52 protein-coding genes (2 of these 52 running past the window's edge) are annotated in these 56,828 nt (G+C 59.4%); 21 read left to right on the top strand and 31 right to left on the bottom strand.

The window, feature by feature from the left end; genetic code table 11:
• Positions 1-718: the 3' portion of a DNA recombination protein RmuC gene (locus NAT23_RS10515; RefSeq protein WP_251928082.1), read on the top strand. The gene continues 647 nt to the left of window position 1, outside the view; only the last 718 of its 1,365 coding nucleotides appear in the window; its start codon lies beyond the left edge, outside the window; its stop codon occupies positions 716-718.
• Between the two features lie 71 nt (positions 719-789).
• Positions 790-1,860, top strand: coding sequence for an aldo/keto reductase (locus NAT23_RS10510; protein WP_251928080.1), 1,071 nt, complete (start codon positions 790-792; stop codon positions 1,858-1,860).
• 56 nt (positions 1,861-1,916) lie between these two features.
• On the opposite strand, the gene NAT23_RS10505 is transcribed toward NAT23_RS10510, so the two are convergent.
• Complete coding sequence (locus NAT23_RS10505; RefSeq protein ID WP_251928078.1) at positions 1,917-2,948, bottom strand: GGDEF domain-containing protein; 1,032 nt, start codon at positions 2,946-2,948, stop codon at positions 1,917-1,919.
• A gap of 247 nt (positions 2,949-3,195) precedes the next feature.
• Between NAT23_RS10505 and crcB the strand changes: the two genes are divergently transcribed.
• From crcB to NAT23_RS10450, 11 genes are all read left to right on the top strand, one after another.
• Positions 3,196-3,597 carry a fluoride efflux transporter CrcB gene (gene crcB / locus NAT23_RS10500; RefSeq protein ID WP_251928076.1) on the top strand — a complete coding sequence of 134 codons (402 nt, stop codon included), beginning with the start codon at positions 3,196-3,198 and terminating at the stop codon, positions 3,595-3,597.
• On the top strand, positions 3,594-3,920 hold the full coding sequence (locus tag NAT23_RS10495) for a DUF190 domain-containing protein (RefSeq protein WP_251928074.1): 327 nt from the start codon (positions 3,594-3,596) through the stop codon (positions 3,918-3,920). The genes crcB and NAT23_RS10495 overlap by 4 nt, the downstream gene beginning before the upstream one ends.
• A 135-nt stretch (positions 3,921-4,055) precedes the next feature.
• A complete protein-coding gene (gene pstS / locus NAT23_RS10490; RefSeq protein ID WP_251928073.1) occupies positions 4,056-5,102 on the top strand; it encodes a phosphate ABC transporter substrate-binding protein PstS in 1,047 nt (348 codons plus the stop codon).
• 99 nt (positions 5,103-5,201) lie between these two features.
• The gene (gene pstC, locus NAT23_RS10485; RefSeq protein ID WP_251928071.1) at positions 5,202-6,146 is read left to right on the top strand and encodes a phosphate ABC transporter permease subunit PstC; all 945 of its coding nucleotides are present in this window, start codon (positions 5,202-5,204) and stop codon (positions 6,144-6,146) included.
• Between the two features lie 11 nt (positions 6,147-6,157).
• A complete protein-coding gene (pstA, locus tag NAT23_RS10480; protein WP_251594208.1) occupies positions 6,158-7,030 on the top strand; it encodes a phosphate ABC transporter permease PstA in 873 nt (290 codons plus the stop codon).
• A gap of 61 nt (positions 7,031-7,091) precedes the next feature.
• Positions 7,092-7,904, top strand: coding sequence for a phosphate ABC transporter ATP-binding protein PstB (pstB, locus tag NAT23_RS10475; RefSeq protein ID WP_251928069.1), 813 nt, complete (start codon positions 7,092-7,094; stop codon positions 7,902-7,904).
• Positions 7,905-8,186: 282 nt separating this feature from the next.
• Positions 8,187-9,851: a BCCT family transporter gene (locus NAT23_RS10470; RefSeq protein ID WP_251928067.1), complete on the top strand. Its 1,665-nt coding sequence runs from the start codon at positions 8,187-8,189 to the stop codon at positions 9,849-9,851.
• A gap of 227 nt (positions 9,852-10,078) precedes the next feature.
• Positions 10,079-10,789 carry an extensin-like domain-containing protein gene (locus NAT23_RS10465; RefSeq protein WP_251928065.1) on the top strand — a complete coding sequence of 237 codons (711 nt, stop codon included), beginning with the start codon at positions 10,079-10,081 and terminating at the stop codon, positions 10,787-10,789.
• Between the two features lie 63 nt (positions 10,790-10,852).
• Positions 10,853-11,740, top strand: a complete 888-nt coding sequence (locus NAT23_RS10460) for a hypothetical protein (protein ID WP_251928063.1) — start codon at positions 10,853-10,855, stop codon at positions 11,738-11,740.
• Between the two features lie 121 nt (positions 11,741-11,861).
• Positions 11,862-12,350 carry a 5-(carboxyamino)imidazole ribonucleotide mutase gene (gene purE / locus NAT23_RS10455; RefSeq protein ID WP_251928054.1) on the top strand — a complete coding sequence of 163 codons (489 nt, stop codon included), beginning with the start codon at positions 11,862-11,864 and terminating at the stop codon, positions 12,348-12,350.
• A gap of 51 nt (positions 12,351-12,401) precedes the next feature.
• Complete coding sequence (locus NAT23_RS10450) at positions 12,402-13,517, top strand: 5-(carboxyamino)imidazole ribonucleotide synthase (protein WP_251928052.1); 1,116 nt, start codon at positions 12,402-12,404, stop codon at positions 13,515-13,517.
• A gap of 105 nt (positions 13,518-13,622) precedes the next feature.
• Here NAT23_RS10450 and NAT23_RS10445 read toward each other — a convergent pair whose 3' ends face one another.
• From NAT23_RS10445 to NAT23_RS10435, 3 genes are all read right to left on the bottom strand, one after another.
• Positions 13,623-14,618, bottom strand: coding sequence for an acyltransferase family protein (locus tag NAT23_RS10445; RefSeq protein ID WP_251928050.1), 996 nt, complete (start codon positions 14,616-14,618; stop codon positions 13,623-13,625).
• 142 nt (positions 14,619-14,760) lie between these two features.
• Positions 14,761-16,011, bottom strand: coding sequence for an EAL and HDOD domain-containing protein (locus tag NAT23_RS10440; RefSeq protein ID WP_251928048.1), 1,251 nt, complete (start codon positions 16,009-16,011; stop codon positions 14,761-14,763).
• A 121-nt stretch (positions 16,012-16,132) separates the two neighbouring features.
• Positions 16,133-18,493 (bottom strand): FdhF/YdeP family oxidoreductase, encoded by a 2,361-nt coding sequence (locus tag NAT23_RS10435; RefSeq protein WP_251928046.1) that lies wholly within the window; start codon positions 18,491-18,493, stop codon positions 16,133-16,135.
• A 162-nt stretch (positions 18,494-18,655) separates the two neighbouring features.
• On the opposite strand from NAT23_RS10435, the gene NAT23_RS10430 reads away from it, so the two are divergent.
• Complete coding sequence (locus NAT23_RS10430; protein WP_251928044.1) at positions 18,656-19,498, top strand: SDR family NAD(P)-dependent oxidoreductase; 843 nt, start codon at positions 18,656-18,658, stop codon at positions 19,496-19,498.
• Here NAT23_RS10430 and NAT23_RS10425 read toward each other — a convergent pair.
• The 3 genes from NAT23_RS10425 to NAT23_RS10415 form a co-directional block, all read right to left on the bottom strand.
• Positions 19,480-20,505 (bottom strand): ion transporter, encoded by a 1,026-nt coding sequence (locus NAT23_RS10425; RefSeq protein ID WP_251928042.1) that lies wholly within the window; start codon positions 20,503-20,505, stop codon positions 19,480-19,482. The genes NAT23_RS10430 and NAT23_RS10425 overlap by 19 nt on opposite strands.
• A 562-nt stretch (positions 20,506-21,067) precedes the next feature.
• A complete protein-coding gene (locus NAT23_RS10420; protein WP_251928040.1) occupies positions 21,068-23,989 on the bottom strand; it encodes an MASE3 domain-containing protein in 2,922 nt (973 codons plus the stop codon).
• A gap of 87 nt (positions 23,990-24,076) precedes the next feature.
• Positions 24,077-25,411 (bottom strand): MATE family efflux transporter, encoded by a 1,335-nt coding sequence (locus NAT23_RS10415; protein ID WP_251928038.1) that lies wholly within the window; start codon positions 25,409-25,411, stop codon positions 24,077-24,079.
• A 197-nt stretch (positions 25,412-25,608) separates the two neighbouring features.
• Between NAT23_RS10415 and NAT23_RS10410 the strand changes: the two genes are divergently transcribed.
• On the top strand, positions 25,609-27,006 hold the full coding sequence (locus NAT23_RS10410) for an alginate export family protein (RefSeq protein WP_251928036.1): 1,398 nt from the start codon (positions 25,609-25,611) through the stop codon (positions 27,004-27,006).
• A gap of 91 nt (positions 27,007-27,097) precedes the next feature.
• Here the strand turns inward: NAT23_RS10410 and NAT23_RS10405 are convergent, their stop codons facing one another.
• From NAT23_RS10405 to NAT23_RS10395, 3 genes are all read right to left on the bottom strand, one after another.
• Positions 27,098-27,349: a YfhL family 4Fe-4S dicluster ferredoxin gene (locus tag NAT23_RS10405; protein WP_251594190.1), complete on the bottom strand. Its 252-nt coding sequence runs from the start codon at positions 27,347-27,349 to the stop codon at positions 27,098-27,100.
• A 53-nt stretch (positions 27,350-27,402) separates the two neighbouring features.
• On the bottom strand, positions 27,403-27,879 hold the full coding sequence (gene coaD / locus NAT23_RS10400) for a pantetheine-phosphate adenylyltransferase (RefSeq protein WP_251928034.1): 477 nt from the start codon (positions 27,877-27,879) through the stop codon (positions 27,403-27,405).
• Positions 27,880-27,950: 71 nt separating this feature from the next.
• A complete protein-coding gene (locus NAT23_RS10395; protein WP_251928118.1) occupies positions 27,951-29,831 on the bottom strand; it encodes a beta-ketoacyl synthase in 1,881 nt (626 codons plus the stop codon).
• A 222-nt stretch (positions 29,832-30,053) separates the two neighbouring features.
• Here NAT23_RS10395 and trmB point away from each other — a divergent pair, with 222 nt between their 5' ends.
• Positions 30,054-30,737: a tRNA (guanine(46)-N(7))-methyltransferase TrmB gene (gene trmB, locus NAT23_RS10390; protein ID WP_251928033.1), complete on the top strand. Its 684-nt coding sequence runs from the start codon at positions 30,054-30,056 to the stop codon at positions 30,735-30,737.
• Between the two features lie 78 nt (positions 30,738-30,815).
• Positions 30,816-32,261, top strand: coding sequence for a D-alanyl-D-alanine carboxypeptidase/D-alanyl-D-alanine endopeptidase (dacB, locus tag NAT23_RS10385; protein ID WP_251928032.1), 1,446 nt, complete (start codon positions 30,816-30,818; stop codon positions 32,259-32,261).
• A gap of 52 nt (positions 32,262-32,313) precedes the next feature.
• On the opposite strand, the gene NAT23_RS10380 is transcribed toward dacB, so the two are convergent.
• The 16 genes from NAT23_RS10380 to NAT23_RS10305 form a co-directional block, all read right to left on the bottom strand.
• Positions 32,314-33,522, bottom strand: coding sequence for a dicarboxylate/amino acid:cation symporter (locus NAT23_RS10380; protein WP_251928031.1), 1,209 nt, complete (start codon positions 33,520-33,522; stop codon positions 32,314-32,316).
• A 124-nt stretch (positions 33,523-33,646) separates the two neighbouring features.
• Positions 33,647-34,105, bottom strand: coding sequence for an excinuclease ATPase subunit (locus tag NAT23_RS10375; protein ID WP_251928030.1), 459 nt, complete (start codon positions 34,103-34,105; stop codon positions 33,647-33,649).
• 75 nt (positions 34,106-34,180) lie between these two features.
• Complete coding sequence (gene fabG, locus NAT23_RS10370; protein WP_350028330.1) at positions 34,181-34,924, bottom strand: 3-oxoacyl-ACP reductase FabG; 744 nt, start codon at positions 34,922-34,924, stop codon at positions 34,181-34,183.
• On the bottom strand, positions 34,921-35,364 hold the full coding sequence (locus NAT23_RS10365; RefSeq protein ID WP_251928028.1) for a hotdog family protein: 444 nt from the start codon (positions 35,362-35,364) through the stop codon (positions 34,921-34,923). Before NAT23_RS10365 ends, fabG begins: the two co-directional genes overlap by 4 nt.
• Positions 35,361-36,545, bottom strand: coding sequence for a beta-ketoacyl-ACP synthase (locus tag NAT23_RS10360; RefSeq protein WP_251928026.1), 1,185 nt, complete (start codon positions 36,543-36,545; stop codon positions 35,361-35,363). Before NAT23_RS10360 ends, NAT23_RS10365 begins: the two co-directional genes overlap by 4 nt.
• On the bottom strand, positions 36,542-37,111 hold the full coding sequence (locus tag NAT23_RS10355; protein ID WP_251928024.1) for a DUF3261 domain-containing protein: 570 nt from the start codon (positions 37,109-37,111) through the stop codon (positions 36,542-36,544). Before NAT23_RS10355 ends, NAT23_RS10360 begins: the two co-directional genes overlap by 4 nt.
• A complete protein-coding gene (locus tag NAT23_RS10350; RefSeq protein ID WP_251928023.1) occupies positions 37,111-38,358 on the bottom strand; it encodes an NAD(P)/FAD-dependent oxidoreductase in 1,248 nt (415 codons plus the stop codon). The genes NAT23_RS10355 and NAT23_RS10350 overlap by 1 nt, the downstream gene beginning before the upstream one ends.
• Positions 38,355-40,658, bottom strand: a complete 2,304-nt coding sequence (locus NAT23_RS10345; RefSeq protein WP_251928021.1) for an MMPL family transporter — start codon at positions 40,656-40,658, stop codon at positions 38,355-38,357. Before NAT23_RS10345 ends, NAT23_RS10350 begins: the two co-directional genes overlap by 4 nt.
• On the bottom strand, positions 40,655-41,206 hold the full coding sequence (locus NAT23_RS10340; RefSeq protein WP_251928019.1) for a LolA family protein: 552 nt from the start codon (positions 41,204-41,206) through the stop codon (positions 40,655-40,657). Before NAT23_RS10340 ends, NAT23_RS10345 begins: the two co-directional genes overlap by 4 nt.
• Complete coding sequence (locus tag NAT23_RS10335; RefSeq protein ID WP_251928017.1) at positions 41,203-41,616, bottom strand: acyl-CoA thioesterase; 414 nt, start codon at positions 41,614-41,616, stop codon at positions 41,203-41,205. The genes NAT23_RS10340 and NAT23_RS10335 overlap by 4 nt, the downstream gene beginning before the upstream one ends.
• Positions 41,617-41,641: 25 nt before the next feature.
• On the bottom strand, positions 41,642-42,613 hold the full coding sequence (locus NAT23_RS10330; RefSeq protein WP_251594173.1) for a lysophospholipid acyltransferase family protein: 972 nt from the start codon (positions 42,611-42,613) through the stop codon (positions 41,642-41,644).
• On the bottom strand, positions 42,610-43,353 hold the full coding sequence (locus NAT23_RS10325) for a glycosyltransferase family 2 protein (protein WP_251928014.1): 744 nt from the start codon (positions 43,351-43,353) through the stop codon (positions 42,610-42,612). Before NAT23_RS10325 ends, NAT23_RS10330 begins: the two co-directional genes overlap by 4 nt.
• Positions 43,346-45,031 carry an ApeI family dehydratase gene (locus tag NAT23_RS10320; protein WP_251928013.1) on the bottom strand — a complete coding sequence of 562 codons (1,686 nt, stop codon included), beginning with the start codon at positions 45,029-45,031 and terminating at the stop codon, positions 43,346-43,348. The genes NAT23_RS10325 and NAT23_RS10320 overlap by 8 nt, the downstream gene beginning before the upstream one ends.
• Complete coding sequence (locus NAT23_RS10315; RefSeq protein WP_251928012.1) at positions 45,028-45,585, bottom strand: COG4648 family protein; 558 nt, start codon at positions 45,583-45,585, stop codon at positions 45,028-45,030. The genes NAT23_RS10320 and NAT23_RS10315 overlap by 4 nt, the downstream gene beginning before the upstream one ends.
• Before the next feature lie 5 nt (positions 45,586-45,590).
• Positions 45,591-45,866 carry a phosphopantetheine-binding protein gene (locus tag NAT23_RS10310; protein ID WP_251594169.1) on the bottom strand — a complete coding sequence of 92 codons (276 nt, stop codon included), beginning with the start codon at positions 45,864-45,866 and terminating at the stop codon, positions 45,591-45,593.
• 110 nt (positions 45,867-45,976) lie between these two features.
• The gene (locus NAT23_RS10305; protein WP_251928011.1) at positions 45,977-46,657 is read right to left on the bottom strand and encodes a beta-ketoacyl synthase chain length factor; all 681 of its coding nucleotides are present in this window, start codon (positions 46,655-46,657) and stop codon (positions 45,977-45,979) included.
• A gap of 192 nt (positions 46,658-46,849) precedes the next feature.
• On the opposite strand from NAT23_RS10305, the gene NAT23_RS10300 reads away from it, so the two are divergent.
• Entirely contained in the window at positions 46,850-48,532 is a 1,683-nt protein-coding gene (locus NAT23_RS10300; RefSeq protein WP_251928010.1) for a glycoside hydrolase family 55 protein, read from the top strand.
• Positions 48,533-48,633: 101 nt separating this feature from the next.
• On the opposite strand, the gene NAT23_RS10295 is transcribed toward NAT23_RS10300, so the two are convergent.
• Positions 48,634-50,070, bottom strand: coding sequence for a sugar porter family MFS transporter (locus NAT23_RS10295; RefSeq protein WP_286010013.1), 1,437 nt, complete (start codon positions 50,068-50,070; stop codon positions 48,634-48,636).
• A 223-nt stretch (positions 50,071-50,293) separates the two neighbouring features.
• A complete protein-coding gene (gene hexR, locus NAT23_RS10290) occupies positions 50,294-51,145 on the bottom strand; it encodes a transcriptional regulator HexR (protein WP_350028329.1) in 852 nt (283 codons plus the stop codon).
• Between the two features lie 218 nt (positions 51,146-51,363).
• On the opposite strand from hexR, the gene zwf reads away from it, so the two are divergent.
• From zwf to NAT23_RS10275, 3 genes are read left to right on the top strand one after another with little or no spacing between them, the layout of a single operon-like run.
• Positions 51,364-52,836, top strand: coding sequence for a glucose-6-phosphate dehydrogenase (gene zwf / locus NAT23_RS10285; RefSeq protein ID WP_251928009.1), 1,473 nt, complete (start codon positions 51,364-51,366; stop codon positions 52,834-52,836).
• Positions 52,823-53,515, top strand: coding sequence for a 6-phosphogluconolactonase (pgl, locus tag NAT23_RS10280; protein ID WP_251928008.1), 693 nt, complete (start codon positions 52,823-52,825; stop codon positions 53,513-53,515). The genes zwf and pgl overlap by 14 nt, the downstream gene beginning before the upstream one ends.
• Before the next feature lie 26 nt (positions 53,516-53,541).
• The gene (locus tag NAT23_RS10275) at positions 53,542-54,207 is read left to right on the top strand and encodes a bifunctional 4-hydroxy-2-oxoglutarate aldolase/2-dehydro-3-deoxy-phosphogluconate aldolase (protein WP_251928007.1); all 666 of its coding nucleotides are present in this window, start codon (positions 53,542-53,544) and stop codon (positions 54,205-54,207) included.
• 104 nt (positions 54,208-54,311) lie between these two features.
• Here NAT23_RS10275 and NAT23_RS10270 read toward each other — a convergent pair whose 3' ends face one another.
• The 3 genes in view from NAT23_RS10270 to glk are tightly spaced (at most 3 nt apart) and all read right to left on the bottom strand, a layout consistent with a single transcriptional unit that may run on beyond the window.
• A complete protein-coding gene (locus NAT23_RS10270; RefSeq protein ID WP_251928006.1) occupies positions 54,312-55,175 on the bottom strand; it encodes an aldo/keto reductase in 864 nt (287 codons plus the stop codon).
• 3 nt (positions 55,176-55,178) lie between these two features.
• Positions 55,179-56,030 carry a D-hexose-6-phosphate mutarotase gene (locus NAT23_RS10265; RefSeq protein ID WP_251928003.1) on the bottom strand — a complete coding sequence of 284 codons (852 nt, stop codon included), beginning with the start codon at positions 56,028-56,030 and terminating at the stop codon, positions 55,179-55,181.
• Positions 56,027-56,828, bottom strand: the 3' portion of a protein-coding gene (gene glk, locus NAT23_RS10260; RefSeq protein ID WP_251594141.1) for a glucokinase. The gene runs 158 nt beyond the window's last position; only the last 802 of its 960 coding nucleotides appear in the window; the start codon falls outside the window, past its right edge — the gene reads right to left on this strand; its stop codon occupies positions 56,027-56,029. The genes NAT23_RS10265 and glk overlap by 4 nt, the downstream gene beginning before the upstream one ends.

The following is a 56,828-nucleotide window of genomic DNA, read 5'->3' as shown; positions in this document are numbered from 1 at the left end:
TCGCAAGCAGCAGGGCAACTGGGGCGAAATGCTGCTTGAGACCGTGCTGGAGCGCTCCGGGCTTCGAAAGGGGCATGAGTATCGCCGCGAAGTCGCCCTTACCGGGGAGCAGGGGCGAGCCCGCCCTGACGTCATCATCGATCTGCCGGAAGGCCGGCATCTGGTCGTTGATGCCAAGGTGTCGCTGGTGGATTATCTGGCGTTCATTGAATGCGAGGAGGAGTCTGCGCGTCGTGACGCATTGAAGCGCCATCTCGCCGCAGTGCGTCAACACGTCGAGCGGCTCGCCCGCAAGGATTACGCCGCGCTTCACGGACTTAACTCACCGGACATGGTGTTTCTGTTCATGCCGGTGGAGCCGGCGTTCGCACTGGCCTTCGAGCATGACCCAACCCTTTTTCAGTTCGCGTTCGATCGCCACATCGTGCTGGTCACGCCGACGACGTTGCTTGCAAGCCTGCGAACGGTGGCCAATCTCTGGCGGCTGGAGCGTCAGAATGAAAACGCCCGGGCGATCACAGAGCGTGCCGAGCGGCTGCTGGGCAAGTTCCACGGCTTCGTTTCAAGCCTCGAGGACGTTGGCGAGCAGCTCACCCGCGCGCAAAAAAGCCACCAGCAGGCGCTTAACCGCTTGAAGGACGGGCAGGGCAGTCTGGTCAATCAGGCCGAGCAGCTCAGAGAATTGGGCGTTCGTCACCCCGGCCGTGGCCGATCATGAGATCGCCTTGAGAAACACCGTGTCTTTGCCACACTGAGGTCTTCGACTTAAGTGGCAAGGAGGCCAAGACTATGCGTTATCGTCCGCTCGGAAATTCAGGGCTCATGGTGTCAGAGCTGGTGCTTGGCACGGTGCCTTACGGAGGCCGTGGCGGCTTCGAGAAATGTGGCGGCCTTGGGCTGGATGACGTTAAACGGCATATGGGCCTTGCCTTTGATGCCGGCGTCAATATGGTGGATACCGCCGATCTTTACTCGTTTGGGCTTACGGAAGAGCTGGTCGGGCAGGCGCTTGGCAGCAAACGCCAGGATATTTTGCTGGCGTCCAAGGTGCGAAGCCCCTTGAGTGACGATCCCAATGCCAGCGGCGCGTCGCGCTACCACATCATCAACGGCGTCGAGGCCAGCCTCAAACGGCTTGGCACCGATCACCTCGATCTGTATCAGATTCATAACTGGGATGGCGTGACGCCGGTCGAGGAAACGCTCGAGGCGCTCGATCATCTGGTTCGAAGCGGCAAGATCCGTTATTTCGGCACCTCGAACTATACCGCCTGGCAAATGATGAAAACGCTGGGGGCTGCGGATTTGAACGGCTGGATGCGTCCGGTCTCGCAGCAGATCTATTACACGCCGGAATCCCGCGAGGCCGAGTACGAGCTGATGCCGATGGCGCTCGATCAGAATGTCGGGACGCTTATATGGGGGCCGATGGGCGAGGGGCTTCTGGCTGGAAGCGTTCGCCGCGGTCAGACAACGCCAGAAAATACGCGTCAGGGCTCGGGCTGGCCGGAACCCTACGTACACGACATGGAGCGTGCGCTCGATATCATCGAAGCGATGGCCGAGATCGGCGCCGCGCATGAGTGCTCCATCGCCCGGGTCTGCCTGTCGTGGCTCAAGGATCGTCCGGGCGTGACGGCCCTGATCATTGGCGCGCGGTCGGATGCGCATCTGAAAGACGATCTTGCTGCGGTCGAGCTCGAACTTGACGACTCGGAAACCGAGCGCCTCGACCGTTTGACCCAGCAGGCGCCGCAGTATCCGTACTGGCACCGCGTGGTGTCCGGCATGGATCGAATCGACCCGGCCGAGCGCCTGTTCCTCGACGAACACGAACGCACCATTCGCGAGCGCCGCTGATTCTGGCGCGCGCCTGAGCCACGCCCTGGTTCCACCTACCGCACCGATCGGGCCATCTACATGATGGCCCGATTTCGTCCTGCGCTCTTGGCCTGATAAAGCCGCTGGTCCGCCAGGGAAAGCACGGTATCCAGATCGCTTGATTCATCGGACAGACTGACGCCGATCGAGACGGTCATCGCAAGGGTGTGCCCCCGATAGGTAAACGGCGTCTCGGCGATGGTCGCGCACAGTGCCTGACTGATGCGAAGTGCGTGCTCTTTTGACGCCCCCTGGAGCATCAGCACGAACTCCTCCCCTCCATAGCGGCCAAGGGCGTCACGGTGGCGCCGGGTGTGCTGTTTCATCAGCGCGGCGACGTGAATCAGCGCCTGGTCGCCGACGTCATGGCCAAAGCGGTCGTTGATCGATTTGAAGTGATCCAGATCCAGCAGAAGCAGGGCAAAACGCTGGCGGCGGCGTTGAAGCCGTCTTGCGGCGAGAAAGAAGGCGCGGCGATTGAGCGTATGAGTGAGGGGGTCGATGTCGGCGTCCCGACCGAGAAGCTCCATCAAGGTCCGCGCCCGAAACATGATGAACACCAGCATTGTGCTGGTCATGGCCATGTTATAGAACCGCACGCCCAGCAGGATGTTCGGATCGAGCGCGAGCCAGGGGGCGTAGAACGAGGGCAGCATCAAGATCAATGTAAGCGTTGCGATGACGGCCGTCAGCACGATGCGCCGCCATACCGGCCAGACGCTACTCGCCGCGGCCGCCACCATGATCGGGAAATAGTAGTACTCCATGCCGCTGTCGCCGCCGAAGGCCAGAAAGGCCAGCGTCACGATGCCAAGACTGGTCAGCAGCGACATCAATTGAGACACCTTCAGATAGCCTTGATGCAACAGGACCTGCGAGCATAGTAGAAGCACTGAGGCTAGCGCATGAAAGGCCCAGAGATAGGGGGCGATGAAGAGGTCGATGAGCAGGTAGGGCACCAGTGCAAGCAGTGCCAGAATATTGACGTACCAGAACGTGTTATAGAGCCGCAGCTGTAACGGCGAGAGCGATGTGGGGGAGTTCAGTGGGCGTAGGCATTTCAGCATGTCTGGCGTCTTGCGCAGGTCGACGAGGGCCCGGGGTAGGGGCGCGCTATATTCAAAGTCGGTTAAATTATCATGAATGGTTACGAAGAGGCGAGAATATGCCACTAATGACAATGCATGCGATTTATCGAATGAAGGGCGTTGAATCGCGGAGTTGCGTATTCAACTGATCGGAGCTTAAATCCAGCTTATCCTTTTGATAGGCAAGGCGCATTGCCTTCAACGATGCAATTGAAGTGAGAACGCTATGTGGTATTCGATGCTTGCCATCGGGCTGGGTGCGGCACTGGGTGCCAACCTTCGGTGGGGGTTGGGGCTGTTGCTCAACGCGTTGTTTCCCGCCATTCCGCCGGGCACCTTGATCGCAAACTGGCTGGGGTCGTGGCTGATCGGCATGGCGCTTGCGTGTTTCATGGCGCTGCCAGAGCTTCCGCCGGCGTTGAAGTTGTTCGTCGTGACCGGGTTTCTCGGGGCATTGACGACGTTTTCAACGTTTTCGGCCGAAATGTGGAGCTTGCTTCAGTCGGGTCGGTATCTGACGGCGCTTGCCGGTATCGCGCTTCACGTGGTTGGGGCACTGTGCATGACCGGGCTCGGGTTCGCCACGGTCAAGTTGATTCGATGGATGGTGACAGGAGCGACAGGATGAACGGATTTGAAGTGGCTTTCATGGCCCCGGAAGGGCGCAAGGCTCACGGCACGCCGGTACTTGACCGGGTGATCGAACTTGCCAAGGCCCACGGCATCGAGCGTTATACGCGCCGAACCGCGCTTGATAGCCGCGGCAACGACCATCGCTACCACAGCGCGCACTTTTTCGAGCTCAATGATCGGCCGGAAGAGGTGATGTTCGTGCTCGACCCCGACAAGGCCGATGCGCTGATCAAGGCGGTCACGGGCGAGGCGATCGAGCTCTTTTGCGTCAAGCGTCCGATCGAATACTGGCAGCTTGGAGACGCTGTGCCGGAGTGAGCGCGTCGGGGGCTTGGGGGTGGCTGACACAAAACTGACATATTGGGTTGCTACCTTAAGCGGCAACGAAACGAAGCGCTCTCAAACGCGCCATCTCATATGCCATCTGTTGCCTCTATCAGGGAGCTACCCAAGATGTTGAAGAACGTTGCTGCAACGCTTGTCACCTCGACCCTCGTGCTGGGTTCGGCCTCGGCCATGGCCGCCGACACGATCACTGGCGCAGGTGCGACCTTCCCGTACCCGGTCTACTCCCAGTGGGCTGACGCCTATCAGGACGCAACGGGCGTCGGCCTAAACTATCAGGCGATCGGCTCAGGCGGTGGCATCAAGCAGATCACTGCGCGCACGGTCACCTTTGGTGCAAGCGATGCGCCGATGAAGCCTTCCGAGCTCAAGGAAAACAACCTGGTTCAGTGGCCGCAGATCATGGGTGGCGTTGTCCCGGTCGTGAACGTGCCGGGCATCGATGGCACCAAGATCAAGCTCGATGGCGAAACCCTTGCCAAGATCTACATGGGCGAAATCTCCAACTGGAATGACGACGCCATCGCCAAGCTGAACCCGGACATGGACCTGCCGGATACCCGCATCACGCCGGTCTATCGCGCGGAAGGCTCTGGCACCAACTTCCTCTTCACGCACTACCTGGCACAGGTCAGCAGCGATTTCGCCAACAACGTCGGTGAAGGCAAGTCCGTTGCCTGGCCTGCAGGTGTCGGCGCCAAGGCCAACGCAGGTGTTGCCAATCAGGTCGCCGGTACGCCGGGCGGGATCGGCTACGTCGAGTATGCCTACGCCCACCAGAACAACCTGAAGGTCGCTCAGCTTGAGAATAAATCCGGCAATTTCGTGACCGCCGGTATCGAAAGCTTCAAGGCAGCTGCCTCCAATGCCGACTGGAAAAATGCCGATGGCCTTTATCTGGTGCTGACCGATCAGCCGGGAGGCCAGAGCTGGCCGATCGTGGGTGCCTCATTCATCCTGATGCACACCGACGTTCAGAACCCGCAGGCGGCCAAGCAGGCGCTCAAGTTCTTCGACTGGGCCTACAAGAACGGCAATGACGCCGCGACCAAGCTCGACTACGTTCCGATTCCCGACAATGTCTCCAGCATGATCCGTCAGGACGTCTGGTCACAGATCAAGAGTCAGGGCGGCGAGCAGGTCTGGACCAAGTAAGCCACACCGTGAGTCATGAAGACGCTGTGGCCTTGCGGCCACGGCGTTTTTGTATAAGAGAAGTTTCATGTGTCACTTTGGTTGCAAGAGGGTAATGCAGTGACCCAATCGACGTCTGGCGCGTCCGAGGATGTAACGCTCGGCGCATCGCCAACCGAACAATCCGCCGTCAAGCGCAACCGCCGCCTCGATGGTCTGTTCGAACACACGACCCGAGGTTTCGCACTGCTGGTTCTGCTGCTTCTGGGAACCATCATGATGTCACTGGTCATCTCGGGTTGGCCGGCGCTGTCTGAATTCGGCTGGCATTTCTTTACCGAGGACCGCTGGGCGGCCAACCTGGACCGTTTCGGTGCGTTGCCGGCCATTTATGGAACGCTGGTCACCTCAGGCATTGCCATCGCGATCGCCGTACCGGTCTCCATGGGCATCGCGATCTTTTTGACCGAGAAGTGCCCGGCGGCGCTCAGGCGTCCACTCGGGACGACCGTTGAGCTGCTCGCCGGTGTTCCCTCGATCATTTATGGCATGTGGGGTGTGGAAGTTCTGGCCCCGTTCCTTCAAAGCCATTTTCCGACCATCTTCCCGGCCGGTACCGGCCTTGCAACCGCGGGCCTGATTCTTGCGGTGATGATCATTCCCTTCATCACGGCCATCACGCGAGATGTGATGCTGACCGTGCCGCCGATGGTGCGCGAATCGGCCTATGGCCTTGGCTGCACCACCTGGGAGGTAACCCGGAGCGTGATCTTCCCGTCGGTGAAGGGCGGGCTGGTCGGGGGCGTGATTCTCGGGCTTGGCCGAGCGCTGGGCGAGACCATGGCCGTGACGTTTGTCATCGGTAATAACCTGTTCTTCAACCCGACAGTAACCGGGCAGGGCACGTCGATCGCGGCGCTGATCGCCAACCAGTTTCCGGAAGCGGACGGCCTTCAGCGTTCGGCGCTTCTGGCGCTTGGCCTGATGCTGTTCGTCATTACCTTCATCGTGCTGGCCATTGCCCGCGTGATGCTCAATCGGATGGACCGGAGGGCGCCGAAATGACAGAGCGCACCATGAGTGAGAGTTCACCGCATCTAACGCCGTCGAACCCGGTCTATCGGCGTCGTCGCCTGTTCAACCGCGTAGTGATGGCGTTCTGCATGGCGGCCGCGGCCTTCGGTATTATCTGGCTTTTGCTGATTCTGTTCAGTCTGGTCACCAAGGGGGCCTCGGCGCTTGAGCTTTCGGTGTTTACCGAGCGCACCAAGATGACGGGTGGCGGGCTTGGTAACGCCATTCTCGGCAGTTTGATCATGACCACGCTTGCAACGATTGTCGGTACCATCGTCGGTGTGGCCGCTGGCACCTGGCTTGCCGAATACGGCGGCAAATCACGGCTGGCGAGCTTTATTCGGTTTATCAATGATGTGCTGCTGTCGGCGCCCTCGATCATCGTCGGGCTTTATATCTACGCCATTCTGGTGCTGCCGAGCGGCCACTTTTCCGGGTGGGCCGGGGTTGCGGCGCTGGCGGTTCTGATCATTCCGGTGGTGATTCGCTCGACCGAAGACATGCTGAAGCTTGTGCCCAATTCGCTTCGAGAGGCGGCGTCGGCACTTGGCGCGCATCGCTGGCTGGTGGTCTGCAAGGTCTGCTACAGCGGCGCACGTGCCGGAATCATCACGGGCATTCTGCTTGGGTGCGCGCGTATCAGTGGTGAAACCGCGCCACTGATCTTCACCTCGCTCAATTCGAATCAGTGGAATTTCTTCGATCTCAATTCCGAGATGCCGAACCTTCCGATGACGCTTTATCAGAACATGACCATCAATTCGTTCATTCCGCGTCAGGTCGAACTTGCCTGGGCGGGGGCGCTGATCCTGACCGTGGCGATTTTGCTTTTGAACATTGTGGCGCGTGTCGTTTCCGAACGGCGCAAGGGGTAATAGAGTGATGACGACTCAATCAAAAGAAACGTATGCGTATTCGCGCACAGGGGCCAACGCCATGACGACGACATTCAGTCATACGATACCGGAGCGCGCGGCGGTGGATCAGTCGGCGCATCCGACCAAGTTGCAGGTCAATAACCTGAACTTCTATTACGGCGACTTTCAGGCATTGAAAGATATTTCGCTGTCGATTCCGGCCAATCAGGTCACCGCGTTCATCGGCCCGTCCGGCTGTGGCAAGTCGACGCTCTTGCGGTGCTTCAACCGGATTCATGACCTCTACCCCGGCCTCAAGACCGAGGGCGAGCTGCTGCTCAACGGTCAGAACATCAATGACAAGCGCATCGACATCAACCTGCTTCGCGCACGCATTGGCATGGTGTTTCAAAAGCCGACGCCGTTTCCGATGTCGGTGTATGACAACGTTGCCTTTGGTGTGAAGCTCTATGAGCGGCTGTCGAGCCGGGACATGGACGAGCGGGTCGAATGGGCGCTGAAGCGCGCCGCGCTGTGGGATGAAGTCAAGGACAAGCTCAAGAACAACGGCCAGGCGCTCTCCGGTGGCCAGCAGCAGCGCCTTTGTATCGCACGAACGATTGCGGTCAAGCCGGAGGTCATCCTGCTGGATGAGCCGACCTCGGCGCTGGATCCGATCTCGACGGGCTACATCGAGGATCTGATCAACGAGCTCAAAAAGGAATACACCATTGCCATCGTGACGCACAACATGCAGCAGGCGGCGCGCGTCTCTGATATCACGGCGTTCATGTACCTGGGCGAGCTGGTCGAGTGCGGCCAGACCGACCAGATTTTCACTCAGCCGGCGAAAAAACAGACCGAGGACTATATAACAGGTCGTTATGGATAAAAGTCTATAGTTCGCTATAGTTGTTATGTAATTTGCCGCGGTGAGCGGATCCGACAAGGGGGTGCCTAGTGCACCCCCTTGTTTCGTTTGAACCCTTCAATGGATCCACTGGGGTCTTAAGCACCTGGGCCTTTAGCGCGTTGACCTTCAATGAGTTTACTCATGAATAACGAAGAAAAGGGCTGCGCGGCAAAGTGATAGGAACGTCTGTCGGGGCATTTAGCGGGTGTATATCGCCAGACGGGCTACCCACAAATAACAACAGGAGGACAAGCAACGCTTATGGCTTCCACTCAAAAATCCCATCGAGTGTTTTATACCTCAGCGATGGTCATCGCGTGTCTGGTCGCGATAGGGGCGCTCATGCCGGAGCAGTTCGGCAATTACGCCAATGCCGCCCTGGGTTGGGTGACCCACATCTTTGGCTGGTTCTATCTTTTCTCCGTATTCGGCTTCGTGATCTTTTTGCTGGCGCTTGCGTTCAGCAAGTACGGAAAGATTCGCCTGGGGCCCCAGGAAAGCAAGCCGACCTACAGCTTCTTTTCCTGGGTCAGCATGCTCCTGGCAGCCGGCTTCGGGGTTGGACTTGTCTTTTACGGCATGGCCGAGCCGATGATGCATTTCATGGCGCCGCCGTTTGGTGACGTCGATGGAACGACGCCGGAATCTGCGCGTCTGGCCATCCAATACGCGTTTTTCAACTGGGGCGTGCATCAGTGGGCGGCGTTTTCAATCGTTGGCTTGATCATCGCCTACACCCAGTTTCGAAAAGGGCAAAGTGGTATGGTCTCGACCGTTTTGTCGCCGCTGACGGCCAAGCTGCCAAAAGGGCGTCGGGTCGGTGATGCGCTCGATGTGTTCGCGGTCGTTGCGACCGTAATGGGGGTGGCCACCTCCATTGGGCTTGCCGTGCTTCAGATCAACGGTGGCCTGCACTTCGTTTTCGGGGTTCCCGAGGGCATGCTGTGGCAGTTCATCATCATGGGCGCGATGTTTCTGTGTTACGTGGCCTCGGCGGCCTCCGGGCTCGATAAGGGCATCAAGCGGCTGTCCAATCTCAATATGGGGCTGTGCCTCGGCCTGATGTTCTACGTGCTGTTCACCGGCCCGACCATCGCCATTTTGCAGACCATTACCATGGGCATCGGGGATTATCTTCAGAATTTCATTGGCATGAGCCTTCGCATGTCACCCTATGGCGGAGAGGACTGGGCGAGCTCCTGGACCGTGTTCTACTGGGCCTGGGTAATTGCCTGGTCGCCGTTCGTCGGGACGTTCGTTGCGCGGGTTTCTCGCGGGCGCACAATCAAGGAGTACGTCTTTGGGGTGTTGATCGTGCCACCGCTGCTTGCGTGTCTCTGGATTGGAGTGTTCGGCGGCGCGGCGCTGCACATGGATCTGTTTCAGGGCGCGCAGCTTGCTGAAGCAACCGACAGCAACATTACCACGGCGCTGTTCAAGATGTTCGATCTAATGCCGTTTTCGGGCGTGCTGTCGTTCATCGCGATGATTTTGATCTTTATCTTTCTGGTGACCTCGGCCGATTCCGCGTCTTACATCGTGTCTCAGATGACGGATAACGGCTCGCTCAATCCGCCGCTTTATAAGCGCATCGTGTGGGGCGTTCTGATCGCGGCGATCTGTTTGACGCTTCTGGTGGCAGGCGGACTCAAGGGGCTGCAGTCGGCCTCGGTACTTTCGGCGCTTCCGTTTACCTTTATCGTGTACGCCATGCTGTACGTGCTGCTCAAGGAGCTTAGAAGCGACCGCAAGGCCATGTTGACGCATCTTTATCGTCGCCACGATGAAACGCCGGTGGGTGCGGATATCTTTGAAGCCGATGAGCTGTCCGGCAATGTGGGCGAGCGCATCAAGCGCTCACCGCGCACCGTCAATCGACGTATTAATACCGAGCGTAACGGCCATTCAAGCGATCAGGAGTCGTAAAGAATGCATGCCGATAGCTATAGATAATTATAGCGATTTATTTTAGCTATTAGGGTGTTAAGCGTTAGCAGGCTAACATGTAGCGGTGTTCGAGACGCCAGACTCGAGCCGTTGTTGTGACGCCGATGTGACGTCAGACAGCACACTCCTTCCAATCCCATGCCCTGCATGGGATTTTTTTATGCGCAGTGCCTTGGCTATGCTGTGTTAAACAGCGAGGAAAGCCTATGCGTTGGCTATTGGCAATCGGCGTCATCTTGATGGGTGTCCTGTTTTGGGGCATGTATGCACAGGCTAAATGGTCACCGGTCCCCCCCGCCTACAACCCCTTTGCCCCGCTTGCGATCAAGGACCCGATCACCTGGATGACTCGGTGGAAACTGGCACGGCTTGAAGGCGATGCCGACCGATGCTGGGAAACCCTGGCGCAGGTGCAAAACGACAGCTCTGAGCTGAACATTGTGGCTCAAAAACCCCTCGAGTTGGGTCAGTGCCGGCTCGAGCGGGCCGCGCGCGTATTTGAAACCGGCGTGCGGTTCAATGCGTCCTTTCTGGCAAGCTGCCCGTTGGCGGTCAGGTGGCTGATGTTCGAGCGTCATCGGCTACAGCCCATTGCCGAACGAACCCTTGGAAGCCCTGTACGCCAGGTCGTGCATTACGGGAGCTTTGCCTGTCGAAACGTGTACAACCGGCCTGAAGGGCGGCGCAGCGAGCATGCCACGGCCGATGCGTTCGACCTGGCGGGTGTGGTGCTGGACGATGGCCGTCAATTGACGCTCGAGCGTGAATGGAGTGATGACGGCGAGCGGGGGCTGTTTTGGCATCAGGCATTTGATGGGGCCTGTGATGTGTTCGGCACGGTGCTCGGGCCCGAGTACAACCAGGCGCATCGCAATCACTTTCATATGGGCCTTCGCCGGTATGGGTTTTGTCGATAGCTGAAAAAAATGCGCAGATGGTCGTTATAGCGGTACCACCCCTTTAAATGCAGCGTAGCTCCCATGATCAAGCGATCCGGCACTCATTATCCCCGTGCGTATTTCGATACAGTGGCTGCGTTCGTTCAGCAGGTAACGAAACAGGTGCCGAGCGAGCTGGTCGTGAGTCAGGATACGTCAAGGTCGTGCATGACGCCCTTGAAGCTCTATTTCATCGATGAGCATGAGGCGCGCATCAGCCTTCTTGGGGTATTGAGGTTCGACCCCGAGCGTATGGCCGGTCATGGGGCGCTGCCGTTGCAGCCGGGGCGCTATCCGGTGCCCGAGGGAATGTATCGCTACCTGATTCAGGTGATCACCCAGCGCCTGGCCTGGAACCAGCACAGCGATCACGGGTTTGCCACCGAGTGGTTGACTCATGGCCTCTGGGACACCCTGGCCTGTCGCATCGAAAACAGCAACCAGCTGACCGATTACACCCCTTCATTTTCCGACAGCGCCTTTCCCTACCTGGCTCGGGTGACATTCAACGGCCAGCCGTACCGGTTTCAGATTCTTGGGCGTCAACACGACTATCTGGTCGGCCGACCGTTTCGGGAATACCACGTGGATTCCGGCAATCTACCCGACACCTTTCCCGGGCGAGAATGGCTTGCCGAGAATTCGGTACTCAATCATCGGCTCATGTTCATGAGCGACTGCGCGTATCTGCTGCCCGAGCCCTGTGTCGACCAGCCCGCGCCCTGGTTCGAACCTGAGTCGATGACGCCTCCCGAACAGGCGTGTCAGATGCTTGCTCAGGTTGTCGGACTGTCTTCCTATCTAAGTGATGATCAAACCGGGGCCCTGGCAACGTCAGAGCAGGCGACGCGCTCTTCGATTCTTCCTGCGCTCGGGGGGGCCGCGGTAGTTGCAGGGCTTGCCGTACTGACGGTCATCATGTGCCTTTAAGCGCCTTTTCTCCCATCCGTTTAAGCGCTATCCTGCGCCGTTTCCCTAATTGTACGTTCTGGCATCCAGTCGGCTGATCCAAGGCACGGCTCGGTGCGTTATTGATCAATGGAGAAGCGCCATGGCACCTAGAGTCGGAGTCATCATGGGGTCAACGTCGGATTGGCCGGTAATGGAACACGCCACCCAGATGCTGGAGCGGCTTGGCGTTGAGTTTGAGGTCAAGGTGGTCTCGGCGCATCGAACCCCGGATCTGCTGTTTGAGTATGCAAAAGGCGCCGCCGAGCGTGGTCTCGAGGTCATCATCGCCGGTGCTGGCGGCGCGGCGCACCTGCCGGGCATGGTGGCATCCCAAACGCCGGTGCCGGTACTTGGCGTGCCGGTGGAATCCAAGTCGCTCAAGGGGCTGGATTCACTGCTTTCCATTGCTCAGATGCCGGGTGGGGTGGCCGTTGGTACGCTGGCGATTGGCAAGGCCGGTGCCAAGAACGCCGGTCTACTGGCTGCCCAGATCGTTGGCACGCACGACGCTTCAGTGCGAGACGCCGTGGATGCGTTTCGGGCAGAGCAGACTCAGGCCGTACTCGATACGCCGGATCCCCGTGTATAATGGCCTCTGAAATTTATTGATGTTCACTTTTCGGCTTCTGGTGTAAAGCGCATGCGTATAGGGATCTTGGGGGCAGGCCAGTTGGGTCAGATGCTCGCTTTGGCGGGGTATCCGTTGGGCAACCGTTTTTCATTTCTTGATCCGGGCGGGCGGCCAAGTGCCGACATCGGTCATGTTCTGACCGGCAGTGACTCGGAGGCTGTTGCGACGTTTTCCGAGACGTCCGACCTGATCACTTACGAGTTCGAGCATCTGGATGTGGCGCTTGTTGAGGCGCTTGAAGCCAAGATGCCCGTCTTTCCATCCAGTCGCGCCCTGAAGGTGTGTCAGCATCGCGGTGAAGAAAAAGCGCTGTTCTCGAGCCTTTCCATTCCAACACCTGCGTACCGTCTGGTCGGCAGTGCCGCCGAGCTTGAAGCGGCAGTAAAGGCGCTTGGGGCGCCGGTGGTTGCCAAGTCCGTGACCGAAGGCTATGACGGTAAGGGCCAGGCTGTGCTGCGCGCGCCCGATGAAGCGTTTGATGCGTGGAACGCGATCGGTCATCAGCAGCTTGTGGTGGAAGCCTTCGTCGAGTTCGAGCGTGAGGTGTCCATCATTGCGGTGCGAAGCCGAACCGGAGAGCTCGCGTTCTATCCAATGGCTGAAAACCATCACCACGAAGGCATTCTGCGGTATTCGATGGCGCCGATGCCGGATGTGTCCGAGGCAGTGCAGCGCCAGGCCGAGGCGTATATTCGGGCACTGCTTGACGCGCTCGAGTACGTCGGCGTTCTGACGCTTGAGCTTTTCCAGAACGCCGATGGCACATTGCTTGCCAATGAGATGGCCCCGCGTGTGCATAATTCCGGCCACTGGACGCAAGACGGCGCGGTTACCAGCCAGTTCGAAAACCATCTTCGAGCGATCCAGGGATTGCCGCTGGGGTCGACGCGAGCGCTGCATCCGACCTGCATGATCAACCTGATCGGCAAGGACGTCGATACAGAGGCGGTGCTGAGCGAGCCCGATGCCCACCTGCACCGTTACGGCAAGGAAGAGCGGGCGGGCCGAAAGATTGGCCATATCAATCTGACGGCGCCGGATCATGCCGAACTGTTCGAGCGGCTCGACCGAGTACGATCAAACGTGCCCGATGCGCCAGCGCCACGGTTTCTTGCACGCCCCTGATTGAGACGTCTGTAGATCGGCTGTGAGGATATTTCCCTCATAAAAACGCCGCCCCGGTTTTCGGGGCGGCGTTTTTTTTTCGAAACAAGCAGCGATGGTCCGGTATCAGGTCAGGCGACGCTTGATCCAGCCCGAAACCCGTTTCTCGATCAGCTCGAAGCTCAACCAAGAAAGCACCATGATTGCCGGGATGCACAAGGCAAAGGTGAGGTAGGGGCTCAAATCAAGCCGCTGTCTAAGTAGATAGTCGCTGCTCCAAAGCACAATGATGTGCACCAGGTAGACCGAATAAGACCAGTCGCCCATGTGTTTCAGCCATCGATGCCTTCGAAACCACGGCTCCATGGCGATCACGCTGCTGACGATCAAGACGCTCGGGATGCCCCAGGTGAACAAGCGGTACGGTGTCTGGTCGTCGAAATTGAGCAAAAACGCGGTTGATATCGCAATGGTTGCCAAGGGCACCCACAGGCCTTCGGGCAAGCGGTTCTTTCGATACAGCATGCCGAGGCCGAGGCCGAAGACGAACTCATAGACCATGGGGTCGGTGTAGAAGCTGCTGACGAAGGGCTGGCGGGCAAGAATAGGGCAGATCAAGGTGACAAGCGCGAGCACCAGCCACAGTCGATAGCGCTCGTTGACGGCGAACGACAGCGCAAAGATCGTGTAGAACAGCATTTCGAAGTTGAGCGACCATCCCACCGGAAGGATCGGGTAGAGGCCAAAACCGCCCGGGTTCTGAGACGGCAGAAACAGCAGCGAATAGACCAGTTCCTTGAGACTCACGCCGTAGACCGGCATGACATCGCCTGCAAAGGCAATGATTGCGGCAGTGATCAGCGTAAATAACCAGTAGGCGGGGGCAATGCGGGCGATGCGGTGGATCAGGAAGGTCGTGGTCGGCATCTGCTTGCCGGCCGTGGACACGTAGATCACGAACCCGCTGATGATAAAGAACAAATCCACGCCGACCTGGCCGCGGGTCGATAACAGATGGCCCATCAGCGTCGAGGCCTTGAAGTCGAAAAAGACCTGCATGAAGTGATGGAAGACGACCAGCCAGGCCGCCAGGGCGCGCAGTCCTTGCACGGAAACAAGCATGTGGGTTCCTCAATGGCCGTTCGTCGTTGAAGCGAAGGCTATGACCATTGAACGCGCCACCCTATCCGTTGCAGGCGCGTTTTTAACAAATCGCTACGTCGTGGTGGCTGATGTCTTCAAACGAAAGGCGGTGAGCTGCGCTTTAAAGCAGCGGCACCTTGGCGCTTTCCAGAGCCTGCATATAGGCGCTGTGGATGAGGTCGGGGGTGATGCCATGGTCGAGCAGGGTCGTCCAGCGGATAGAGCTCCACTGACCGTTTTCATAATAGCGCGTTGTCTCAAGCAAGAGCCCAAGCGTGCCTTCATGATGAGTCAGGGCCCGCGTGATGTCTGAGTGCAGGGGCAGGGCGTCCAGAATGTGGGTGAGCGGGGTCTTGAAAAAGGCGTCCAGATACGAAAAAAGGCCCACCGTGAACGCGCTGTCGCTGATGCTCTCGGCAAAGTGAGCGGCCGCCAGGCTCTGGCAAAAAAACGCGCGAGTCAGCGCCAGCTTGGGAAGTGCTGAACTGACGTTGAGCTGTGCAAGGGCCATGAGGCAGGCCAGCTGCCGAATGCGTTCGAGCCCCAGCAGGATAATGGCCTGCTTTATCGAGGCGATCTCGGTCGAGCGCTGGTGATGCGCCGAGTTGACCAGCTTTAAAAGGCGAACACTTAGTACGGGGTCCTGCTGAATGATGCGAGCGACCTCGGTTGCGTGCACATCGGACTCCTGGAACAGCGCAAGAAGCTCGAGGCTTGAGGCGGCAGTGCCTTGAACCAGGCGGTGCCTGCCTTCGATCAGCGTTGGGCGCGCCAGGAAATAGCCTTGAAAAAGATCAAAGCCCGCCAGTCGGCAAAGCTCGAAGTCTTTTTGGGTTTCCACCTTCTCTGCCAGAAGTTTTGCCCTCGGATTGCGCCGCTTCAGCGCGGTAACCACGCGCAACAGCGCCATGTCATCGTCATAGGCTGGAAAGTCGACTTTGATGATATCCACCAGCGGCACGAAGGCATGGTTGGCGTCCTTCAGGGCGTAGTCGTCGAGCGCCAGCGTATGACCAAGGCCCTTATAGTATTTGAGACGTTCGACCATAACCTCGGTTTGGGGAATGCCTTCGAGTACTTCGATCACGAGATGGCGTGTGTCGAAGGGCAGCTCGGACTTGAGCGTTTCCTCGGTAAAGTTGATGTAGGCACGAGTACCGTCGCAGGCATGTTCAATGGAGGTGTCGAGAAAGGCGTTGAGTAAAACAGTACAGGTGGCCTGATGGGCGTCGGTGCCACATGCAAGACTTTGACCATCGGCATACCGGAACAGGAATTCAAACCCGTGAAGCAATCCTTCGCGATCAAAAATCGGCTGACGCGCATAGAGGATATTGGAGGACGGTGAACCTGGTGGCGTCGAGGCGAGCATTCAAAGTTCCTACGCTTGAACGAGGGGTGCTCTTCTTGTATCGACGTTAGCTTAAATTACTTTATACGATGCACGAGCGCGCCTTTTAAGGCGCGCTTTTCAGATACCGTGTCGCGTTCGATTACCCCGTCGCGAGCAAACCGGTCTGCTTCTCTATTTCCTGGGTGTCCATCAACTCAATGGTGACCGGAACCGATTTGCCAGCAATGGTGTTGCTGCGCTCATCCCGGTAGCCAATGGGAATGAGTGGATTGGTTTCGGGGTAATAGCTTGCGATACACCCGCTTGGAATGTCGTAAGGCACAACTCGAAAGCCGGCCACTCGACGGTCGATACCATCTTCTGCAACCGTTGAAAAGGCGATCTTGTTGCCAGCCTCCAGGCCATGTTTCACCATGTCGTCCGGGTTCATCATCGCCACCATCCGTGTGCCGTAGATGTCGCGGTAGCGATCATCCAGTGAGTAGACGGTGGTGTTGAACTGGTCATGACCACGGGTCGTCAACAGCTGAAAGTGTGTCGCCTCGGGCGCGGACATGCTTGAGTCCAGTCGCGCGGCATCGAACAGGAAGTTGGCCCGGTCCGTGTCGGTAAGCCACACCCGCTCTCGGGCGGCGTTATAGAGATGGAAGCCACCGGGCATCTTGATGCGCTCGTTGAAGTTCGTGAAGACATCAGGAAACACGGCCTCGATCTTGTCGCGGATGCGGTCGTGATCCTCGCTCATCCAGGCCCAGTCCACCTTGGGGTAAACGGGCAATGTGGCACGTGCGATGTCGCTGATGATCGTGACCTCCGAGCGCAAGTGAGAAGAGGCCGGCTCAAGCTCGCCGGTCGAGGCGTGCACCATGCACATGCCGTCCTCAACGGTACTTGCCTGGGGTAGCCCAGCCTTGATGTCGCGCTCGGTTTTGCCAAGGCACGGCAGAATATAGGCCTTCTTGCCATGAATCAGGTGGCTTCGGTTAAGCTTGGTCGAGATCTGAACGGTCAGGTCAAGCTTGTCGAGCGTTGCGGCCATTACACGCTCCTGATCGGCAATGGCGCGAAAGAAGTTGCCACCAAGGCCAACAAACGCTTTGACGTCACCGCGCAGAATCGCCTCGCAGCAAAGCGCTACATCGTGGCCGTGTTCACGCGGGCAGGTGGTGTCGAAGGCCTTGTCGAGACCTGAAAGCATCTCTTCGGTCGGTTTGTGGAAGATGCCTACCGTTCGATCGCCTTGAACGTTGGAGTGACCTCGTACCGGGCAGGCTCCGGCGCCACGCTTGCCGATGTTGCCCCGCAAGAGCAGCAGATTGATGATCTGATGAATCGCATCGCCGCCATAACGGTGCTGGGTAATGCCCATGCCCCAGCAGGCGATAACGCGCTCGCTGCGGCGGTAGGTGTCCGCGGCGTCTCTCAGTTCATGTTCAGCAAGACCAGAATGGGCCTCGAGCGTGTGCCAGGAAAGCCCTCTGCAATAGTCGACGAATGCTTCGAATCCATGGGTATGCGCTTCGATGAATTCGTGGTCGAGTACCGGCTTCTCGCCATGCGCCTGGGCCTCGTCATCGGCTTCGATCAAGGCCTTGCACATGCCTTGAATGGCTGCAATGTCACCCCCGATTCGCAACTGATAGTACTGGCTACTGATGTCGGTGCCGTTGGGGCGCATCATATCGGCCGGACTTTGAGGGTTTGCGAACTTGACCAACGCCTTCTCGCGAAGCGGATTGAACGTCACCACCTTGCCGCCCCGATGAACAAGGCTGAAAAGCTCGCCCATCATTCGCGGACTATTGGTGCCGGCGTTCTGGCCGAAGATGAAGACGGCGTCGGCGTGGTCGAAATCATCGAGCGTAGTCGTGGCCTTGCCGACGCCCAGGCTCATGGGCAGGGAGACGGTGGTGGTCTCATGGCACATGTTCGAGCAGTCGGGAAAGTTATTGGTGCCGTAGAGGCGTCCGAGCAGTTGAAACATGAAGGCCGCTTCGTTTGAGGCGCGCCCCGAGGTGTAAAACTCCACGTCATTGGGGTCGTCGATGGCCTTCAATTCAGCCCCGATCTCGGCGATGGCCTGATCCCACTCGACGGCTTCGTACTTGTCGGATGCGGCGTTGTAGCGCATCGGATGGGTCAGGCGGCCCTGGTCTTCCAGTGCGTGGTCAGACCACTCGAGCAGCTCGGTGACCGTGTGTTTTTCAAAAAACTCAGGCCCTGTGCGCTTATGGGTCGCTTCCCATGCGACGGCCTTGGCGCCGTTTTCGCAAAATTCGGCCATGTGCGGTTTGGCCGGGTCCGGCCAGGCACAGCTCGGGCAGTCGAACCCATTGGGCTTGTTCATCTTTAAAAGAAGCTGGTTGCCCTTGAAGGGGATATGCTGGCGCAGCATGTGTTGTTCGACCGCTTTCAAGGCAAGCCAGCCGCCACCGGGGGATGACGCGTGGTCCTGAGTGCCATGAAGGTCGTTTGAAAAGGTGGTGGAGGTCTCGTCCATGAGGCACCTCTATGCAATAGACGTAAGAAGACGCCATACCCTTACGGGTACGGCGACGCGAAATATTCGCGAGATGACGGTAGTTCGTTAACCTTAGTTGGGCATCTGATGTATCGCGAACAGTAGATGCTTATGTATCGAAAATAGAGCGGGGACGACGGCATGAGTCAGTTGAATGCGCCTCGAGCGCTGGTTACCGGATGCTCAAGTGGTATCGGGCAGGCGTTGGTGAGCGCGCTATTGGACACGGGCTATGAGGTCATCGCGACGGTACGCCGTGATGAGGATAAAGCCACGCTTGAGCGTTTGGGGGCAACGGTTGTTCTGTTGGATGTAACCGATAAAGACGGCATCGACGCGCTGATCGCATCGCTTGGTGACTCGGCGGCGTCAAAGGCTCGAGGGCTCGATTTGCTGATCAACAACGCCGGATTCGGCGCCATGGGGCCGGTACTTGATTTCGAGGCAAAGGCGCTTCGAGATCAGTTCGAAACCAATGTGTTCGCCCCGATTCTACTGGCCAAGGCGTGCCTGCCTCTGCTGCGCACGGCGCGCGGCGTGATGGTCAATATAGGCAGTGTGGCGGGGGAGGTAAGCTCGCCCTATGGCGGCGTGTACTGTGCATCCAAGGCAGCGCTTCATCGGTTGAACGATGCCATGCGTATGGAGCTCGCCCCGCTCGGCGTCGATGTCATTCTGGTTCGACCAGGCGCGATCGAATCACGGTTTGGCAAGCGGGCACGTTCTGAGCTGGCCGCGCGCCAGTCCAGTCACTCGGCCTGGCAGGCCTATAAAAAAGGCATTGACCGGCGTGCGGCTTCTTCCGAGCTGTTGTCCTCGACGCCGGCCAGTACGCTTGCCGCCCGGCTGATCAAGGCACTTAAAAAGCGCCGCCGTCCCGCACTGATTCGAGTGGGCAACGGCGGTGTGCTGCTGCCACTCATGGTCGCCGTTCCTGCCCGGCTGCGAGACTGGGTGTTCCGTCGCTATTTCGGGTTGCGTTGATCCCGGTCGTTATCGTGGGTGCCGACGCCGTATTCAAACTTCCATTGCTGGGTCTGAATCTGGTGCTTGATGACCTCGATAACCTCAACCATGACTTGCTCGACCTCTCGGTTGGCGTGGGTGGAGTCTTCAATCCAGGCGTCAAAGCCGCTGCTTAGAAGCTCCTTGGCAAGCGTTCTCGATCCCGTTTGATTGATCTGGCGTACGCCGCTGTCGATCAGGCCGATAAGCGCCTGGGCAAGGCTACGTTCCAGGCCCTTGGCGATCTGATCACCCATCGGTAGTTGCCGCAACTTGGCAATATCGGGATTGGTCGAGACGCTACCTGCAATGACGGAATCGACCGCCTCCAAAATGTCATCACGATGCTTGCCGTAGCTTGTAAGGATCAAGCGGCTGGCCCGGTCGGCCAGATCGTCTACCAGGGCGTCCTTGCGGGGCAGTAAAACATCGTTGGTAATGCGCTCGACCAGCTCGCCATTGTTGGTCAGTTCATACTGCACATTGGTCAGTAGCTTGACTGCAACTCGGTCAGAGAGCTCTTCCATCAGGATCTGATAGTACTTGTGCACGAAGTTGTAGATTGGCCATTGGCGAATATCGATGGCGCCCATGCGCTGAAGGCGCACTGCCAGGCCGATGACACGCAACACACGGAGTAAACGAAAGCCGCTTACCGGGATGCACCCCAGCACGTCGTACCAGTGAATAAAGGGGTAGAAAAACCAGCGGTGGTAGCGACGCTCACGAATGGCGACCAGCCAGCCGGCCAGAACATCAAGAATCAGAAACGCGACGAAATAGAGGTCGATGGTCACAAAGTTCTGGTGCAGATAGCGCGCATTCTCTGCAAGCCAAGCCGGACCGCTATCAATTAATGAAGCGACCGGGGCCAGACCGTATAGGCTGTCGAACAGGATCAGCAGCAGGTTGAGCGCAACCACGACAATGATGAATGTATCCCACCAGGCGTGAAGTCTGTCCCGCTGAGACGTGGTTGTAGCCATGCAAGCTCCTTTCATGCGTAAACTGATCAGACGCCAGTCTAGACACGCACCGCTCTAAAGAACACCAACTATCGCGTTAAAGAGCACCAACTATCGCGTATTGGCTGGTATCAGCGAGTGATACTGCGGTGGAAGTATAGTTGCATGGAATATGAGAGGCTCTTTATGTGACAAGATCGCATTAAAAAAGGGGAGAGCTGATACTTTCAAAGAGCACAGTGTTCGCTAAAGTAAAAACAGGACGACAACAATATCCAAACATTAGCGGGATGCTTATGACAAAGGTAACCAATAGCGTGCGTTCCTCTTCGGGATCGGCCTATATCTGCCATTGGCAGACGTCGGAACAGCGGGTGTTCTGTCAAAACGAGCGCTTGAGTCTGTACCCTCGTCGCTTTTCCTCACGCATGGCGAATGAGTACAAGGATCTGCCTTCTCCGCGCAGTACGGCGCATCCGACGTCAACGCGGCGGGAGTGATAAATGGCTCTGGTCAGCCCTGAGCCAAGCCGTCATCTATAGTCGCTCGTATTTTGAGAAGATGCCCAAGGCCGTGTGAGCCTTCAGCGACTGTAAGACAGTGGATGCTCAGTCGCACAAACGATCCGGGCACGCCCCTGTGCCTTGGCCTGATAGAGCGCGCTGTCGGCGTGCTCGATCAAAATGGCAGGGTTACGCGCTGGTCGCGTGGCTTGAGCGATGCCGGCCGAGAAACTGAATCCCTCCACCATATGGCCGTTTGACGCCACTTTTTCTGACATGACTCCATCAAGAAGACTTTGGACTCTTTTGTATGCTCCCGCCATGGACTCATTGCTCATGACCAGTACGAACTCCTCACCGCCGAAGCGACAGGCCATATCCGCCGCGCCAAGGCACTGCTCGATCATGCCTGCCAGGCGCCTTAGCACTTCATCGCCCATGTCATGACCATAGGTGTCGTTCAAGGTCTTGAAGTGATCGATGTCCAGAAAGACCAGTGTCAGTGGCGACGTGTCAGAAGCAGCGCTCAGTCGAGTCGGAAGCTCGCTGTCAAGCTGACGGCGATTGTAGAGCTTGGTCAGCGGGTCCCGGTAAGCTTCCTGATGCAGGCGTTCAAGAAGCCTTAGATTCAAGACTGCAAGAATCATCGAGTTGATGCAGTCGCGGGCATACTGCTGCAGCCATTCCTGGTCGACCGCGTCCTCAAGTGGGGTGTCGAGCTCGAGTGAGCCAATACACCGCTCACCGATCATGATGTCCTCAAGCACCGTAAATGTGACGTTGATAGGTCTTTCAGGCGCCCATTCACGCTCAATGGGGTCACTCAGCTCTTCGATTGTCAGGTGAAGGACACCTTGGGTGCCCGGAAAGCAAAAGGGTATGTCGTGCGCGATGACCGAGGCGAGATCATCGAATGTCGTTGCGCCATGCATTCGTTTACTAAGCGACGTCAGTTGCTTTCGACTGAGGCCCTGGGCCTTTAGGCGCGCATTGGCCCTGCTGAGTGCCTGTTCGGCACGTTTTCTGTCTTCGATGTCATGCACGATGCAAAACATCAGCAAGTACCCCTCGATACGCACGGGACCTATATGCACCTCCACGGCGCGGTATTCGCCGTGAGCCGTGCGGTGTGTGGTCTCGAACTGCAGAATCGAGTGCAACTGTGCCTGCATGAGACGCTGTTTGACGTTGCTTTCGGGTTCCCCGCTGAGCGCCTGAATCGTCATTGTGCGAAGGGTCGAGAGGTCATGGCCGTAATAATCCGCGGCCAGTGGGTTTGCATCGTATATGGCGCCATGAACCGGGTCGATCAGCAGTTTTATGGCGTTGCCGCTTTCGAAAATGCCCTGATAAAGCGCTGCGTTTTCGGTCAAAAGATCGGTTGCGTGGCGACGTTCGTTGATGTCTTCGACAAGTACCAGATAAAGCGGCTCATTGGCCAGCGCCAGTAGATTCCATTCGATCCAGCGGTTTGAGCCTGCTGCGGTATCCAACTGATACTCGCGTCGAAACGTCACCGGAAGATACGTCTCTCTCGGAGGCGCGATGTACTCTCGCCAGTCAACGAGCAGCCGCCGAACGTCCTTGCCGTCAAGGCCATTGAACAGCCTGGCTTTTTTCAAGGGCGCCTGAGTATGAGGAAAGAGTTCGGCCATGGCGGAATTCGATTCCTGAATAGTGCCCTCTGAATCGATCAGAGCCATCCCGAGAGGGGAGGCATCGAACATGGCTTGAAGCCGCCCTTGCGTTTGTTCGAGTTGCCACTCCTGCTCTTTTCGTTGATCGATGATAGTGATCGTACCGACCACACGAAGCGGTTGGTGTTGGTCATCGTGCTCCATGGCCTGGCCATGAGCTTCAACCCATACCCAGTGGCCATGGGCATCGAGAAGCCGGTATTCGTGGTGAATTGCAGGTGCGCCATCATAGAGGTGTCTATGGCAGACCTGCTTCAGGCCGGGGAGGTCGTCAGGATGCACCTGTGCCCATATATGCTCGGCCGGTCCGTTTAGAATTTCCAGATTGGTATGGCCCAGCATGCGGTGGGTTTGAGGCGAGTGATAGGCGTCGTTTTTCAAAACGTCGTAGTCCCATACACCGGTTTTCGACCCATTAAGGGCGTATTGCCAGCGTTGCTCCGTATGGGCGAGCGTCTGCTTGGCTTGAGCCAGTTGGCTATATGGTTGCTTGAGACTTGCAAGAAAGGTGGCCCGAAAGACCAGAGCGTAAGCAATCAGCTTATAGACATGGCCGATGAGGCTGTAACCGTCGTAGGAGGATGCATAAAGCGTGAAACAGATTTCCGAAAGCCCTGTGATCCAGGCCGCTGCCGCAAGCTGATGAGTATCGACAAAGCTCGCTAACTGGCGATTGACGTAAAGAAGGGCGCCAGCACACAGGCTTGCCACCACGAAGGCCCACTCGACCAGAATCTTGGGGGTCGTCAGGCCATTGCCGTTTTCGTAAAGCACCGGCAAGGCCGTGTCTTGCATGATGATGAGACAGGTCGTCATGAAAAAGAGCGCGCCGAAACCGCAGCCATACCAACGGCTTCGCGCAGGCCACAGGGCCGAGCCCGCAAATCCCGCGATCAAGAGCGCACCTACCGAGCAGAATCGACCAAGTATCCAGTAGCGTAGCGTTAAATCCATCGAGGCCGGCTGACCCAGAAAGGCGGGCATACCGGGGAAGGTCAACGTGTGCAAGAGGTCGAACAGTGCAGAAAGACCATAAAGCGTTGCCATCAGGACGATTGCCCTGGGAATCTGTCGCTGATAGCCCATGATTAGGGCGCCCACTGCCATCAGTGCCAAGATAATAGAGGCCATTTCAACCAGCGTATGAAGGCTCAGGTAGTGCATCGGTCGCCAGGCAGCATAACTCGAAGAAATCTGGCTATACCCAAGCAGCGCCGCCAAAAGACCCAGTGTGAGCAGGGTATAGCGGTCATTTAAAAAAAATCGTCGGAAACTGAATGTGTGTAGATGGCCGATCAAGTGCATGCCTAAAGCCCTGGTCGTATGGGATCAGATGATTGTAATCTAAATTAACCTATTGTTGCTTAGTGAAAGCGCTGCATTGGCCCTTTCCTAGGATGACGACGAAGAGCGACACCACTGTGTGCGTCGTTTGCGCTGATAAACCAGCCCAAGGCTTGCCGATCTCACCAGCATGAACATCGTAAAGGAAAGCCAGAGGCCGGCATTGTCGAGCGGGCGGGTCATCAGCCAGCACAGAAGATAGATGGCAAGCGACATCACCATAGTGTCGCGCATGGCGCGAGTTTGGATAGCGCCGATGAAAATGCCGTCCAGCAAATAGCTCCATACCGCCACAATAGGCAGGACGACCACCCATGGTAGATACGTGGCGGCATAACCGCGAACCTCGTCGATGTCGGTTAGAAGCCCGATCAGCTCATTCCCAAACCCCAAGAAGGCCAGCGAGGCCGTGACCGCCGTCAGCAGCGAGAACAGCGTGCAGGCGCGCACGTCGCGACCGAACGCCTGCCAGTCGTTGGCGCCGACAGCCTTTCCGGTCAGAGCCTCCGCTGCGTTGGCAAACCCATCCAGTCCGTAGGACGTCATCATGACCAGCTGCATCAATACCGCGTTGGCCGCAAGCGTCACCGTATCCATGCGGGCGCCCTGCGCGGTGAAAAAAGCCATCGCGAACAATAGGCACAAGGTGCGTACGAACAGATGGTGATTGACTCGAAAGAGTTCGCCATAAGCACGCCATCGAAACAGACGCTCCGGCTGCCAGTGCCCGCCTACCGAGGCAAGCTGGCGCGCGACCAGCAAGAGCCCGAGCGTGCAGGCCGAATAATCGGCAATGACGGTGGCGGTGGCAACGCCATCGCTCTTGAGGCCAAAACCAAGCACGAACCACAGATCCAGCACGATATTGATCGTATTGCTGGTGACCATTAAAAGCAGGGTGACGCGGCTGTTCTGCTGCCCTAAAAACCAGCCGATGATGGCGTAATTGGCAAGGACTGCCGGCGCCGAGAGGATTCGAATATGGGCGTAGCTGGCGGCGAGTGCTTGAGTGTCGGATGACCCTTGAAGCAGCCAGAGCCCGAACTCGATCAAAGGCGTTGAAAATGCGATCAGGGCCAGGCCGATCCCAAGGGCCATGAGCAGCGATTGCCCGATAAGATGCCGCACGGCGCTTGAATCCTCGCGCCCAACCGCTTGTGACGTCAGTCCGGTCGTTCCCATTCTTAAAAAGCCAAAGCCCCAGAACAGAAAACTGAAAAGCGTCGCCCCAAGAGTGACCGCAGCCAGATAGCGCGCATCGCTCAAGTGACCGACCACTGCCGTGTCGACCAGGCCCAGCAAGGGCACCGTGATATTGGAAAGAATGATCGGCCATGAAAGCCGCCACACCTTGGCGAAAGCGTTCGGTGATGTCGAGAGCATCAGAATGTCCAGCGTAGTAAAAGCGAAAGCCGAAAGGGCCGAGCGAGCAAAGGGCCGGCAACAATAAAGAAATGGTACGTCATTATCGGACCGAACGGTCTACGCTTTTGTTTTTTCATGAGAAACCCATCGAAGCGAGGCAGTGTGATGTGGTTTTCCTTCGAGCCGAGCCTTCGGCTCCGTTTTTGGACTAGGTAATGCAACAACGAACAATCAGGACACGCGCACGTCACGCCATCTTCTGGCTGAGCGCACTCGAGGCCGGCATGGTGATGACAGCGCCAGCGCAGGCGGCAGTAACCGATCTGGATTACATCGACCCCGGTATTCAGGAGCCTTCTGCGCCACATACGCTGTATGAAAGTAATTCAGGGGTTCGGCTTTATGGCGGGTTCAAGGCGTTTGCGTTTGGCGCTGCGACCAAAAACGCCAATTTCGGCGCCACACGCTCGATCGGAGGCTCGCCTACACGGCAAAATCCCGGCTGGTGGGAGGCCACGGCGATGCCCACGCTTCGCTTTGAACTCGATACGGGGCGGAGCAAGGTGTTCGCAGGGCTGACCGCGGTCACCAGCATGACCCGGGGCAACCGGTACGGCGATGCGTCGGGGGCGACGCCTGATCATCCCGAAAATGCCCGGATCGATCGCGCCTACGTCGGTTGGCAAAGCGGTACGCTGTTTGATGCGCTGGACGACGACGCCATTACGCTGTCACTCGGCCGACAGCAGTTCATGTTTGGCGAGGGCTTTTTGATCGGGGATGGATTCACCGACACTGGAAAATATGGCGGCTACTACATCGGCGCAAGCCAAGGGTTCAAGAATGCGGCTGTGGCCTCATTTGACTCGGGCGGCGTTCATGCCGACCTGTTTCGCCTTGAGGCCGACAAGTACAAGCAGGGCGGCCCGAACGTTGAAACAACCCTCAATGGCATCAATGCGTCCTATACGTTTGCCGAGCGCGCCAAGCTGGGCGGTGCCTATCTGAAGATCGAAGACAGCGACACACAGAGCCGCGACGGCATGGCGGTCTGGAACGTACGGCTCAAGGGCAGGCCTCTTGAACGCCTGCCAGGCTGGGCGCTCGGGGGGCAGTACGTGCACGAGCGCAACGATGCCCAAAATCTCAGCGAGCACGCCTGGTATCTCCAAAGCACCTACACCTTTACCGAAACGCCCTGGCGGCCCGAACTGGCCTATCGCTACGCTGAGTTCAGCCCACGCTACGATACATTGTTCTACGAATTTGCAGGCGGTTGGGGTAACTGGTTCATGGGGGAGGTCGTCGGCGAATACATGCTGTTCAACAGCAACTTGAAGGTCGATATGCTGAAAGCCTCGATCGCCCCGAGAGACGATCTTGAAACGGGGCTTCTAGCCTATCGCTTTCGCCTCGATGATGCAGACGTTGCCGGGGCTGGCAGCGACGAGTTTGCAAAGGAGCTGGATGTTTACGCCAACTGGCGCGTCAGTGAGCGCCTGACGCTCTTGGGTATCTACGGTGTCGCCTTGCCCGATGAGGGCGCCGAAGACATTTTCGGACGTGATGAGCCATCCCAGATTGTCGAAGTGCTGGCGACCTACGAATTTTGAACGGCGGCGCCTACGCCGTGAATCACACGACGCACAACGAAAACGGCCACCTCAGGGTGGCCGTTTTTTTATACGCGAAGCAGAGCGGCTGTTAGCCGGCGGCCACGATGCGCTGATACTTTTCCATCAGGGCGTCTCGGGTTTCCTCGCGCTCGGGGTCGAGTGGAATACAGTCGACCGGGCACACTTGCTGGCACTGAGGCTCATCGAAATGCCCCACGCACTCGGTGCAAAGGCTCGGGTCGATGACATAGATTTCTTCCCCCGGAGAGATCGCCCCGTTAGGGCATTCCGGTTCGCAAACGTCACAGTTGATGCACTCATCGGTGATCATCAAGGACATGACTGAGTACCTCGTGGTCAGGCGGCCATGGGGCCGCCGGGTGTCAAATGGGGTCAGTGAAAATGTTGCTGAAGCGCGCTGGCGACACTTGGGTGCACCATGGCCGTGACATCGCCCCCAAGCCGTGCGATTTCGCGCACAATCGTCGACGAAATGTAGGAGTTCTGAACTTCCGGCGTCAAAAACAGGCTCTCGATGTGCGGTGCCTGTGCACGGTTCATGTTGGCAAGCTGAAGTTCGTATTCAAAATCCGAAACTGCCCGCAAGCCACGCAAAATGATTCGGCCGTGATGCTGTTCGATCAGTTCGGTCAGCAGGCAGCTGAACCCGACGACTTCGACGTTATCCAGGCTTTCAAGCACATTTCGCGCAAGTGTGACGCGCGTATCGAGTTCCAGTGCCGGTTTCTTGCCTGGGCTTGCCGCAACAGCCACCACGATCTTGTCGAACAGGCGCGCTGCCCGTTCGATCAAATCCGTATGGCCGTTGGTAATGGGATCGAAGGTCCCGGGGTAGACTGCAATGTTCATGCCTTGCCTCATTGCGGTACCGATCCTGGCATCCTGATGCATCCTAGACGAAAGAAAGGGGCGCGAGCCATTTATTCGCCATCCAATCGACCGAACGGGTTGTTCGCTTTCAGTGATACCGGGCGTGCATAACCGGGGATATCGAGTGCGTCATCACGCATCTCGAGTTCGTGACCATCCAGCACGCCTTCACCGAATCGATAGCAGGGCTCGAAGTGACCTTGTTGCGCGCGCGTCTCGTAGTTGGCCGCATCGGCAAGCCGCTCATCGCGCCGATGGCGCCATTGTGTCATGGCCTTCTCGCCGTGGCGCTTGGCGAGAAGTCGCTCGGTGACCTCGGGTGACAGAATCGGTGCAGTAGCGTTATTGCCCCCGAAGCCCTTGGCATTGACGAAGCTCACATCAGCCTCAATTGGGCGGGTCGAGAAAGAAAAGGCCAACCGGTCGGCGACCACGTCGTCGGCGATCGCATCGATCGATTCGATGCCGGGCATCAGTCCGTACTCGAACGTGCCGAGGGCGCTTGCGATCTGATCGCCCGGCGCGCTGCCCTGAGAGTGTCCGATAAACGATTTAATTGCGGCCACCGGCCACTGCTCAATGCCGAACGCGCGCGCTACGGTATCAAACACGTGGGACTCGGTGATGCGATTTTTGGGGGTGCTCGTGCCGTGCGCGTGGAGATAACTGCGCTGGCGAATCGCGGTATCACCGAGAATGTCTCGGGCGAGGCTGACGCTTTTACCGAGCGTGACGTAATTGCCGATGCCGGGGGCGGAAATCGAGCGCTTCCAGCCGTCGGCATTGACGAACACATCCGGCACGGATCCAAGAATCTGGGCGCCTAATTCAAGCGCAAGTCCATCATCCATCAGCAGAATGAACTGAGACGATTCGGCGATGGTAAAGCCGCAGTTGAGGGCGAACGGGCGCGATGCGCGCTGGTAGTCCTCATCGGTAAGAAGCTCCAGCGCATCCAGTGCCTTGAGGCTTGCATCGTCGGCCAGCGCACTCATCACGCGAAAGCCTTCGACCACTTCAGGCGTGATGGGGGCGTCGGAGGTGCCTACCATGACCACTCGTCGGCGGCCGTGCTTGATGTCTTCGGTGGCCAGGCGCAGGTTATAAAGAAACGTCGCGCAGGCGCCCAGCATACCGCCGGTTGCGCCGACACTTCCAAGCACATAGGCATTGAGGAAGTCGGCCGGCATCTGGCCGTAACCAAGCGGCATCTGCTTGGACGTGGCACGTTGGCCGGTGACAAAGCTTTGCAGCAGGCCACCCCAACCGTTTTGGTCGAGCTGTCCGATGGAGTTGCTGGCGTAGACGGCCACCTCGTCCGGGTCGAGCCGGTCGATAATGGTCTGCCACTCGAAGCCGCTCTGGCCGAGGCAGTCCGAGGCACCAAAAATGGTCATGGCAAGCCCACGCGGGTGATGCACGCTTCGATAGAACGCGCTCGGCTCGAACCCGGTCGGCAGTTGACCGGCACTTTTGACCAGAGCGTCGCGGTTCTCGGGCAACAGCAGATCCAGTGGCCCGGCAGGCACCGTCACTTCGACCTTTCGCTTGTCGATGTCGCGAACATCCCAGTGCGCTGGCGGCGGGTCGGGCAGTTGGCGCCGGCTGAGCATGAACGTCAGAGGGGTCTCAAGCGACAGCTGCGCCTTCTTGTTGGCCGCAATCCCATGGTCACCGAACTGCGGATCTTCGATCCGGCGGATGTTGGTATGCGCAAGAATCCAGTCGCGATGACGTGCAATCATCGTCTCTTGATCCATGGAAGAGCCATCGGCATCGATCCATTGGCCATCCTCGAAGGACGCACGCGCCATGAGCGTGGCAAGGCCCGTCAGCGTATAGCGCTTTTCCGCATCGGGGAGCGCGTCTAACACCGTACGTTTGTAGGATTGATGGCTCGAGGTTCTGCCGGCAGCGTTGATGCCGCCCATGCCGACGATCACCGGTAACTGTGACAAGCCGCGTCCCTCGTAAAACGTTCATATCGACGATCGCCCGTGCAGTCATCATGCTGTCATGGGCGTACAATCCTGCGATGATAGCATCGCACGCACGCTCGCGTCATGCTGAGCCGAGGCTTAAGAAACGCCTGGGCTGCCAGGACTTGCCCATCCGGCGTATCATGCGAATTTTGCTGGTTTGGACCCAAGGCAATGAAGGCAGATTCTTCCCCCATTTTCACCAATCAGACAGGCGTTCACGACAAGCTTCAGGCGCGTGTGTCCAGAGCTCTGGGCGCGCATTGGCAGCGCCCGATCGCTGCACATTCCCAGACCGCATTCGATGACGTAGCCGAGTCGATCTCAAGCGCCCAGGCGCCTCTGATTCTGGATTCCGGCTGCGGCGTCGGCGTCTCCACCCGAAAACTTGCCGAGCGATTTCCGGATCACTGGGTGATCGGCATTGACCGCAGCGCTGATCGATTAAGCCGCGACCACGGTCCGGTGCCGGACAACGCCCGGCTGGTCCGGGCCGATCTGGTGGATATCTGGCGCCTGGCGCTGGCTGCCCGGTGGCAACCGACACACCATTTTCTGCTCTACCCCAATCCGTATCCGAAAGCGCGCCACTTGAAGATGCGCTGGCATGGCCACCCGGTTTTCCCGGCCCTGGTGGGTCTCGGTGGGCGGCTCGAGCTGCGCTCGAACTGGCAGCTCTATGTCACGGAGTTCGCGCAGGCACTGACGCTTGCCAATGCCTCTGTGTCCCCTGATGTTGCTGCGTTTTCGCCCGGTGGTGCGTACCTGACGCCGTTCGAGCGTAAATACGACCTGAGTGGTCAGACCCTGTGGCGACTTCACGCCGATTTAACGTTCGACATAAGCCTTCTGCCTTAGTCTTCTAATAGAACCTTCTGTCCTTCTTCTGAATCGATCAGTAAGCTGTCGCGGTGAACATACGCAGGGAGCTCAATCATGCAGGGACGCAGTAACGCAGTACGCTGGGTAGGCGCGGTACTCTTGACCGTAGCACCGGTGATCGCTCAGGCCGCCGGCTTCGACGCCGTCAAGGCATTGGGCGAGAAGGGATTTAATGTCAGCGCAAGCGCCGAACTTCTGGACACGAACACCTCGCTGGGCTCGGTGGCGCCAAGAACCCTACTGACGCCGGCCTCGGTCAGCAAGCTCTACACCTCCGCCGCAGCGCTTGATCGGTTCGGTCCTCAGAAGCGCTTCACCACTCGGCTGGTCACCAATGGCGTTATCGAGCAGGGCGTGGTGCGCGGTGATCTGATCCTCGAAGGCGATGGCGACCCGGGGCTGACGTCAAACGATTACTGGATGCTGGTGCAGGGGCTCAAGCAGCTCGGGATCAAGCGTGTTCGTGGCAATCTGTTGGTCAGTCAATGGCAGTTTGGGCCGGTGCCGTGTGTGAGCACCGATCGCTGCCGAGCCAGAACGTCCTCGCGCCATGCCTACGATGCGCTGCTTTCCTCCGCCGCGGTCGATTTCGCCAACTGGTGCGTTCGGGTCTATCCGGGGGCCGAGGTCGGGGACCCGGCCCGCATCAGCGGTTGTTTCGGCGTCAAACCCCTGCCTCGAGTCGACAGCAGCATCACCACCGTCCGTGCGAGTGGCGCAACGTCGGTCTCCGGACAGCGAGTTACCACCGGCTCGATCGATACGCTGAACCTGAAAGGACAGATCGCGGCCGATTCCTACCCGCGAAACGTCTACCGGGCCAGCGCCGACCCCGCGCAGCAAAGTCTCTATACGCTGTCGGATCTGCTCGAGCAGGCCGGCATCAAGGTCGGTGGCGACGGCTCGGTGACGTCCAGCCGGCCGGGGCCGCAGGCCAAGGTACTGGCGTCCGTCGACGGGCCGACCATGCAGGAGCTCCTGCTTCGTATGATGAATTACTCCAACAACTTCATGGCCGATACGCTGGCGCTCAATCTTTCTGCAATCAAGCCGGCAACGCTTGCCAACGCAAGCACTGCGCTTGAGCGCTTTACCGCGACCATCCCGGATCACGGGCCGGTGACGCTACTGAGCGGCAGCGGGCTGACTCCTCAGAACAAGACGTCTGCCCACGGTGTGGTGGCGCTCTTGGACGCGATGTATCACCGCCCGGCGCTGTTTCCAGTGTTCGTGGCCGGCATGCAAACCCCGGTCAACGGCCCGATGCGCTTTATCCGGCGCGGCAGCGACAGCTTTCAGAATAACGTCATGATCAAGACCGGAACGCTTAACGAGCCGGTGCCCGTGCGCGCCATCGGTGGCTATTTCCGGACCAAGAGTGGCCGCTGGGGGGCGTTTTCCGTGCTGGTCAACGGGCGGGCGGCTCAGCCTTACCTGCAGTGGAAGACCGTGCTCGAGGCGGTTTCGAAAGATCTAACCCCAATGATCGAGCAAAACTGAGGCCTACGCCCCAAAAAAACCCGCCGATTGGCGGGTTTTTTTGAAGTGCTTGTCAGGCGTTTTTTCGTCCCCACTTATCGACCACTGCGGCACCTACCACATCACCGGTGACGTTCAGCGCCGTGCGGGTCATATCGAAGATGCGGTCGAGCGCGATCAGAAGCGGGAGGCCTTCGGTCGGAATACCGGCCGCGATCAATACCGCCACCACCAGAAAGGAGGGGCCGGGGACGCCCGCTTGACCGATGGCACCGATCGTTGCGGTAAAGATAATCGCACCGTACGCGCCAAGGCTTAGATCAACGCCGAAGACCTGGGCAAAAAATACCGCTGCGAGGCCGTAATAGATCGCGTTGCCGGCCATGTTGATGGTGGCCCCCAGTGGCAAAACGAATGAGCAGGTTTCATTGGAAAGCCCCAGCTCCTTCTCGGCCACTTCCATATTGATCGGCAGCGTGGCCATGCTGGAGGCGGTGGAAAGCGCAACGATCTGAGGCTTTTTCATCCGGCTGAAAAAGACCTTGAGCGACAGATCCGAGCAAAAGCGCACGATAAGCGGATACACCACCAGCCCGAAGATCAAAAGACCGACAAAATAGACTCCGACCAGTCGACTGACCGATTCGAGCACACCGAAGCCGAAGGTGCCTACGGCGTCGGCCATCAGGCCGAACACTCCGATGGGTGCTAGATACATCACGACCTTGATCATCCAGATAAACGCGTCCATGACCGTCTGCAGGCCATTGAGCAGGGGCGCGACGCGGGTCTTGTCCACGCGCGTCAGCGCAAGGCCAAAGAACATGCAAAACACCAGAATCTGCAGGATGTTGGCCTGACTCAAGGCCGCAAAGATGTTGGTGGGCACCATGCCAAGGATCGTGTCCCAAAACCCTGGCACGTTGCCTTTATCGGCGTACTCGTTGGACAGGCTTTGGCTTAGATCGACTCCGACGCCTGGATGAAGCAATTCGCCCAGAAGCAAGGCAAGGCCGACCGCGATGGCGCTGCTTACCAGAAAGAAGCAGAGCGTCAGCGCGCCCATGCGACCGGCCGATGAGCTGTTGCCGAGGCCTGCCGCGCCGGAAATGATCGCGACCGCGATCAGCGGAACGACCAGCATGGTGATCAGGTGAATGAACAAATCCCCGAGCGGTGCGAACATCGAAGCGTCTTTACCGAGCGCGATGCCGGTCAGCACCCCGATGATCATCGCAATGACCACCTGCAGGCCGGTGTTTTTCAAAAGTCGTACTGCCATGAAGCATCCTTATCGTTTTAGGGCGCATCTGGGCAGTCCACCCAGAGCAAGGGCAGCATTATGTGAGAAATGGGAGTAGGGGAAAAGTCATGAGAAGGGCGAGGCGGGCGCCTCGCCCGAGACATCACTGAACGGGCAGGGTGACCATCTTGCCCTTGAGCGCGACGCCCGCCACGACGTTACCGGCATGGCATTCGTACTTGTTGTCGTCGACGTATTCCTGCTTGTTGTAATAGCTGCTGATGTTGGTAACGGCGTTGGCGCCGACAAAGCGCGCCCGCTCCTGCAAATCGATCAAGGCCGAGAGCGCCACCCAGCGGCAGGCTTCCTCATCGGTCTTGGTGACGGAGCTGGTCTTGCGGTCGACGTAGTAGCCGTTGTGGCGTGCCTCGACTTCAGGATGGACCTGGTTGCCGAAGTAGAGCCTGATGGACGGGTCGAGTTTTTCCCGCGCCTGCGGCAGTGAAAGCACATCCTTGAACGGCAGATAATAGGTCGTGTCACGCGCTTGTGCGGGGGTGGTCACCATCAGTCCTGCAAGTGCCAGGCCCATCAGCGAGCCTGTCAGTGTTCGGTATCGCATCGTGCGTATCCTCTCCTTGGTATCGGTAGGCGCCCTTGTTGGCGTTGGCGCGCCCCTTTTTTTGAACGTATCGCTCTAGAACATGCCGCCGTTGACGGCCAGGACCTGACGGGTAACGTAGGCGGCGTCTTTTGAGCACAGAAAACTGACAACGCCTGCGACGTCCTCGGGGGCACCGATGCGCTGCATCGGCACCTGCGACTTGATGTGGGCTCGGTCGATCGCGTCGGTCATGTCGCTTTCGATCCAGCCCGGGGCGACACAGTTGACCGTGATCTTACGCTTGGCAAGTTCCATCGCAAGGGCCTTGGTCGCCCCGATCAGCCCGCCTTTCGAGGCGCTGTAATTGACCTGGCCGCGCTGGCCGATCACGCCAGCCGCCGAGGAGAGCGTTACGATGCGACCGCCGGTCTTCGCCTGCACCATTGGCATTACGATGGGCCTCAATACGGCGTAGAACCCGTCGAGGTTCGTCTCCAGCACGCTGTCCCACTGATCGTCGGTCATGCCCGGAAACGGCGCATCCGCACTCAGGCCTGCGTTGAGAATCACACCGTAGTAGGCGCCGAACTCGTCCATGTCAGCCTCGAGCGCAGCCCGGGCGGCCTCGCGGTCTTTCAGGTCGAACTGGATCAACCGGGCATGACGACCGAGGGCGCGAATTTCATCGGCCACGTCACGTGCCTGCTCGTCGCTTTGGCGGTAGTGGACAGCGATGTCGAAGCCATCGGCGGCCAGTCGATGTGCGATCGTCCGGCCAATGCCGCGGCCGGCACCGGTCACTAACATGGTTCGGGAAGGGAGGGCGTTATCACTCACGCGGTCAAGGCCTCCGGGTTATCGGGTTGAAAGATACGTAGGTTGCCCTGGGCCACGCAGGTGTCGTCGAGCCAGATCGCGCCATTGAACGTGCCAAGGCCGTTGTCGGCCACGAACTCCGGCTCGATGGTGACGCGATAGGTACGGCCGTACTCAAAATGCGTGACGTTTGGCTGATAGCGCTTGGCCCCCAGAAGTAGCCCTTTTTTGGGCGTGTCAGCTTCCTCAGCGGTGAGATAGCCCCAGGCGGCGATGGCCTGAGCGATCCACTCGAGCCCGACGTAGGCGTCGATGCCCTCTTCATCGGCAAACAGCGCACCCGGCGTGGGCGTTACGCGGGCGGTCAGGGTTTCGGCGCTTGCCGCCTCGACCTGATCAAGCAGGCACATTGGCCCCTGGTGCGGGACACACTCTGCAATAGGGCGTGGAAAACCCGTCATGACGTGCGCTCCAGCAACAGGGTCGCGTTGTTGCCACCGAAGGCGAAGACGTTACTCATGGCTGCCTTGAGCGGCGCTGTGGGGGTGGCGTTATCAACCAGTGCAAGCGGCGGCAGGGCGCTATCGAATGCCCCATCGAAAACGTGCAGCGGAAGCAACTGACGCTCGAGCGCCAGCCAGCAAAATGCCGCCTCAAGCGTGCCGGCTGCGCCCAGGGTATGGCCGGTCAACGCCTTGGTCGCGCTGACCGGCACGGCTACGTCGCCAAACACGCGATGAATCGCCCGGGCTTCCATGGCGTCGTTATGGGGCGTTGCGGTGCCGTGGGCGTTCAGGTAGCCGATGTCGGTGGGTGTGCGTCCGGCCATGCCGAGCGCGCGCTGCATGGCACGGGCCGCGCCGTCGCCATCCGGGTGTGGCGCCGAGATGTGATGGGCGTCCGAGGTCTCGCCGTAGCCGGTCAGTTGAATACCGCCCTCATCGCGGGTAACGATGAACAGCGCCGCCGCCTCGCCGATGTTGATGCCGCGACGGTGTTGTGAAAACGGCAGGCACGGCGTCGGGCTGACCGCATCGAGCGAGGAAAATCCGTGTACGGTCAGGTTGCAGAGCGTGTCGGCGCCACCGGCGATGACCGCATCACAGCGACCGGTGGCCAGCAGCCGTCGGGCGGCGCTCAAGGCGCGCGCTCCTGAGGTGCAGGCCGTCGAGATGGTCCACTGCGGCCCCTTGAGCCCGAGGTGCTCGGCGATGAACGCAGACGGCGCGCCCAGTTCCTGCCGGTAGTAGCAGTACTGGTCATCGAAATCGTTGCCGGCGCCGGTGCGGGCGATCGCGTCCTCGGTCTCGCTGACACCTGAGGTGCTGCTGCCCATGATGACGCCGATGCGCTCGGGGGCGACCCGCTCAAGCAGCGCCGGGAGCTGGTCGCCGAGCGCGTCGAGCGCGGCCTTGATCAGCCGGTTGTTGCGGCTTCGGTGGTTGAAGGGCCAGTCGGCATCTTCCGGCAGGGCCTGAGTCACCGGGCCGAGGCTCAGTGGCGTGCCCGGTGTATAGCGGTCCACCTGTGAGAGGCCACGCACACCGTGGGCGAGGGCATGGGCGATGTCGTCGAGGTTGCTGCCGAAACAGGAAGCAATGCCTGGGCGTGACAGGCGACAGAACAGGGCATTTGACGTCATGGGCTGCGCTCCGACAGCGGGGCAATGGTGATGCGATGACGCGTCTGGTGATCCTCAAGCGTCACGGGGGCGTTGGAAATCAGGCGGTCATTTTGATAGCGAATGGTCGCAACGGTCTCATCGCCTTCTTGAATGCGGCGCACGCGCCCGGAATCCTGCGGCGTTTCGACTGCGGACCAGTCGCTGCCAAGCCAGGCGGTGTTGAGGGCGTCCAGCGGCCACAGGCTCCATTCCAACCGAGACGCCAGCCAGCTTGCCGGAAACGGCGGGTCGGTCAGCGTCTGGGTGAAGCGGGCGCCGTTTTGGTCATCCTTGAGCGTGAACAAGCGCTGGCCGGTAGGCGTTGCCACCACCACGGTCAGGCTGTGATCTTTGAGTTTAAGTACGCTTAGAAGCTGCTGGCGCTCATCCGGGGCCGACTCGGGTTCGATCGTCAAAAGCCGCGTCTCGGTGGTCGGGGCATCCGGATGCTCAAGCACCGGATGGGGCGACACGGAGGGCACGGCGCAGCCGGCCAGGCCGGCAAGCAGGGCGCTCAGCGCCAAGGTAACAAGCCGTCGACGCATCAGGCGCTCTCCTTGCGACACAGGTCCAAAAGCGTACCCAGATGCTTGCGCGGATTGGCCACGAAGGGATTGGCTGTGTCCCAGGCGTAGCCGGCCAGCACCGCACTGATCATGCGTTTCAGATACGCAGGCGGGCTCGGGTGAAAAATGATGGTTTGAAGCGTGCCGTCGTACCAGGCCTCGACAAAGGCGCGAAACACATCGATGCCGTGTCGCAGGGGCTGCTCGTATTCAGTGCGCCAGTCGATAGTCTCGCCTTGGAGCTGGCGGGCGGCAAGCTCGGCCGCGCGTCGGCCCGAGCGCAGGGCGATGGTGACGCCTGATGAAAAGATCGGGTCAAGGAACTCGCCGGCATTGCCGGCGATGGCGTAACCGGGGCCGGTCAGCGCGGTGACATTGGCGGAGTACCCTTGAATCTCGCCCGGCGTACGCAGGAGTTCTGAGTGTTCCAAAAGGCGCTTTAGTTCGGGGAAGCTTGCCCACAGTGCGCGGTAGCGGTCTTCTGAGTTATCGCCACGCTGGGGTAGGCGGTCACTTGGTTCGACGAAGCCGAGTGAGGCCCTGCCGTTTGAAAACGGAATCAGCCAGAACCAGCGCTCAGCGGCGCTGTGATGGGCACCCAACAGAATTTTTTCACGGTCATAGCCGGGGGCGGTGATGTTGTCGTGAAGGTGGGCGAACACGGCCGTTCTCGGAGAAAGCGCCGGGTCGCGGCTCAGACCACAAAGCCGTGCCAGCACACGGCCCGGGCCGCTTGCGTCGATGACGAAACGGGCATCGAGTCGGTAGGGCGTGCCGTCATCCGGTGTGATATCGAGAGACGGTGCGTTCGCGTCCGGCGTAAATCCGTTGACCCGAGCGCCGAAGCGAACCTCGGCGCCGGCTTCGATGGCCGCCTGAATCAGCCGGTGATCGAATTCGGCACGCTCGACTTGAAACGTCTCGCCGGGGCCGTCGCTGAACTTGTCACGAAAATCGATATCCACCACGTGTTCGTCCTGGCTGAACCGGGCGCCGTTCTTTCGCTGATAGCCGCCGTCGTTGACGGTGTCCAAAAGGCCCGCCGCGGCCAGGTCTTCCATGCACTGAGGCAACAGGCTCTCGCCGATGGTGAAGCGGGGAAACTGCGCCGCTTCGATCACACGTACGCGAAAGCCCCGGTCACACAGGCACTTGGCGGCGATGGCGCCGGCCGGGCCAGCGCCGATGATGGCAATGTCGGTTGAATCACTCGCCGTCGAAGTCAATGCGGTGTCTCCGGTGAATCGAGGGTATGAGGTTGAACCAAGGGAACCAGCAGCCACACGCTGAGCAAACCGATCAGCGAGGTCAGACCGATATGGTGTAACACGGGTGTGGCGCTGAACGCCAATAGCCCGAAGGCCAGAAGGCTCGAGGCACTTGAAAGCGTGATCGCAAGCCAGGCGTGGCGCGCACGGTGCTCGGCCATGAAGATGCCGGCATCAAGCCCGAGGCCGATCACGAGCAACAGCGCCAACTGATGAAAGAGATTCACCGGGGTGCCCGCAAGGGCGAGTACGGCAAGCGTGATCAGTACACCGCCCGCAGCCGGCGCCATGACCCGCCAGGTGCATCGTCGATAGCGAAGCGCGAGCAGTGCGGCCAGTACAACGAAGGCGCCACCGACCCACCCTGCGATGGTGCGTCGAAGTTCGCTGAGCACGGTCGCGATGCGGGCAACGCGGTCTTCGTAGCTTAAATACGGCGCGTGCCGGGCGGCGCGTTCGAGCGCGGCAAGCCCTGAGTCATCCAGTACGCCTTTAAGCGGTATGACACCGGCAACGCCTGCCTCTGTGTCACTGTGGCCAAGCCAGAGGCGGCGGTCGGCTTGGCCAAGCGGGCTTTCAAGCCAGGCCTCCAGCGTCAGGTGCGGCGGGTTGACGAGCCGTGCCTGCGCTTTTTGGATCAACGACGATGGTAGGCCTGCCTGGCCGTACAGTGAGGCCAGTGTCTTGTCGTAGAGCGTGCGGGTGCGCTCGAGGTTGTCGTCCTGATGGGCGCTTGAGGGCACATGATCGGTCAGAAGTTCATAGCCACCGAGGTGGCCATTCTTGACCAGCCGTTTAAGAAGCGGCTCGAGTACTTCGGCGCGGGCCTGCCACTGCTCGGGGGTTGCCGCACTCAGTAAAAGATAGCGGCTGCCGGTATCGCGCCCGAGTATCGATTGCACCTGCTGTTCATCCTTCAAAAGCGGCGAGGATGAGGTGGTCAGCAGTTGGAGGCTGTCGTTGGTGTGAAGGCGCACGCCAATGATCGAGAGCGCAAGCACCACGCCGACCAGCGCCCACGCGACCGTCAGCCGGCCCTTGAACGCACAAAAGAGTGTCCACAGGCGATCCGCGGCGGCAGCGGCGCTCGGTGTTGCTTTAAGCGTGACCCGAGGCAGCCACAGCACGACCGTCAGCCAGGCGCCGATCAATCCTGTCGCGGCAAAGAACGCCATCTGGCGAAGCCCTGGCATAGGCGTCAGCGCCTGCGCGGCAAAGGCCAGAACGCTTGAAAGCAGCCCGAGCGCAAGCCCGGGCAGCATGGGCTTTAGCGCAAAGCGCTGGCCGAGCGCGGCGCGCGCGCACTGCATGTGAATGGCGTAGTCGATTGCAATACCGATCAGACTGGTGCCGAAGGCGATGGTCAGAAGGTGCAATCGCCCGAACACCAATAGCGTGGCTGCAAGGGCGAACAGGCCACCGGCCAGCAGCGGCACCATCAGCGTGGCCATGGTTTTCGGTGAGCGAAACACCAGCCAAAGGATCAGCAGTAGACCGATCAACGCGCCAAGGCCGAAGGTCGAGATTTCCTGCCGGGCCTGCTGGGCGCCTTCATACGCGTGAAAGATCATCCCTGAGCGCAGGAGCGTCATGTCCGGGTGCGCGTTCGTCACCGAAGCAACCGCCTGATGAAGCTCGTTCTGGGTCGATTGTGAAAACGGGTTACCCTCGAGCGTGCCGATCAGGACCGCGTATCGGCTGCCTTCATGGGTCAGGGTGATCAGGTTCGAATCGGTTCGAAACGGCAGCGCCATGGTGCCTGCAAGCCAGCGGTCCAGAAGACCGTAGGGGTCTCGGATCGGGTGCTGGTCCAGCCCGTCGGGCATGAAAAGCTGGCGCAGGGCGCGCTGTTCGATGGCCTGATAATCCCCGGCATCGATCTTCTTGCGAAGGTCTTTGTCAAGCAGGCGGTAGCGCGCCGGGCCAAGAAGGGCCACCGGGTCGCCGGTGTCGAAATCCCCTGGGCGCCACTGGAGCCTTTCCACGGCAGGGCTCTTTTCGAGGCGTTCCGCCAGGGCCTTGACGCTGCCTGGTAGATCGTTGCTTTTGACCATCAGTACAAAGCGGTCCTGGAACTGGCTGCCCAGCTGGGCGTTGGCCTGTTGTACCCGAGCCGACTGGTGGGTGTCGGGCAGAAGCGCGGTAACCCGAGTGTCGAACCGAACGCCGTGGGTGATCATCCAGCCGGCAAGCACAACGCAGCCCAGAAGCATCAGCGCCCAGAGCCAGGCCAGGCGTGTGTGGGTTTTGGGTGTCATGGGCGGGTCTGGGTCAGGTCGATGCTGAGCGTGTCGCCATCGCTCAAGGCCATTTCCAGATGCGACAGCGTGTCGCCCCCGGTCAGCGTAATGCGTTTCAGGTAGCGTCGCATGGCCTCAGAATTCGGCGTCAGCCGAGCCTGCCAGTCGGCGTCGCTGCCGGTGAGAGCGATATCAAAGCGTGATTTAAGTGCGGCGAAGTCGCCATTGAGCAGCTGCATGATCAGCCGTGCCACGTCTGCCGGGCTATCCTTGATGGCAGTGCCGTTTCGCTGCATGCCGTCATCATCAAGGGTCAGCGTTTCCTGAACCGGGTCGGTCAACGTCCAAACGACCTGTTCGCCCCGATCGAACTGATAGGTGCCGCGACTGGTCAGGGTGGTCTCCATGTCGTGGAGGTAACGTTTTTGTACGAAGCGCCCTTCGACGTGGTCGGCGGTACTCAGCGTCTGGGTCAGCGTGTTCAGGTCGAACTCGGCGGCCATGGCGTTAAGTGGCAGCGCAAGCGTCGTGCAGATCAGGATGAGGCGGGTGATACGAGACATCATGTGACATTCTCCAGCCGAGTCAGTAGGGCGTCAGGGCAGTGTGACAGGCGTTTGCCGGAAGCCATATCGACGGGCACCTGAACCGTATGGCCCCGGGTCAGACGAGCACCACTTTCCGCGTCGACGACCTCATAGGCGATGCGAAGCCGGCTTTCCCAGTCCGTCAGGGTCGCCCGTACCCGAAGGCGTTGATTGAACCGGGCCGGCCGCGGGTAGCGAATGCGAAGATCCACCACCGGCCATTCGATGCCCGAGGCCTTCATCTGGGGATAGTTGTAGTCGATGCGCTCAAGCAGCGCGCAGCGGGCGAGCTCGAAGTATTTGACGTAATGGCCGTGCCAGACGATGTCCATGGCGTCGACGTCAAAAAAGGGTACATCTACATCGAGGGTGGCACTCAGGCGAGGCATGAGGGTCTCCTGCCGGGGATGTCGATTAGAGTGGCGAACCGGCGCCCGGTTCCGTGGGGGCCGTGGTCGAGGTCGTGTTCGTCGTCGGCGTGGCCCAGAACGGGTAGAAATTGAACCATTCAAGCGGGTAGCGCGCGCAGTAATGTTCCAGCCGCCCGGCGTAGCGCGTCAGTTGATCGGTGATCCACTGGGCGCGGTCGCGGCGCTTGAGGTCTCGTGCATCTCCCAGTGCCTCAAAATGCACGTTGTACTGGCGTTTGTCCCGGGCGCACAGAAGGAAGTAGGTCGGGCAGCGAAGCAGGCTTGCCAGCCAGAACCCGCCTTCTGGGAAGCGGGCGTCGTGGCCGAGAAACGACACGTCCCGCGTGCGGCCATTCAAGCCGATCGGCTCGCGATCACCGGCGATCACCACGAAGCCGCCCTCGTCGATGCGTGCCTGAAGCCGCTGGGCGGTCTCAGGGCCGATGTGAGTGACTTCGATCACATCCGGGCGCGGGCCAGTGCCCTGATTCAAGAGCGTATTGAATCGCTGAGCGTGCTGGGTGTGCATGAGTACGCTGAGTTTGAGGTCGTGTCTAAGGGCGGAGAGCGCCTGACAGATCTCATGATTGCCAAGGTGCGACACCATCATGAGCCCGCCCTGGCCGCTTTCGATGGCTGCGCGCAGGGTGTCACGGTCGACCATCGTGACCTGCTCTCTTGGAATGTCGCCGTGAAGCGCACGCACCTTGTCGCGCATGGCGATACCGAACGCCATGAAATGGCGAAGCGTTGGCAGCATCGGCAGTTTGAGCGCCGGGTAGGCGGCGCGAAGACGCTTTTGGTATTGACGTGATGCCCGCCGGGCCAACGGGTTGCGAAACCAGTAGTAGATGCTTACGAAAAACAGGATAGCGTCGTAGCCACGATCGCCCAGACGGCGATGAATCGACAGCATCAGATTCATGCCGGTAACGGAGCCGGATTCCTTGACCTCGGACCAGTGTTTTTGAGTCATGGGGTACGTTTTCGAAACAGGAGTGAAGGCGCGCGGACAAGCATGCCAAGCGTCAGGCGGCAGTGCATGCGGGCGAGAATCACGTTGTCGCGCCAGAGACGAAAGTGCGAGACGCCATCCTGGGGGTAGCGTACGCGAATGCGGTGATTTTGGATGTCGCCGCCGAGCCAGTGCCAGCGCACCAGAACTTCGGTGTCGAAATCCATTCGATCACCACAGGGGTAGCGCTTGAGCATCGGCGCCACCTGGGCAAGCGGGTAAAGGCGCACGCCGCACATGCTGTCGACGATCTTGAGTGAGAGCGTGTTGAACCAGACCCACACGTGCGTAATGTAGCGACAGATGAAGCGGTGCATCGGCACGCTGTCGTCGAATTCGGGAATACCGACCATCAGGGTCCTGGGGGTTTCACGCATGCTTTCGAGAAGCCCCGGCAGATCATCGACCTCGTGCTGGCCGTCGGCATCGACCTGCAGCGCATGCGTATAGCCACGCTCGAACGCGGCAAAGAGGCCGGCGCGAACCGCGGCGCCCTTGCCCGAATTTTGCGCCAGACGAATCAGATGGATGTGGGTGTGCCGCAGGGACAGCTTATCGAGTACGTCGGCGCAGGCCGGGTGACTGCCGTCGTCGACGAGCAGAATCGGCAGCGACAGTGCCTTCAGGCGCTCGCAGGTGCCCACGATGGCGCCTTCGTGATTGAAGACCGGAACCACGATGCAGGCGCGCGCGTCAGTCATGCGCGGTCTCCTTGAGGCGAAGGCGGCCACTGGCATGTTGGCCGCACTGAGAGCGAATGGTGAACGCAAGGCGAGCCGGGGCGTGCTCAAGCGTCAGTGTGATGCGCATGCCCGGGCGCACCGGGGTTGGGAACTTAAGCCGTTCCAGTGCCCCGGTTGTGAGGGTATCCGGCCAGCGGGTTTTCGCCTCCTGCATGGCCCAGTGCACCAGCGCAATGCCCGGCACGATCGGAAGCCCCGGGAAATGCCCCTCCAGGGCCCGCAGATGTTCCGGAATTTCGTACGTGATGTGGCAGATGTCATCCGGGGCCTCGGTGCACCCAAGCCAACGCGGCACATCCCGGTTTTCAAGATCCTGAAACAGCCGCATGATCGTTGCCCGGGTGAGCTTGCCCTGGGCGTTGACGGGCCAGTGTTCGACGAAGCGGAAATAGCGAGGCAGGGCGATGGTTTCAAAGGCGTCCTGAAGCCCTTCCCTGAGAGCCTGGATCAGCGCCTTGCGCTCGGTACCGGTGTGCGGCACGGCCTGCGGTGTGAGCTGCACGATCGCGGCAATACGGTCGTTGGCGCTTCGGGGCTGAACGCAGTGCGCTTTGACAACGTTCGGTTGCTGGGCAAGCGTACGCTCGAGCGCCTCGAGTGAAATCCGCTTGCCACCTACTTTCACGATTCGGTCGGCGCGCCCAAGCAGCTCGAAGCGGCGCGCATCGATAAAACGCACCCGATCGGCGTGGGTCACCCAGTCCGATGTGGCAAGACGGGGGGAGCGAAGGCACAAAAGCTCACCATCTGCACGCACGTCGGTGTCGTCGAAAGGCTGCCAATGCGAGGCGACTGTGCGGTCTCGCCAGGCAATAGCGCCGGTTTCGGAGCTGCCGTAGATCTCCGTAATAGTGCAGCCGAGCTGTCGACGCGCACGCACGGCCGCGTCTTGAGACAGTGGCGCACCCGATGAAAAGACCTGCTGGGGTGGACGGTCGTTCGCATCAAGCGCTTCGGGCAGACGTTCGAGCTGTGCCGGTGAACTAACCAGTGCGGCCACCGAGGTCGCGTGTAGGTAGTGGTGAACGTCTTCCGGAAATCGACACGGCGTTAATGAAAACGGCAGCCCCTCGGTCAGTGCGCGCAAAAGCGCGGCGGAGAGCCCGTAGATGTGATGCAGGCTGACCTGGCTTACCACCACGCCGTAGGCAAGTGGAAAGGCATTGCTGAAAGCGCAGGTTTCATGCGCCAGCTGACGAAAGGTCTTTGTCAGGCGCTGGGGCGTGCCGCTCGAGCCAGAGGTAAAGATGTCGATGGCCACCGCCTCGGCCGAAAGCGCTCCCCAGACGGGCGGGCCCACGAACGCATCCGGCGGTGGCGTCCAGCCCTGAGCGCCGATCAGGCGTGCGCCGTCTCCGGCAAGGGCTGCAAGCGTGTCCGGCTGGCCATCGTTGGGGAGGATCACGCGCACGCCTCGATGCCAGCAGGCCAGCAGCGCACAGGTAAACGACCACGGGTCGGGGTCGACCAGAATGGCGTCCTGGCCGCGCTCGAGCGGTGCGTGTTGCCAGCGAGCGACGTCCCGACAGAAATCAGCATGATCGCGCTGACACGCACCGGACGTTGCTACCTGTGGCAGGTGAGAAGCCCATTGCCACGGGGCGCTCAGAAAGTGCTGCTCAGTCATGGCCGTCATGAGGTTGCTCTCCGGCGGACGCGGTGTCGAACCAGCCATTCACCGGCAAACAGGGCACCGGTGAGGCAGTAACTGATGACGCCGTTATAGAGTGTCCAGAGTTCGATGTCGGCGAAGAGCGCCGTCAGGGCCGCGATGATCATGTTGATCGTAAAAAACGCACACCAGACCCTTGTGACCTGACGCGTATAGCGCACGCCCGCCTCGGGCAGGTCTGGCTCCTTGAGCCGGGCCAAACGCTCGATGATGGGCATCGGCCCACGCAGGCTGCTTGCGAAGATAAAAAGCATCAGTGCATTACCCATCACGGGGTAGAGCCTCATTCCAAGCTCACTTGAGCCGAACAGGACGATCGCGACCAGCGGAAGCGCCAGCCCCAGATGAAGCCAGAGTCGGTGCGTGAGTACGCCACGAATCAGCATCAGGCCGACCCCGATCAGCGCCAGGGCCAGGCTGTTCAGGTGTGGCAACAGCAACAGCATGGCCACCGGGTAGAGCACGCCCAGCAGTGACACCAGCATCAACAGTGGTGAGGTCGGCGGTGATTTGATCATGTCGATCAGGACGCCCGGCGGGCCTCGACCAGCGCGGCCAGATGACGAAGGCTTGCAAAGTGGGTCTGATTTTCCTCGGCGTCGCTGTCGAGCTTGATGCCGTAGCGCTTTTGAAGCGCAAGGCCGAGTTCGAGCGCGTCGATTGAATCGAGGCCGAGCCCATCGCCAAACAGCGGCTCATCGGGGTCGATGTCGTCGACACTCACATCCTCGAGTTCGAGTGTGTCGATGATAAGCTCGGCCAGTTCGTGTTCCAGCGGTGTCAGTGACGTGTCTGACATGGCAGATCCTCTTGTGTAATGGTCGATCCGCTCTCTAGTGACGGCAGTGCGAGGGTGCCGGGTACGAGCGGGTAATAGTGTGTCACGAGACGCACCGCCAAGCACCACCCTCAGCGGATGCTCGGCGTGTGTGCCATCAGTTCATTGATCAGGTGATCGGGCTGCGCTCTTCCGGCCGTTTTACCGGCGGACAGACTCCGGGCAGGAAGCGCCGGTTCGTGCCCTTTGCGCTCAAGCACCACGGCCACGGCCGAGGGGTGCTCGGCGCAGCGGTCTCTAGCGCGATAGCGCCCGGGGATGGTGCTGTCGCTCCAGATGATCACCACACGAGGCGCCCCTTCTGCCAGAAAGCCTTCAGCTTCTTGAATCAGTGCCGGCCACTCTTCGCCGGTGGCTGAAATGGCTGAGATGGAACCTAGGTGGCCGAAGGCTATCGAATAGACGCCTGCCAGCGCGTTATGTACCGACAGGCTGAACCGGGTCGGAGACACCGGCTCGCCGTCTGCGATGGTGTCGAGCATATCGAGCGGGCGCTGCCCGTCACCGTGCTGGGAGGCGTGAACGATCGGCGCCTCGTCGTCGGCGGCCTTGAGCGCGCCGAGCATGTCGCACAGCGCCCGGCCGACCGGCGTCAGCCGACGCTTGAGCATGGCAGGCACGCCGTGTGCGGGCGGCTTTTCTTCGATCATTACCCGTGGGTCGGTTACCGAACCATCGGGCAGCCAGCCGCGCCAGTCCACAACGATCGGACCGCCGACCGTGTCATTGTCGAGGGGCAAATCTACGCGCATGAGCAGAAGGGTCGCTTGAAGTATTAGAGGCGGGCTATTGTACGCACCCAGTGTGTGATCACCAACTTGTGACGTCCTTAACGGCGTCGGTCGACCGTGCTTTAACCGGGCATCTCGGCATGGAAGCGGCGGCCACAATCAAGCACGATGACTCAATTCGCGTTCCAATCATGGGTAAGGAGTAGGCTTTCGATGAGTTCGTCTTCGGGTAACGATAAACGGCGTGCGTTTCTACGCGGGTCGATGACGCTGCTGCCGGCCGCGGTCATTGGCAGTGTATTGGCGCCACGGGTTCAGGCGGCCGACGGCGGCGACCGTCAACAGGCGATGGACGCCGATGTGCGCGCAAACGTCCTGTACTGGGGCGCCGACCCCTCCGGGCGTCGCGACAGTTCAACGGCGTTTGCAAAGGTTGCGCGCTCGCAGTGGGGGAGAACCATCCATGTCCCGCCAGGCACCTACCGCATCGCAAAGACAGTGGATCTTCACGGCAGAAATTTGAAGGGTCCCGGCCGAACCCGCATGAATAGCGGTGACGACGAGGCGTGTTTGATGCCGCATTACTCCCTGGATGGCCCGATGTTTCGCCATTGTGGCCCGGAAGTGGCCTCGCTTACGTTCAATGGCAAGAGCAAGAAAGGCGCGGTAGCGCTGGAAGCCTCCGATTACAACACCACGATCCAGAATGTCTTTTTCAAATCGATGGGCATCGGGATACTCGTGCCGCAGTTTATCGTCAATTTCAACGTGCTTCAGTGCGCGTTCGTTGACTGTGAGTACGGTCTCCGAGTGAGGCAACGAAAGACAAATTCGTTGCCGTCAACGACCGTTCGCTTGATCGGCAACGAGTTCAACTACGTTGACAATTGTGTGGTGTTCGATGGCGAACTTTACGGGGCGACCTTTCAGGACAACATTTTCGAAGCAGTCAAGGGCGATGCGATCATCGCCAAAGTCATCTACGGCTCGAATTTTATTGGCAACTGGTGGGAAAAGCGCAACGGCGGTGAGTCGGACTGGCCGGCCGCTCGAACGCATATGAAACAGCAGATCGTTAACTGCTTCGCCTCGGCCAACTATCTGGTCTATGGCTGGAAAGACATCTTCAGCGCCGGTGAACACAATCAGGCGATGGGTGGCGTTTCGGCGGCCGACGGCGATCTGGTGGTGCGCTCGTCCACCGGGTCTGCCACGCGCATCTCGCCTAATCATATTCGACAGGAAACCGATGCCTGGATGGGTAAAGTCCCGTTCGTGATCCAAAGCGGGTATTCCAAGGCGCACAAGGACGCTCAGCCACTGGTGTTTCGCCACACAAGCGCCAAGGGTCACGTTCATTTCGATGCCGACCCCGAGCACAATGAGGCGGGCGTGTGGAAAGGCAAGCTGCGCTTTGCGGCACGTGTTAACCCGAGTGCGACGAAAGATGATAAGGGCAAGCACAAGGAAGAGGCAACGCTTTGGGACGAGTACGAGGTCAATGCGGCTCGTCCGGGCATGGTCGGGCATTCAGAGCAGGTTACCAAGAAAGGAAAAGTGCATGAGGCGCTGACCGGCATGCCTCAGTTCGTGAAATGGCGAAAGGGCGATAAGGACGCGCCCGGGGTTGGCTTCTTTCCAACCAACCAAGAGCGCAAAGAAGGTGTGATCGAGCTGTCGTTCAACAAGGGCGAGTATGAATTTCGCGATCCGATCGTGACGGTTACCGTCGATGACAGCGACATCGAACTTGCCGGCATCGAGTATTTGCATGCCTACAGCGGCGCCGAAAAGTATAAGGCCTATTACGGCTTTGTGTTCACGTTCGTGACTCGAAAGGACGGGACGCCGGCTACCCCTTCGAGTTTCAACCTGCAGCTGTTCCATCCGTACTGAGTACGACCCGGCGTCTCTCACACGGCGTCGCTACCATGAAAAACGCCGCCTAAACAGGCGGCGTTTTGTCGTGCGGAGCGTATCGCTCAAGGCCTGGATGGTTAGGCGCCGATGTCGCGAAGCGCCTTTCCGCCCATGAGATTCTTCTCAATCTTTTCAAGCGATATGCCCTTGGTTTCTGGAATCAAGAGCAGCGTGAAAACAATGAACAGAAGGTTTAGCGCCGCCAGAATACCGAACGTCATTGTGCCACCGATGCCGACCAGCATGATCGGGAAGAACTGACCGACGGCAAAGTTGCCGACCCAGTTCGCAACTGTCGAGGCGCTGATGCCGAAGTCGCGGCCACGAAGAGGTTGAATCTCGGCGCAGAGTGTCCAGATCAGCGGGCCTGCAGACATCGCGAAGCCTGCGACAAATACCAGCAGTGCGCCCATGGCCGTGTATTGAAGGAAGCTGGTGCTTGGACCAATGCCGAGAATCGTTGCCAGTACCGCCATGCTGATCGCCATGATCGAAAAGCCTGCATACAGGATCGGCTTGCGGCCGAGGCGATCAACAAAGCCGATGGCAATAAAGGTGGCCAGTACGTTAACCAAACCGGTTGCGACCGTGCTCCAGAGCTGTGCGGCGGTGCCTTCGAAGCCGGAGGCTTCAAAAATCTGCGGCGCGAAATACATGATCGCGTTCATGCCAGTGAACTGCTGAACAATCTGAAGTGAGACGCCAAGCAGAACCGAACGCCGGAAATTGGGGTTTTCCTTAAACATGTCAAAGCCTCGGCTTTGCTCTTTCTGTTCAAGGCTTTCCTGGATTTCCTGGATCTCGTATTCGATCTCTTCCCGGCTGCCGCGCAGCTTGTTCAGTACGTTGCGTGCTTCGTCGAAACGATCATGTGCCGCCAGCCAACGTGGGCTGTTGGGCACCATCAAGACCCCAAGAAACAGCATGCCGGCCGGAATCATCAATACGCCGAACATCCAACGCCAGCTTTCGATGTAGCTGAACGCCAGATTCGAGACGAATGCCGCCAAGATACCGACGGTAACCATCAACTGATAGAACGAAATGGTGGTGCCGCGAATACGCTCAGGGGCAACTTCCGAGAGATACAGTGGCGCGGTGAACGACGCCACGCCCACGGCGAGCCCCAGCATGATGCGAGCGACGACCAAGAGCGTCGTATTGATGGCGACAACTGCCACCAGGGCCCCGAAAAAGAACAACACCGCGCTGTAGAGCATGGCCTTGCGTCGGCCAAAACGGTTTGAAATGCCGCCGGCAAAAAAGGCGCCGATGGCCGCGCCCACCATCATCGAGCTTACGATCCAGCCTTCCATGCCGGTAGAGAGGTGAAATTCCTGCTTGATGAAAGGCAGGGCGCCTGAAATGACGCCGATGTCCATACCGAACAGCAGGCCAGCCAGAGCAGCCAGTCCGCAACTGAACCAGACCATCGGCACGATGTCAGCATGCGCGACCGCATCGGGTTTGTAATCCTGCCCGCTGGACGGGGCAGGGCCTGAGCTACCAGCCATGAGGCGACTCCTTGTCTTGGCGTGTCTTTAACGTTTGAAGCACCCTGCAGACTTTGGTCTTGATATGTGACTGTCACAGGGCGGGGGGACTATGTCTGAATCGGTGAAAGGTTTCCAGGCAACATGCGATTAGACATTGTACTGATGTTAAGCTTCAGCATAGAGAAGCCGGTGGCGTTGCCGTATTAGACCAAGGGGCTAAAGCGTCGGGTCGGCACAGTGATCAGTCGAGTGGAAAGCGCGTTGGCTTGAGGCTGTCCTTGATCTTTTTGAGGTGAGGGAGGAAGTCAGGGCCGCGACGGAGCGTAACGCCGGTGGCAAGCACGTCGATCAACGCCAGGTGAATCATGCGTGAGGTCATCGGCATGTAGTGGTCGGTGTCCTCGGCGCAGGCAACCGCCAGGCTTTCCGTACATTCCCTTGAAAGCGGCGAGTCCGCCGACGTAAGGCCGAGCACCGTGGCGCCGTTCTGGCGCGCTTCAAGCGCGATGTCGACGAGATCGCGCGTGCGCCCGGTATTGGAAATGATAACGATGACGTCGCCTGTTCGTGACGCTGCGGCGACCATGCGCTGCATGAGAACGTCGTCATGGGCCGCCACGGGTAGATTGAAGCGAAAGAACTTGTGCTGGGCGTCGAACGCCACCGGCCCTGAAGCGCCGAGTCCGAAGAAGCTGATCTGCTTGGCCTGGATTAAGTAATCCACCATGCGCTCGATCAATTTGCTGTCCAGCGCCCGACGCGCTTCATCGAGTGCCTGAATATTGGCACCAAAGATTTTATTGGTGTAGGTCGCCGTGTCATCATCGTGGGCCACACTCTGGCTGACGTAAGGCGTGCCCCCGGCTAGGCTTTGCGCTAGCTTGATCTTGAAATCCGGGTAACCCTTGGTGTCGAAGTTGCGGCAAAAGCGGTTGACGGTTGGTTCGCTGACACCGGCGTGCTGGGCCAGAATGGCGATACTGAGCCCGGTGGCGGCGTCGGGGTCGCCTAAAATGACATCGGCGACCTTGCGTTCGGAGCGATTTAAATCGTCCAGGCGCAGGCGTATTTTTGAAAGAAGGTCGTGGGCCACGCTGTCACTCGCTGCTTGCATAAAGGCAACAAAGAATTGCCCGATTGTTGTGGTGAAATTACTACGTGAAATCAGCATGCTAGCGCCTAATGCTGTATCAGGACAACGAAGCCCAGCTTCAAGCGTCTTTTTTTGGTAAGTTTACGAAAAATTGTTGCGAGGACCCCGTGTTATGGCTAACGTTGCGCGTAAATTAACTAGTCCAATGGGAGTGTCGAATGACTGAAGAGACCCAGGCCGTCGACCTCGCATTATTCGGTGCCCTTGGCGATCTTGCGTTGCGCAAGCTGTATGTCGCGCTGTATCACCTTGATCGAGAAGGGCTCCTGGCCGATGAAACCCGGATCCTCGGGCTTGCGCGTCAGGACTACGAACCCGATGCGTTTCGGGCCCGTGTGCGCGATGCCCTAGAGCACCGTGTTGATGCCAGCGAGCGTACCGAAGAAAGCATGGTGCGTTTTCTTGAGCGGCTCGATTACGCACAGGTCGATTTCACGACCCTCGAGGGCTACAGCCGGATTACCGACTGGCGCGATGGCCGCGAGGTGCCCATGGTCATCTACCTCTCGGTGCCGGCAAGTCTCTATGGGGACATCTGCAAGCACCTGAGCGGTGCCAACTGCCTGGATGACCGTAGTCGCGTCGTGGTCGAAAAACCGATCGGCTATGACCTGGATACCTCCATCGAGATCAACGATGCCATCGGTGCGGTCTTCGATGAGTCAAGCATCTACCGAATCGACCATTATCTCGGTAAGGAAACGGTTCAAAACCTTCTGGCGCTGCGGTTTGCCAACCCGCTGTTCGGCGATCAATGGAATCAAAGCAAGATTTCCCACGTCGAGATTACGGTGGCGGAAACGGTTGGCATCGAAGGGCGCTGGGGGTATTTCGATCAGGCCGGTCAGTTGCGGGATATGGTGCAAAACCATCTAATGCAGCTTCTGTGCATGATCGCGATGGATCCGCCATCGAATCTCGACTCCGACAGTATCCGAGATGAGAAGGTCAAGGTGCTCAAGGCGCTGCGCCCGATCGAGGGCGACATGCTCGATACCGATGTGGTGCGCGGGCAGTACGTCTCCGGCGCGGTGAACGGCAAGCAGGTGCCTGGCTATCTCGAGGAAGAAGATGCCAACACCGAGAGCCGCACCGAAACCTTCGTGGCCTTCAAGACGGAAGTGTCCAACTGGCGTTGGGCCGGTGTGCCGTTCTATCTAAGAACCGGCAAGCGCATGCCGCAGAAGCTGTCTCAGATCGTGATTCACTTCCGGCCACAGTCGCACTACATCTTTGATCCGGACCAGCGCTCACTGGCCTCGAACAAGCTGGTGATCAAGCTCCAGCCGGAAGAGGGTATCTCGCTGCAGGTACTGACCAAGGACAGCGGTCTGGACAAGGGCATGCGCCTGCGTCAGGGCCCGCTTAATCTGGACTTCCACACCGCGTTTCCGCAGGCCCGTATCCCGGACGCCTACGAGCGACTACTGCTTGAGGTCATGAAAGGGCAGCAGTATCTGTTCGTTCGCCGTGATGAGGTCGAGTACGCCTGGCGGTGGGTGGACACGCTGATCGAAGGCTGGGAGAAACGCGGTGTTGCGCCCAAGCGCTATCCGGCAGGCTCCTGGGGGCCGGTGTCTTCCATTGCAATGATCACTAAGGATGGGTACTCCTGGTATGAAGACTACTGATTCGACCGAGCAGACCGTTGAGCCGCGCCAGGCGCTGGCCGAATCACTTGCCGAGGCCGTTGCGGCGGCCTTGCGTGAGGATCTCGAGCATCAGAGTCGAGCGACACTGATCGTTTCGGGCGGGTCGACGCCGGTGCCCTTTTTCAAGGAGCTGTCGCAAAAGCGGCTCGAGTGGTCCAGAGTGGATGTGACCCTTGCTGATGAGCGCTGGGTCGACGAGGCTCATGATGACAGCAATACCCGGCTTGTCCGTACGCATCTGATCGCAAACGAGGCAGCCACGGCGCTGTTTCATCCGCTGGTCAACGACGCCGACACACCCGAGGCCGGCGTGGATGCGCTCGAGCAGCAGGTTGGTGAGCTTCACTGGCCGGCAAGCGTGGTGATTCTCGGTATGGGCGGTGACGGCCACACGGCGTCGCTGTTCCCGGATAGCCCTGAACTCGAGCATGGTCTCACGACGACCCAGCGGCTGCTTGCCGCGCATGCGCCAAGCGTGACCCAGGCGCGAATTTCGTTCAGCCGCCAGGCTCTTTTGGATTCCAGGCGCCGCTACGTGCACGTCACAGGCATGGACAAGCGCCGCGTATTTTCAACAGCGTTCAGCAGTGACGACGCGCGGGAGCTTCCGATCCGCGCCTTCATGACCGAGCCTCTTTCGCTTTACTGGGCGCCTTGAGCCCGGCACCTAGACAGGAGAATTTCATGACAGTGGACAAGCAGCTGCCCGCCACCCGTACCGCCGAAATCGACAGCATTTGCCAGCGCTGTGAAGTGATCCCGGTGTTGACCATCAATCGCATCGAAGACGCGGTGCCACTGTGCAAGGCGCTCTACGATGGTGGCTTGCCGGTACTTGAGGTAACACTTCGTACCGATTGTGCGCTCGAAGCGCTTCATCGCCTGCGCGACGCGTTGCCGGAAGCCAGCATCGGGGCCGGTACAGTGCTGACGCCCGAACAGTACAAGCTTGCCGAAGATGCAGGCGTCGATTTTGTGGTCACACCCGGTACCACTGATCGCCTGTTCGAGTACGGCATTCAAAGCCCGGTGCCGCTTCTGCCAGGCATCAGCACGGCCACTGAGCTTCTCAACGGCTGGCAGTATGGCTATCGTCGTTTCAAGTTTTTCCCGGCGGAATCCAGTGGCGGCGTACCGGCATTGAAAGCGCTGGCAGGGCCGCTTCGTGACGTGAAGTTCTGCCCGACCGGCGGCATTACGCCGGACAACGCAGGCAATTACCTCAAGCTTCGTAACGTCATGTGCGTAGGGGGTTCTTGGGTCATGCCGAAAGACATGATTGAGAATGAGGACTGGGACGGCATTCGAAAGCTTGCCCAGGAAACCGCAGAGTTTTTGAAGCGCCACTGAGCGCACCGACTCTCTCTCGACAGCCTCGGCTGTTGTTTTCGCCCGTTGACCATCTGGTCAACGGGTTTTTTTTGGCTGGCGAAAAGGTGGGGCGTCGCGCGTTATCAGAAGACGCGGTGGGCGCGGGCGGCTTCAAGCAGTTCGAACCAGGTGACGCGGTCGAGCTGGAGGCTTGCGTGGTCAAGAAGCGTTCGAAGGTGCGCGGGTTTAAGCGTACCGACAACCGGGGTGGGCGCATGAGGCAGGGTGTTGAGCCAGGCCATGGCGAGGCTTGCTGCACTGACGCCGTAGTCCTGAGCCCGCTCGGCCAGCAGTGAGCCCAGAAGGCTTTCGAACAGCCGGCCGCCACAGAGCGGCGAGCAGGCAAGCGGCATGATGTTGTCGACGCACATTGCGTCCCATAGCCCATCGAACAGCGCTTCGGAGCGGGGGATCGAGAGTTCAAGCTCGCCGCAGCGAAGTGGGGCGCTCATCGCGGTCTGAAGTCTGCGCCACTGGGCTGGCAGAAAGTGCGAAACGCCGATGTGACCAAGCTTGCCTGAAGCGATGCCTTCATCAAGCACATGACCGACCGTTGCATGGTCCATCAGCGGGTCTGGGCGATGCAGGTGAAACAGCTCGATGCGCTCGAGATTCAGCATTTCAAGCTGGTGATCGATGACGTGGGCCAGCGTATTGGAGCCGGTGTCGTAGTGCTTGACGTGCCGACCGGAGGTATCGAGATGGGCCGGCACAATGCCGGCCTTGACCATCACGTTGACCCTGGATGAGAGCCCCGGGCGGCTAAACAGCGCCTGGCCAAAGCGCGCCTGGTGTTCGCCGTCGCCGTAGGTCGGGGCCAGGCAGAACCAGGTCAGCCCCTCGTCGACGCGGGCTTCGATCCAGTCGGCGAGCGCGTGGGTGGTTTGCAGTTCATCGTAGTGGTGAAGCTGACGAAGGCTGATGATCAAGGGCGCGAGAGCGGCCATGGCTCATTCCTCGAGCGAGAGATGCTGGGAGAGAAGATGTTGGCTGCCGGGGGCAAGCCAGACACGGTCGAGCTGAGTACATGCGGCTTCCACGCAGACAAAGTGCGTGTTTTCCTCGGCGGGAATGTCGCCAGGGCGTTGGTCGCCCGGATGCCAGACCACGCTTGAATCGCTGCCCTGCTTGGCAATGCGGCGCTGAGCCGAGCCTGAGCGCAACAACAGGGGGCGGCTTGAGTGATAGATGCGATCAAGCCCGCCGCGAATGCCGAGCTCGCCCTGTTGGGTCTTTTCCTTGAACCCCTCGAGCTTATCGAGATAGCGCGCGCCGGCCAGGCCTTCAATGCGGACGTCGAAGGCATCATCGACGCTTAGGTACGTGTGCAGGGCCTGGGTGAAGCTCGTGGGCGTGTCGCCGGTGTGTTCCGTGATCAGCTCGACGTTGAGTCGTTTGGCATTGGCCTGAATGACCACGCGCGGCGTGAGCTGCGAATCGAGCGGCTCCGTCGGCGTCAGATGCAGCTCAACGCCTTCTTCATGCTCATCGACGGCGTCGAGGCGCCACGTTGCGGTTCGTGCACGCCCATGGGCCGGTTCACCGGCAGTATCGGCGTCACCGAACCATGGCCAGCACAGCGGTATACCGCCGCGAATGGCGCCCGGAGCAGGTTTGGGCGTAGGGGTGGTCCAAAGCCAGTTGCGCTGACCCTTGGGCGCGAAGTGCAGAAGCTGGGCGCCTTGATGGGCAACCACAAGGCTGCCCCATGCTTCATTGATGACGTGAACCGAAAAGTCGTGCCACGTCGCATCGCGCCGACCTTGTGTCTGTTCGATGAGCGCTGAGAGCGACTCGCTCATGACACCTCCTCATTGTGCAGTGCTTCGGCGGCACCCAGAAGTCCTGTCCACTTGGCTTTGACGACCCAGGTGGCGATGCTGTCAGTGTAGTGCCCCATGCGGCCCTTGTCGGCGAAGGCCCGGCGGAAGTCGCTTTCCTGAAGGAAGTCGAGAATGCGAGGAAGCACGCCACCGCACAGATAGACACCGCCGCGGGCACCAAGGGTCAGCGCGGCGTCGCCGGTGGCGTCGCCCAGGATCTTGCAAAAGAGCATGATTGCGCCCTTGGCCTGCTCGTTGCCCTCACGGGCGGCGTCGGTCACGGCTGCCGGCGAATCGAGCGTTGCCGTAATGCCTGCAAATTCGCACAGCGCCCGGTAGAGGTCCAGAAGGCCCTGACCGCACAGGATGCGCTCGATGGAGACGCGACCGTACTGTTCACGGAACCAGCACAGAAGCTTCACCTCGAAATCATCGGTCGGGGCGAAACTTGCGTGGCCACCCTCGGCCGAGAGCGGTATCCAATAGCGTTGGCTGGGCGCGAGGCCGGCAACACCCAGGCCGGTGCCGGGGCCGATCACGAGTCGCGCGCGCCCGCTTTCACTGTGTCCGCCGCCAATCTGGATCAGATCTTCTTCGGGAATGTGGGGCAGGCCGAGCGCCATCGCGGTGAAATCGTTGATGGCCTTGAAGTTATCGAGGCCGAGTTCTTCCTTCATTGCGCGCTTGCTGAACCGCCACGGGTTGTTGGTCATCTTGACCGTGTCATCGTGAACGGGGCAGGCAAACGCCAGGCAGGCTTCCTTGGGCGCCTTGCTG

The organism is Larsenimonas salina, assembly GCF_023736155.1.
GTDB lineage: Bacteria > Pseudomonadota > Gammaproteobacteria > Pseudomonadales > Halomonadaceae > Larsenimonas > Larsenimonas salina.
Note: the sequence above shows the minus strand (reverse complement) of the source record. Positions and strands in the feature narration are given on the sequence as shown.

Excerpts from the sequence above, each read along its gene's own strand:
- NAT23_RS10360 (WP_251928026.1), bottom strand. The coding sequence starts at position 36,545 with ATGACGTCAAATGCCCTGTTCTGTCGCCTGTCACGCCCAGGCATTGCT.
- pgl (WP_251928008.1), top strand. The coding sequence starts at position 52,823 with ATGAAGACTACTGATTCGACCGAGCAGACCGTTGAGCCGCGCCAGGCG.
- pstB (WP_251928069.1), top strand. The coding sequence starts at position 7,092 with ATGACGACGACATTCAGTCATACGATACCGGAGCGCGCGGCGGTGGAT.
- NAT23_RS10345 (WP_251928021.1), bottom strand. The coding sequence starts at position 40,658 with ATGACACCCAAAACCCACACACGCCTGGCCTGGCTCTGGGCGCTGATG.
- trmB (WP_251928033.1), top strand. The coding sequence starts at position 30,054 with ATGAAGGCAGATTCTTCCCCCATTTTCACCAATCAGACAGGCGTTCAC.
- NAT23_RS10340 (WP_251928019.1), bottom strand. The coding sequence starts at position 41,206 with ATGATGTCTCGTATCACCCGCCTCATCCTGATCTGCACGACGCTTGCG.
- NAT23_RS10495 (WP_251928074.1), top strand. The coding sequence starts at position 3,594 with ATGAACGGATTTGAAGTGGCTTTCATGGCCCCGGAAGGGCGCAAGGCT.
- NAT23_RS10425 (WP_251928042.1), bottom strand. The coding sequence starts at position 20,505 with ATGGCTACAACCACGTCTCAGCGGGACAGACTTCACGCCTGGTGGGAT.
- NAT23_RS10405 (WP_251594190.1), bottom strand. The coding sequence starts at position 27,349 with ATGTCCTTGATGATCACCGATGAGTGCATCAACTGTGACGTTTGCGAA.
- NAT23_RS10415 (WP_251928038.1), bottom strand. The coding sequence starts at position 25,411 with ATGCTCTCGACATCACCGAACGCTTTCGCCAAGGTGTGGCGGCTTTCA.
- NAT23_RS10420 (WP_251928040.1), bottom strand. The coding sequence starts at position 23,989 with ATGCACTTGATCGGCCATCTACACACATTCAGTTTCCGACGATTTTTT.
- NAT23_RS10410 (WP_251928036.1), top strand. The coding sequence starts at position 25,609 with ATGCAACAACGAACAATCAGGACACGCGCACGTCACGCCATCTTCTGG.
- NAT23_RS10395 (WP_251928118.1), bottom strand. The coding sequence starts at position 29,831 with ATGGGCGGCATCAACGCTGCCGGCAGAACCTCGAGCCATCAATCCTAC.
- pstS (WP_251928073.1), top strand. The coding sequence starts at position 4,056 with ATGTTGAAGAACGTTGCTGCAACGCTTGTCACCTCGACCCTCGTGCTG.
- dacB (WP_251928032.1), top strand. The coding sequence starts at position 30,816 with ATGCAGGGACGCAGTAACGCAGTACGCTGGGTAGGCGCGGTACTCTTG.
- NAT23_RS10300 (WP_251928010.1), top strand. The coding sequence starts at position 46,850 with ATGAGTTCGTCTTCGGGTAACGATAAACGGCGTGCGTTTCTACGCGGG.
- coaD (WP_251928034.1), bottom strand. The coding sequence starts at position 27,879 with ATGAACATTGCAGTCTACCCCGGGACCTTCGATCCCATTACCAACGGC.
- NAT23_RS10510 (WP_251928080.1), top strand. The coding sequence starts at position 790 with ATGCGTTATCGTCCGCTCGGAAATTCAGGGCTCATGGTGTCAGAGCTG.
- NAT23_RS10505 (WP_251928078.1), bottom strand. The coding sequence starts at position 2,948 with ATGCTGAAATGCCTACGCCCACTGAACTCCCCCACATCGCTCTCGCCG.
- NAT23_RS10320 (WP_251928013.1), bottom strand. The coding sequence starts at position 45,031 with ATGACGGCCATGACTGAGCAGCACTTTCTGAGCGCCCCGTGGCAATGG.
- NAT23_RS10265 (WP_251928003.1), bottom strand. The coding sequence starts at position 56,030 with ATGAGCGAGTCGCTCTCAGCGCTCATCGAACAGACACAAGGTCGGCGC.
- NAT23_RS10295 (WP_286010013.1), bottom strand. The coding sequence starts at position 50,070 with ATGGCTGGTAGCTCAGGCCCTGCCCCGTCCAGCGGGCAGGATTACAAA.
- NAT23_RS10275 (WP_251928007.1), top strand. The coding sequence starts at position 53,542 with ATGACAGTGGACAAGCAGCTGCCCGCCACCCGTACCGCCGAAATCGAC.
- NAT23_RS10365 (WP_251928028.1), bottom strand. The coding sequence starts at position 35,364 with ATGACGGGTTTTCCACGCCCTATTGCAGAGTGTGTCCCGCACCAGGGG.
- NAT23_RS10355 (WP_251928024.1), bottom strand. The coding sequence starts at position 37,111 with ATGCGTCGACGGCTTGTTACCTTGGCGCTGAGCGCCCTGCTTGCCGGC.
- crcB (WP_251928076.1), top strand. The coding sequence starts at position 3,196 with ATGTGGTATTCGATGCTTGCCATCGGGCTGGGTGCGGCACTGGGTGCC.
- NAT23_RS10315 (WP_251928012.1), bottom strand. The coding sequence starts at position 45,585 with ATGATCAAATCACCGCCGACCTCACCACTGTTGATGCTGGTGTCACTG.
- NAT23_RS10465 (WP_251928065.1), top strand. The coding sequence starts at position 10,079 with ATGCGTTGGCTATTGGCAATCGGCGTCATCTTGATGGGTGTCCTGTTT.
- NAT23_RS10330 (WP_251594173.1), bottom strand. The coding sequence starts at position 42,613 with ATGACTCAAAAACACTGGTCCGAGGTCAAGGAATCCGGCTCCGTTACC.
- NAT23_RS10305 (WP_251928011.1), bottom strand. The coding sequence starts at position 46,657 with ATGCGCGTAGATTTGCCCCTCGACAATGACACGGTCGGCGGTCCGATC.
- zwf (WP_251928009.1), top strand. The coding sequence starts at position 51,364 with ATGACTGAAGAGACCCAGGCCGTCGACCTCGCATTATTCGGTGCCCTT.
- NAT23_RS10325 (WP_251928014.1), bottom strand. The coding sequence starts at position 43,353 with ATGACTGACGCGCGCGCCTGCATCGTGGTTCCGGTCTTCAATCACGAA.
- NAT23_RS10375 (WP_251928030.1), bottom strand. The coding sequence starts at position 34,105 with ATGCGATACCGAACACTGACAGGCTCGCTGATGGGCCTGGCACTTGCA.
- NAT23_RS10460 (WP_251928063.1), top strand. The coding sequence starts at position 10,853 with ATGATCAAGCGATCCGGCACTCATTATCCCCGTGCGTATTTCGATACA.
- NAT23_RS10435 (WP_251928046.1), bottom strand. The coding sequence starts at position 18,493 with ATGGACGAGACCTCCACCACCTTTTCAAACGACCTTCATGGCACTCAG.
- NAT23_RS10310 (WP_251594169.1), bottom strand. The coding sequence starts at position 45,866 with ATGTCAGACACGTCACTGACACCGCTGGAACACGAACTGGCCGAGCTT.
- NAT23_RS10445 (WP_251928050.1), bottom strand. The coding sequence starts at position 14,618 with ATGCTTGTTTCCGTGCAAGGACTGCGCGCCCTGGCGGCCTGGCTGGTC.
- NAT23_RS10440 (WP_251928048.1), bottom strand. The coding sequence starts at position 16,011 with ATGCTCGCCTCGACGCCACCAGGTTCACCGTCCTCCAATATCCTCTAT.
- NAT23_RS10335 (WP_251928017.1), bottom strand. The coding sequence starts at position 41,616 with ATGCCTCGCCTGAGTGCCACCCTCGATGTAGATGTACCCTTTTTTGAC.
- NAT23_RS10450 (WP_251928052.1), top strand. The coding sequence starts at position 12,402 with ATGCGTATAGGGATCTTGGGGGCAGGCCAGTTGGGTCAGATGCTCGCT.
- NAT23_RS10270 (WP_251928006.1), bottom strand. The coding sequence starts at position 55,175 with ATGGCCGCTCTCGCGCCCTTGATCATCAGCCTTCGTCAGCTTCACCAC.
- NAT23_RS10470 (WP_251928067.1), top strand. The coding sequence starts at position 8,187 with ATGGCTTCCACTCAAAAATCCCATCGAGTGTTTTATACCTCAGCGATG.
- purE (WP_251928054.1), top strand. The coding sequence starts at position 11,862 with ATGGCACCTAGAGTCGGAGTCATCATGGGGTCAACGTCGGATTGGCCG.
- NAT23_RS10380 (WP_251928031.1), bottom strand. The coding sequence starts at position 33,522 with ATGGCAGTACGACTTTTGAAAAACACCGGCCTGCAGGTGGTCATTGCG.
- pstA (WP_251594208.1), top strand. The coding sequence starts at position 6,158 with ATGAGTGAGAGTTCACCGCATCTAACGCCGTCGAACCCGGTCTATCGG.
- NAT23_RS10430 (WP_251928044.1), top strand. The coding sequence starts at position 18,656 with ATGAGTCAGTTGAATGCGCCTCGAGCGCTGGTTACCGGATGCTCAAGT.